Annotated in this window: 51 protein-coding genes, 2 tRNA genes and 1 CRISPR repeat array (2 of these 54 running past the window's edge); of the genes, 12 read left to right on the forward strand and 41 right to left on the reverse strand. The window is 60.6% G+C overall.

Translation table 11 applies throughout. The features are described from left to right. Window positions 1–345, reverse strand: partial view of an RNA-binding S4 domain-containing protein gene (locus P8A24_RS05960; RefSeq protein ID WP_278057708.1) — the 5' portion only. It extends 36 nt beyond the left edge of the window; 345 of the gene's 381 nt are visible here — the first part of the coding sequence; its start codon is at window positions 343–345; its stop codon lies beyond the left edge, outside the window. Window positions 346–482: 137 nt separating this feature from the next. On the opposite strand from P8A24_RS05960, the gene P8A24_RS05965 reads away from it, so the two are divergent. Continuing rightward, window positions 483–2,033 (forward strand): MFS transporter, encoded by a 1,551-nt coding sequence (locus tag P8A24_RS05965; protein WP_278057709.1) that lies wholly within the window; start codon window positions 483–485, stop codon window positions 2,031–2,033. A gap of 80 nt (window positions 2,034–2,113) precedes the next feature. On the opposite strand, the gene P8A24_RS05970 is transcribed toward P8A24_RS05965, so the two are convergent. The 6 genes from P8A24_RS05970 to rpsB form a co-directional block, all read right to left on the reverse strand. After that, on the reverse strand, window positions 2,114–2,407 hold the full coding sequence (locus P8A24_RS05970) for a ferredoxin family protein (protein WP_278057710.1): 294 nt from the start codon (window positions 2,405–2,407) through the stop codon (window positions 2,114–2,116). Beyond that, window positions 2,404–3,696 carry an FAD-dependent oxidoreductase gene (locus P8A24_RS05975; protein ID WP_278057711.1) on the reverse strand — a complete coding sequence of 431 codons (1,293 nt, stop codon included), beginning with the start codon at window positions 3,694–3,696 and terminating at the stop codon, window positions 2,404–2,406. Before P8A24_RS05975 ends, P8A24_RS05970 begins: the two co-directional genes overlap by 4 nt. Next, window positions 3,693–4,547: an electron transfer flavoprotein subunit alpha/FixB family protein gene (locus tag P8A24_RS05980; protein ID WP_278057712.1), complete on the reverse strand. Its 855-nt coding sequence runs from the start codon at window positions 4,545–4,547 to the stop codon at window positions 3,693–3,695. Before P8A24_RS05980 ends, P8A24_RS05975 begins: the two co-directional genes overlap by 4 nt. A gap of 11 nt (window positions 4,548–4,558) precedes the next feature. Beyond that, window positions 4,559–5,302, reverse strand: coding sequence for an electron transfer flavoprotein subunit beta/FixA family protein (locus P8A24_RS05985; RefSeq protein WP_278057713.1), 744 nt, complete (start codon window positions 5,300–5,302; stop codon window positions 4,559–4,561). Window positions 5,303–5,484: 182 nt separating this feature from the next. Beyond that, window positions 5,485–6,330, reverse strand: a complete 846-nt coding sequence (tsf, locus tag P8A24_RS05990; protein ID WP_278057714.1) for a translation elongation factor Ts — start codon at window positions 6,328–6,330, stop codon at window positions 5,485–5,487. An 18-nt stretch (window positions 6,331–6,348) separates the two neighbouring features. Next, window positions 6,349–7,161, reverse strand: coding sequence for a 30S ribosomal protein S2 (gene rpsB, locus P8A24_RS05995; protein WP_278057715.1), 813 nt, complete (start codon window positions 7,159–7,161; stop codon window positions 6,349–6,351). A 333-nt stretch (window positions 7,162–7,494) separates the two neighbouring features. Between rpsB and P8A24_RS06000 the strand changes: the two genes are divergently transcribed. Further along, window positions 7,495–8,127 carry a M23 family metallopeptidase gene (locus P8A24_RS06000; protein WP_278057716.1) on the forward strand — a complete coding sequence of 211 codons (633 nt, stop codon included), beginning with the start codon at window positions 7,495–7,497 and terminating at the stop codon, window positions 8,125–8,127. A gap of 9 nt (window positions 8,128–8,136) precedes the next feature. Here the strand turns inward: P8A24_RS06000 and P8A24_RS06005 are convergent, their stop codons facing one another. From P8A24_RS06005 to rpsP, 12 genes are all read right to left on the reverse strand, one after another. After that, window positions 8,137–9,033: a tyrosine recombinase XerC gene (locus P8A24_RS06005; RefSeq protein WP_278057717.1), complete on the reverse strand. Its 897-nt coding sequence runs from the start codon at window positions 9,031–9,033 to the stop codon at window positions 8,137–8,139. Between the two features lie 65 nt (window positions 9,034–9,098). After that, window positions 9,099–10,232 carry a DNA-processing protein DprA gene (dprA, locus tag P8A24_RS06010; RefSeq protein ID WP_278057718.1) on the reverse strand — a complete coding sequence of 378 codons (1,134 nt, stop codon included), beginning with the start codon at window positions 10,230–10,232 and terminating at the stop codon, window positions 9,099–9,101. Further along, the gene (locus P8A24_RS06015) at window positions 10,232–11,752 is read right to left on the reverse strand and encodes a YifB family Mg chelatase-like AAA ATPase (protein ID WP_278057719.1); all 1,521 of its coding nucleotides are present in this window, start codon (window positions 11,750–11,752) and stop codon (window positions 10,232–10,234) included. The genes dprA and P8A24_RS06015 overlap by 1 nt, the downstream gene beginning before the upstream one ends. A 44-nt stretch (window positions 11,753–11,796) precedes the next feature. Beyond that, a complete protein-coding gene (locus tag P8A24_RS06020; protein ID WP_278057720.1) occupies window positions 11,797–12,165 on the reverse strand; it encodes a YraN family protein in 369 nt (122 codons plus the stop codon). Between the two features lie 176 nt (window positions 12,166–12,341). Next, a complete protein-coding gene (locus P8A24_RS06025; RefSeq protein WP_278057721.1) occupies window positions 12,342–12,656 on the reverse strand; it encodes a DUF2469 domain-containing protein in 315 nt (104 codons plus the stop codon). A 7-nt stretch (window positions 12,657–12,663) separates the two neighbouring features. Next, a complete protein-coding gene (locus P8A24_RS06030) occupies window positions 12,664–13,332 on the reverse strand; it encodes a ribonuclease HII (RefSeq protein WP_278057722.1) in 669 nt (222 codons plus the stop codon). Then, window positions 13,329–14,081, reverse strand: a complete 753-nt coding sequence (gene lepB / locus P8A24_RS06035; protein WP_278057723.1) for a signal peptidase I — start codon at window positions 14,079–14,081, stop codon at window positions 13,329–13,331. Before lepB ends, P8A24_RS06030 begins: the two co-directional genes overlap by 4 nt. A gap of 229 nt (window positions 14,082–14,310) precedes the next feature. After that, a complete protein-coding gene (rplS, locus tag P8A24_RS06040; protein WP_278057724.1) occupies window positions 14,311–14,655 on the reverse strand; it encodes a 50S ribosomal protein L19 in 345 nt (114 codons plus the stop codon). A 129-nt stretch (window positions 14,656–14,784) separates the two neighbouring features. Continuing rightward, window positions 14,785–16,137, reverse strand: coding sequence for a tRNA (guanosine(37)-N1)-methyltransferase TrmD (trmD, locus tag P8A24_RS06045; RefSeq protein WP_278057725.1), 1,353 nt, complete (start codon window positions 16,135–16,137; stop codon window positions 14,785–14,787). Continuing rightward, window positions 16,134–16,679: a ribosome maturation factor RimM gene (rimM, locus tag P8A24_RS06050; protein ID WP_278057726.1), complete on the reverse strand. Its 546-nt coding sequence runs from the start codon at window positions 16,677–16,679 to the stop codon at window positions 16,134–16,136. Before rimM ends, trmD begins: the two co-directional genes overlap by 4 nt. A 107-nt stretch (window positions 16,680–16,786) precedes the next feature. Next, window positions 16,787–17,020 carry an RNA-binding protein gene (locus tag P8A24_RS06055; RefSeq protein ID WP_278057727.1) on the reverse strand — a complete coding sequence of 78 codons (234 nt, stop codon included), beginning with the start codon at window positions 17,018–17,020 and terminating at the stop codon, window positions 16,787–16,789. Continuing rightward, window positions 17,020–17,511: a 30S ribosomal protein S16 gene (gene rpsP / locus P8A24_RS06060; RefSeq protein ID WP_278057728.1), complete on the reverse strand. Its 492-nt coding sequence runs from the start codon at window positions 17,509–17,511 to the stop codon at window positions 17,020–17,022. The genes P8A24_RS06055 and rpsP overlap by 1 nt, the downstream gene beginning before the upstream one ends. 304 nt (window positions 17,512–17,815) lie before the next feature. Between rpsP and P8A24_RS06065 the strand changes: the two genes are divergently transcribed. Then, window positions 17,816–18,790: a cation diffusion facilitator family transporter gene (locus P8A24_RS06065; protein ID WP_278057729.1), complete on the forward strand. Its 975-nt coding sequence runs from the start codon at window positions 17,816–17,818 to the stop codon at window positions 18,788–18,790. A 66-nt stretch (window positions 18,791–18,856) separates the two neighbouring features. On the opposite strand, the gene ffh is transcribed toward P8A24_RS06065, so the two are convergent. The 12 genes from ffh to P8A24_RS06125 form a co-directional block, all read right to left on the reverse strand. Beyond that, complete coding sequence (gene ffh / locus P8A24_RS06070; protein ID WP_278057730.1) at window positions 18,857–20,410, reverse strand: signal recognition particle protein; 1,554 nt, start codon at window positions 20,408–20,410, stop codon at window positions 18,857–18,859. A 55-nt stretch (window positions 20,411–20,465) separates the two neighbouring features. Then, window positions 20,466–21,596 carry a signal recognition particle-docking protein FtsY gene (ftsY, locus tag P8A24_RS06075; protein WP_278057731.1) on the reverse strand — a complete coding sequence of 377 codons (1,131 nt, stop codon included), beginning with the start codon at window positions 21,594–21,596 and terminating at the stop codon, window positions 20,466–20,468. Between the two features lie 49 nt (window positions 21,597–21,645). Beyond that, entirely contained in the window at window positions 21,646–22,032 is a 387-nt protein-coding gene (locus tag P8A24_RS06080) for a hypothetical protein (RefSeq protein WP_278057732.1), read from the reverse strand. A gap of 197 nt (window positions 22,033–22,229) precedes the next feature. Next, window positions 22,230–25,757 (reverse strand): chromosome segregation protein SMC, encoded by a 3,528-nt coding sequence (smc, locus tag P8A24_RS06085; protein WP_278057733.1) that lies wholly within the window; start codon window positions 25,755–25,757, stop codon window positions 22,230–22,232. 9 nt (window positions 25,758–25,766) lie between these two features. Next, window positions 25,767–26,171 (reverse strand): nucleoside-diphosphate kinase, encoded by a 405-nt coding sequence (gene ndk / locus P8A24_RS06090; protein WP_278057734.1) that lies wholly within the window; start codon window positions 26,169–26,171, stop codon window positions 25,767–25,769. A 1-nt stretch (window position 26,172) separates the two neighbouring features. Continuing rightward, window positions 26,173–27,738, reverse strand: coding sequence for a bifunctional folylpolyglutamate synthase/dihydrofolate synthase (locus tag P8A24_RS06095; RefSeq protein WP_278057735.1), 1,566 nt, complete (start codon window positions 27,736–27,738; stop codon window positions 26,173–26,175). Beyond that, window positions 27,731–30,922, reverse strand: a complete 3,192-nt coding sequence (ileS, locus tag P8A24_RS06100; RefSeq protein ID WP_278057736.1) for an isoleucine--tRNA ligase — start codon at window positions 30,920–30,922, stop codon at window positions 27,731–27,733. Before ileS ends, P8A24_RS06095 begins: the two co-directional genes overlap by 8 nt. Before the next feature lie 183 nt (window positions 30,923–31,105). Continuing rightward, window positions 31,106–31,972, reverse strand: a complete 867-nt coding sequence (locus P8A24_RS06105) for a metal ABC transporter permease (protein WP_278057737.1) — start codon at window positions 31,970–31,972, stop codon at window positions 31,106–31,108. Beyond that, a complete protein-coding gene (locus P8A24_RS06110) occupies window positions 31,969–32,859 on the reverse strand; it encodes a metal ABC transporter permease (protein ID WP_278057738.1) in 891 nt (296 codons plus the stop codon). The genes P8A24_RS06105 and P8A24_RS06110 overlap by 4 nt, the downstream gene beginning before the upstream one ends. Then, window positions 32,856–33,593 (reverse strand): metal ABC transporter ATP-binding protein, encoded by a 738-nt coding sequence (locus P8A24_RS06115; protein ID WP_278057739.1) that lies wholly within the window; start codon window positions 33,591–33,593, stop codon window positions 32,856–32,858. Before P8A24_RS06115 ends, P8A24_RS06110 begins: the two co-directional genes overlap by 4 nt. Window positions 33,594–33,647: 54 nt before the next feature. Further along, entirely contained in the window at window positions 33,648–34,598 is a 951-nt protein-coding gene (locus tag P8A24_RS06120) for a metal ABC transporter substrate-binding protein (RefSeq protein ID WP_278057740.1), read from the reverse strand. A gap of 187 nt (window positions 34,599–34,785) precedes the next feature. Continuing rightward, window positions 34,786–35,541 carry an SDR family NAD(P)-dependent oxidoreductase gene (locus P8A24_RS06125; protein ID WP_278057741.1) on the reverse strand — a complete coding sequence of 252 codons (756 nt, stop codon included), beginning with the start codon at window positions 35,539–35,541 and terminating at the stop codon, window positions 34,786–34,788. A gap of 253 nt (window positions 35,542–35,794) precedes the next feature. Between P8A24_RS06125 and proC the strand changes: the two genes are divergently transcribed. From proC to P8A24_RS06140, 3 genes are all read left to right on the forward strand, one after another. Next, window positions 35,795–36,601: a pyrroline-5-carboxylate reductase gene (gene proC / locus P8A24_RS06130; protein ID WP_278057742.1), complete on the forward strand. Its 807-nt coding sequence runs from the start codon at window positions 35,795–35,797 to the stop codon at window positions 36,599–36,601. A gap of 180 nt (window positions 36,602–36,781) precedes the next feature. Further along, a complete protein-coding gene (locus tag P8A24_RS06135; protein WP_278057743.1) occupies window positions 36,782–36,982 on the forward strand; it encodes an antitoxin VbhA family protein in 201 nt (66 codons plus the stop codon). 37 nt (window positions 36,983–37,019) lie between these two features. After that, window positions 37,020–37,568 carry a Fic/DOC family protein gene (locus P8A24_RS06140; protein WP_278057744.1) on the forward strand — a complete coding sequence of 183 codons (549 nt, stop codon included), beginning with the start codon at window positions 37,020–37,022 and terminating at the stop codon, window positions 37,566–37,568. Window positions 37,569–37,590: 22 nt separating this feature from the next. Here P8A24_RS06140 and P8A24_RS06145 read toward each other — a convergent pair whose 3' ends face one another. Continuing rightward, window positions 37,591–38,091, reverse strand: coding sequence for a coenzyme F420-0:L-glutamate ligase (locus P8A24_RS06145; protein ID WP_278057745.1), 501 nt, complete (start codon window positions 38,089–38,091; stop codon window positions 37,591–37,593). A gap of 212 nt (window positions 38,092–38,303) precedes the next feature. Here P8A24_RS06145 and valS point away from each other — a divergent pair, with 212 nt between their 5' ends. Further along, on the forward strand, window positions 38,304–40,955 hold the full coding sequence (gene valS, locus P8A24_RS06150; protein WP_278057746.1) for a valine--tRNA ligase: 2,652 nt from the start codon (window positions 38,304–38,306) through the stop codon (window positions 40,953–40,955). 180 nt (window positions 40,956–41,135) lie between these two features. On the opposite strand, the gene P8A24_RS06155 is transcribed toward valS, so the two are convergent. After that, complete coding sequence (locus P8A24_RS06155) at window positions 41,136–41,465, reverse strand: thiol-disulfide oxidoreductase DCC family protein (protein ID WP_278057747.1); 330 nt, start codon at window positions 41,463–41,465, stop codon at window positions 41,136–41,138. Between the two features lie 138 nt (window positions 41,466–41,603). Here P8A24_RS06155 and P8A24_RS06160 point away from each other — a divergent pair, with 138 nt between their 5' ends. Further along, window positions 41,604–43,433, forward strand: a complete 1,830-nt coding sequence (locus P8A24_RS06160) for an AMP-dependent synthetase/ligase (protein ID WP_278057748.1) — start codon at window positions 41,604–41,606, stop codon at window positions 43,431–43,433. Between the two features lie 133 nt (window positions 43,434–43,566). Here the strand turns inward: P8A24_RS06160 and clpX are convergent, their stop codons facing one another. The 7 genes from clpX to P8A24_RS06195 all read right to left on the reverse strand — a co-directional run bounded on the left by clpX (window position 43,567) and on the right by P8A24_RS06195 (window position 49,551). Then, window positions 43,567–44,841, reverse strand: coding sequence for an ATP-dependent Clp protease ATP-binding subunit ClpX (gene clpX / locus P8A24_RS06165; RefSeq protein WP_278057749.1), 1,275 nt, complete (start codon window positions 44,839–44,841; stop codon window positions 43,567–43,569). A 199-nt stretch (window positions 44,842–45,040) separates the two neighbouring features. Continuing rightward, window positions 45,041–45,736 (reverse strand): ATP-dependent Clp protease proteolytic subunit, encoded by a 696-nt coding sequence (locus tag P8A24_RS06170; protein WP_442319916.1) that lies wholly within the window; start codon window positions 45,734–45,736, stop codon window positions 45,041–45,043. A gap of 14 nt (window positions 45,737–45,750) precedes the next feature. Further along, window positions 45,751–46,392, reverse strand: a complete 642-nt coding sequence (locus P8A24_RS06175; RefSeq protein ID WP_278057750.1) for an ATP-dependent Clp protease proteolytic subunit — start codon at window positions 46,390–46,392, stop codon at window positions 45,751–45,753. Between the two features lie 104 nt (window positions 46,393–46,496). Continuing rightward, window positions 46,497–48,083: a trigger factor gene (gene tig, locus P8A24_RS06180; protein ID WP_278057751.1), complete on the reverse strand. Its 1,587-nt coding sequence runs from the start codon at window positions 48,081–48,083 to the stop codon at window positions 46,497–46,499. Between the two features lie 230 nt (window positions 48,084–48,313). Beyond that, a tRNA-Pro gene (locus P8A24_RS06185) sits at window positions 48,314–48,390 on the reverse strand. 213 nt (window positions 48,391–48,603) lie between these two features. Continuing rightward, window positions 48,604–49,260: a DUF3800 domain-containing protein gene (locus P8A24_RS06190; protein WP_278057752.1), complete on the reverse strand. Its 657-nt coding sequence runs from the start codon at window positions 49,258–49,260 to the stop codon at window positions 48,604–48,606. A gap of 220 nt (window positions 49,261–49,480) precedes the next feature. Continuing rightward, window positions 49,481–49,551: transfer RNA gene (locus P8A24_RS06195), tRNA-Gly, on the reverse strand. A gap of 267 nt (window positions 49,552–49,818) precedes the next feature. Here P8A24_RS06195 and cas9 point away from each other — a divergent pair. The 4 genes from cas9 to P8A24_RS06215 all read left to right on the forward strand — a co-directional run bounded on the left by cas9 (window position 49,819) and on the right by P8A24_RS06215 (window position 57,388). Continuing rightward, a complete protein-coding gene (cas9, locus tag P8A24_RS06200; protein ID WP_278057753.1) occupies window positions 49,819–53,169 on the forward strand; it encodes a type II CRISPR RNA-guided endonuclease Cas9 in 3,351 nt (1,116 codons plus the stop codon). Between the two features lie 2 nt (window positions 53,170–53,171). Then, on the forward strand, window positions 53,172–54,086 hold the full coding sequence (gene cas1 / locus P8A24_RS06205; protein ID WP_307014139.1) for a type II CRISPR-associated endonuclease Cas1: 915 nt from the start codon (window positions 53,172–53,174) through the stop codon (window positions 54,084–54,086). Next, window positions 54,079–54,399, forward strand: coding sequence for a CRISPR-associated endonuclease Cas2 (gene cas2, locus P8A24_RS06210; protein ID WP_278057754.1), 321 nt, complete (start codon window positions 54,079–54,081; stop codon window positions 54,397–54,399). The genes cas1 and cas2 overlap by 8 nt, the downstream gene beginning before the upstream one ends. A 50-nt stretch (window positions 54,400–54,449) precedes the next feature. Continuing rightward, window positions 54,450–56,729: a CRISPR direct-repeat array (repeat unit 36 nt; unit sequence GAAGTCTATCAGGGGGAAGACGAACTAATTCCCAGC). Between the two features lie 395 nt (window positions 56,730–57,124). Then, a complete protein-coding gene (locus P8A24_RS06215) occupies window positions 57,125–57,388 on the forward strand; it encodes a hypothetical protein (RefSeq protein WP_278057755.1) in 264 nt (87 codons plus the stop codon). Here the strand turns inward: P8A24_RS06215 and P8A24_RS06220 are convergent, their stop codons facing one another. Then, window positions 57,389–57,671: the end of an NADPH-dependent F420 reductase gene (locus tag P8A24_RS06220; protein ID WP_278057756.1), read on the reverse strand. 323 nt of this gene lie beyond the right edge of the window; the window shows 283 of its 606 coding nt (coding positions 324–606); the start codon falls outside the window, past its right edge — the gene reads right to left on this strand; it ends in the stop codon at window positions 57,389–57,391.

Consider the following 57,671-nt stretch of genomic DNA (forward strand, 5'->3'; position numbering starts at 1 on the left):
AAGGCGGTCGAGCTCGCGCCGCTCACGCTTGGTGGGGCGCCCCATGCCCGGGTCGCGCCGCGCAACGGGCACGAAAACCTTCGGCCGCTCGGGCGTGAGGTTTTCGTAGGCCTCGGCCGCAACCGGCGCCCCCACACGCTTTTTCAGAAGTTGGCGGACCTGAAGAATCCGATCGAAACCATCCACTCGGTAACGCACGACGTCACCGACTTTCACTTTCGTTGCAGCTTTCACCGGCTCGTCGTTGATGCGCACATGACCGGCGCGCACGGCCGCCGTCGCCTGGGAGCGTGTCTTCGCCTGCCGCACCGCCCACAACCACACGTCGATTCGCACCTCGTCCATACGAAAATCTTACGGCGTGACGAAGCCAACCGCGTAAGCCACTTGAAAAAATAGTTTAAATGTAAAATAATTAGAGGGTTGAAATTTTGTGCACAGGCGCCGAACGGGCGCCTTTTTTCTGCGGAGAAGGAGTAGCGGTGGACAACGAACAACAGCCCTATCAAGTGGGAGATAATCCCCGGAAATTCTCGGTTCCCGGCACCGATCGCATCTTCGACCGCAACGAGCTCCTCACCGTTTTGATGGTGCCGCTCGCCATGGTGCTGATGCAGATTTCCTCCGTGAACATCATGCTCGACACCATGTCACACTCGATTGGCATGGGGCCCACCGGCCAACAATGGGTGCTCGCCGGCTACGTGCTGGCCACAGGCATCTCGCTGATCCCAGCCGGCCGCCTCGGCGACGTGTTCGGCCGATCATCTCTGTTCGTACTTGGTCTCGGCGTGTTCTCGGTAGCCTCGCTCGCCCTCACCTTCGCACCGAACTCCACCTACCTCAATATCATGCGCGCCTTCCAAGGCCTTGGCGGCGGCCTCTTCGCCCCGCAAACCACAGGCCTGATTCAGCAGTACTTCACCGGCCGAGCTCGAGCAAAGGCATTCGCAATGTTCGGCCTCGTTGTGGCATTCTCCGTGGCAGCGGGCCCGTTACTCTCCGGCGCTCTGATTGCATGGTTTGGTCCTGAGAATGGCTGGCGCGGCTCCTTCCTGATCAACTTCCCCCTTGGCGTCCTCGGCATTATCCTCGCTTTCCGCTGGCTCCCATTCACGAAAGAACGCCGCCATGTGGGCGCACACGCGCACGAACTTGAGGCCGAATACGAGGCGGAGCGCGCGGCCGAGGGGCGTCCTGTCAATAAAACGAAAATCGACCTCGATCCGGTCGGCGCTATCCTCATTACCTTCACCGTTTTGGCAATCATGCTTCCGTTTACTCTGCGCGCCTCGTGGAGCTGGGGATTCCTCCCTCTCGCAGTGATCGCACTCGTGGCGTGGATCTTCTGGGAGCGCTCCTACAAGGCACGCGGCCACTTCCCGATGGTAGATATGGAGCTCTTCCGTATCCCAACCTACTCGTATTCGATGGCGATCACCGGCATCCAATTCATGGGCGCTACCTCGATCTTCGTGGTACTCGCGATCTATATGCAAGAGGGCCTGCACGCTCCAGCAATTCACGTCGCTCTTGTCGGCCTACCCTCGGCGGCGTTGGGCGCGGTTGGCGCCTACCTCGCAGGCCAATACTCATTCCAGCATGGGCGGGGCATCATGGTTTTGGGCCTCATCATCAACCTGCTCGCACTTCTCGGCTCGACGGCAGTAGTGATCGGAATCGAGCACACCGGCATGAGCTACTGGTGGCTCGCCCCTGTTCTCGCGCTGCAGGGCATCGGCCAGGGAACGCTGAACACGGCGAACCAGACGCAGGCGATGCTTGACGTTCCGCCGTCGCACGGAGGTACCGCCGGCGGCGTTCTCCAAGCAGCACAGCGCACGACGACGGCAATCGGCACCGCCATCATCACGGCCGTCTTCTTCGCCACCCAGACCACCTCACATAACTGGCATGTGGCTACCATGAGCGCCTACCTCGTGATCATCGGTATCATCACGGTTGCCCTCGTGATCGCACTGCTTTTCTGGCGCAAGGGCTACGCACAGCGCCACCCGAAGCAAGGTCGATAATCGATAAATACAGCGTGGAGCGGCGGCGGAACATTTTCCGCCGCCGCTCCACGCTGTGCGCTTCTCTGCGCGCAGATGAATTATCCCTCGCGGAACTGAACGCCCATGCCCGATTCCGGGTAGTGCCAGCTCAATGTGCCTTCCGGCATGATCGCCAAACAGGTTCCACATTCAAGGCATGCGGCAAATTCGGCGTCGATGCGGCCATCCTGGCCACGCGAATACACGTGCGCCGGGCAACAATTGATCAAAAGATCCCCGCTCCCGGTAGCTTTCACAGCATCCTGGTGAACCTCGATATGCGAGTTGCCTTCGTCCACCTCGTAAACGTTCTTTGCCAGGCGTGCCGGCACAGATTCAGGCTGATAGTTCATAGCGAACGCACTCCCTTCCACGCGATCGACACAAGCTGCACCAGTGAGATCGGCCCCTTGCGGAACGCGCCCCACGCCGTCGCGACAAGCGATTTCCTCGGCGTGGTATCTAGGTTAAAGATCCCGTAGAACACGTCCGCAAGTAGCTGACCGACGTCGCCGAAAAGCTCACGCGTTTCCAAAAACTCCGGCGCACGGCGGTAGGTGTGCATATCTTTGCCAACTTCGGAGGCCGCCAGATTCTCGGCGTACTGCGCGAGCGCAAGCCGCGAATAATCGTCAGCTTCGAGTGCCTCGTGAACTGCTCGGGCGGCGTCGCGAGCCGACCCCGCAGCCAAGTCCATTCCGCGAATCGTCAAACCAGTATTGAGAGTGAAGCCACCGGCGTCACCGACGATCACCAGGCCGTCGTGCACGAGCTCGCCCATCATTTCCTCGCCACCTTCGGCCACCAGATGGCTGCCGTATTCGAGTAGCTTGCCGTCCTTGATTAGCGGCGCGATCGCGGGGTGAGTGATGTAGTAATCGTGAATATCGGTGGCCTTCATGCCACTCTTGGCGAAATCGTCGAGCTTCACCACGATGCCGAGCGAGATTGACTCCTGATTCGTGTACAGGAAACCGCCGCCGAGCACGCCCTTCGTCGCATCGCCGACGATCGCGTACGCCGTCCCCTCGTTGCCTGTGAGGTGGAAGCGATCCTCGATCACCGCGCGCGGCAGTTTGATCACGGATTTCACGCCAAGCGCGAGGTTCTGCTGCGGCTGCTTTTCGCGGATGCCTGCACCTTGCGCGAGGAACGAGTTCACGCCGTCGGCGAGGATCGTCACCTTCGCACGCAACTGCTCACCGCCAGCTTCGACGCCGGTGAAATACGGCCCCTCGCGCAGGAGCGACTCCACCTTGATCCCGCTCATGACTGTGGCTCCGGCTTCCTCGGCCTGCTCGGCGAGCCACGGATCAAGCTTGGCGCGTAGCACTGAGACAGCATTGACCGGTTCGGCGAGCCGCTCGTCCGTGTACTCAATGTTGATGGACGATTTTTCGTTGAGGAAGCTCACCACGTTCCGAGTGATCACGCGCTCCACGGGCGCATTGGCGGCGAAGCCCGGCATGATCTCCTCCATGACTTGCGAGTAGAACACTCCACCGGAGAGGTTCTTCTCCCCCACCGTTTCGCCGCGTTCGATCAGGAGCACCTCGTGGCCCTGCTTTGCCAGCAGATACGCAGCCACGGAACCGGCGACTCCTGCGCCGACGACGATAACATCGAAATCGTAGTCGGTCATTGAAGTTCCTTCGCAAGCGCGGGCAGGATCTCGTACAAATCGCCCACAATACCGTAATCTGCGAGCTCGAAGATCGGCGAGAGTTCGTCATCATTGATCACGATGATCGTCCCCGACTCCGCGATACCGGCCGTGTGCTGGATTTGTCCAGAAACGCCCGCTGCCACGTACACGTCCGGCGCCACGACGTGCCCGGAAATACCGAGATACTGATCGCGGCCAAACCAATGGGTGCCGTCCACCAACGGGCGCGTAGCACCGATCTGGGCGTCGATGGCGTGGGCGAAATCGCGGGCGATCGCCAAATCTTCGATGTTCTCGAAACCGCGTCCAACGCCGACGATGCGCTTGGCAGCCTTCAAATCCACTGATTCCTTTGCCGCAGCGTTCGTTGCGGCGACTCGGGCTGCGTAGCCTTGCGCGGTGACCGTTTCTTCTTCCGGAACGGCTCCCTCAGCCGGCTCACCGCCGTCGGCGACAAGCACGACGACGCCGGTGCGCGCGATCCGCTCCTCGACCAGGCCGTAGCGGATGCGAGTAATCTCCTCGCCCACCGCCGTCGCGCCCGTCACTACCGGCGCTCCGAGAGTCGCCGCAATCGCGCCTGCGATCACGCGACCAACGGCCGTGTTCTCCGCCAGTACGACATCGGTGCCCGACGCTGCAACACGCTGAGCGACCACACCCGCCAGCGACTCGGCGGGGACTCCCGGCTCCAGCGGGAACCGGAGCGCGCGATGCACACCCGCGATCGGGGCGTCGCCGATGACGATCGCCGTGGTTTCGGCGTCGCCCGCAAGCGACAGCAGATGAGAAATATTGGAGGACGTCGTAATAATCCATGCAGTCATGTGAAAACCTCTCAGAGAATGCCGTCCGCACGCAAAGCCGCCGCGAGCTCGGATGCAGAATCGAAACGCAGGTGCTTGCGCGGGGTGGGCGTGGGCTTCGCTGTGCCGAGAACCTCAAACGGCACGTCTTCCACTTCAATATTTTCGAGAACTTCCGCCGGCTTCTTCGCAGCAGCCAAGATCTCCTTCATCGACGGCGCGGCTGGCTCTGCAGCATCCGGATCAATGGCGACGACGACGGGGCCATCGACCTCGATCGTGCGAGATCCGCCCTCAACGTTCTGCGTGAGGGTGAAACCGCCGTCGGAAGGCGCCACGGCCGTGACGTCCTGGAACGCCGGCCAGCCGAGGACGCCAGCCACAAGGGCGCTCACCATCTTCGCCGACTCATCAACCGACGCATCACCAGTGAGAATCACTTGAGCCTCGTTCGCAACCGCAAGCGACGCGATCGCGCGAGCCACCTGCGTGGAGTTCCAGGTCGCCGTCGTATCGTCAGCAACAATCACTGCGCGATCCAAGCCCTTCGCCAGCGCATTCGAGCGCGCAGACTTCGCGCCGGCCGCACTGGTGCCCACAGTCACTCCCACCACCTCGGTGCCAAGCGAGCCAGCAAGCGTGCGGCCAACCGCCATCGCCACCGGGTCATATTCGCTCACCGACGGCTTCGCACGCGAAAAATCGATCACGCCGCCGGCGTCGACCGATGCGTCCTGCGGATTCGAGGCGAACTTGTACGCCACCACAACGCTCATATGTACTCCTTGCGTCAACTTTGCCCAATCGGCCCATACGGCCAACAGTCTACCGGTTTCACCGGCGTCGCTTCTCCTACGTCGGGCCCACACGGCACCAAATCACACGCACAACACGCCACGCGGGAAAAAACTCGGGGCGTGCGGAAAATCCGCACGCCCCGAGGGAACGCTTAATGCGATCAGGCGTTCTCGCCCACGCGCACGCGCTTGAAGCCGGTCACGGTGGCACCGGCCTGCTCAACAACCTGGCCCACGGAGAGCTTCGGATCGCGAGCGAACGGCTGCTCAAGGAGCGCAACCTGCTTGAAGAAACCACCGAGGCGGCCTTCGACGATCTTCGGAACAGCCTTCTCCGGCTTACCCTCCGAAATGGTGAGCTCGGTTGCGATACGACGCTCGTTCTCGACCTCAGCCTCCGGAACGTCCTCACGCGAGAGGTACGACGGGTTCATCGCAGCGATGTGCACAGCAACATCGTGCGCAACCTCAGCGCCCTTCGCATCGGTTGCCACGAGAACGGCAACCTGCGGCGGGAGATCGGTAGCGGTGCGGTGCATGTAAGCCTCAACGTGCTCACCTTCGAGAACTGCGAAGGAGTTCACGTCGATCTTCTCGCCGATCACGCCGGTCTTGGCGGTGATGAGCTCAGCAACCGTGGAATCGCCAGCCGGAGCTGCAAGAAGCTCTTCGAGGGTGTTGGCCTTCGACGCCTTCGCAGCCTCGAGGATCTCGTTTGCGAACTCGATGAACGACTCGTTCTTTGCAACGAAGTCGGTCTCAGAGTTCACCTCAACGATGATGCCGCGCTGGTTACCTTCTTCGCCCTCAATGTGGGACAGAACGAGGCCAGCGGTAGCGGTGCGATCCTCGCGCTTCGCGGCGATCTTTGCACCGCGCAGGCGCAACAGCTCCTCAGCCTTGGCGGTATCGCCTTCGGCCTCGGTCAGAGCGTTCTTCACGTCCATCATGCCGGCGCCGGTCTTCTCACGAAGCGCCTTGATATCAGCGGCAGTAAAGTTTGCCATTGGTTTCCTCCAGTAAAATCAGGCCTGCTCGGCCTCAGCCTTGGTCTCTTCAGCAGCCGGAGCCTCTTCGCCCTTCTCGGAATCGGCAGCGAGAACCTCGCGCTCCCACTCCGGCATGGGCTCTTCAGCAGCAGCGGAACCGCCGCGAGCAACGAGGCCCTCAGCGACGGCGTCGGCCACGATACGGGTGAGCAGCTCGATGGAGCGGATCGCGTCATCGTTGCCCGGGATCGCGTAATCGACCTCATCCGGATCGCAGTTCGTATCGAGAACAGCAACGACCGGAACGTTCAGCTTGCGAGCTTCAGAAACTGCGAGGTGCTCCTTGTTGGTGTCCACGATCCACACAGCGGAAGGAACCTTCACCATGTCGCGGATGCCGCCGAGGGTCTTCTCGAGCTTCTCCTTCTCGCGGCGCATCATGAGCAGCTCACGCTTGGTGTACTGCGAGCCTGCGACGTCGTCGAAATCGACGAGCTCGAGCTCCTTCATGCGCTGGATACGACCGGTGACGGTCTGGAAGTTGGTGAGCATACCGCCGAGCCAACGCTCGTTCACGTACGGCATGCCGACGCGCTCGGCCTGCTCGCGGATCGGGGTCTGCGCCTGGCGCTTGGTGCCCACGAAAAGAATGTTGCCGCCGTGTGCGACGGTCTCCTTGACGAACTCGTAGGTGCGGTTGATGTCGTCAACCGTCTTACGAAGATCGATGATGTAGATGCCGTTACGATCGTTGAGGATGTAACGCTTCATCTTCGGGTTCCAGCGGCGGGTCTGGTGGCCGAAGTGGACGCCAGCTTCAAGCAGCTGGCTCATGGTAACGACTGCCATTGGCGGTCCTTTCTCACGCACGGAACTTTTCCGCGCTCTTGGGTTGATGTTTTCCCACGGGATTGCGGGAAAACCCTGGTACGTATCCGCCGCGCCACCGGACTTTTTCCGGACCTTGGCACCGCGGTTTTCTAACGCACGCGATGTCTGTTATAAAACAGCCTTCTTATCCTACCCCGGCAGCACCCTCGAACACTAGTCCAAATGCGGTAAAAATCGTGGTGTGCACTACGGATATTTTTTCCACAGCTCCCTGTTGTGCCACGGTTTTCCACAGCGAGCATTGACCCTCGACGTCATGGCGCCGATGGCCTCCACACTGGAAACATGTTGATGACTACTTTTTCTCTGCTCCTTGCCAGCGTGCTTCCACTTCCACATCTGGCTCCAGTTTCTCCTGACCTGGCGTATCTCGCCGGGCAACGTATTCTCCGCGAGGGTACGGCATCGTCCGAGATACTGGGAGCCGTCCTAAGCGCACCTTCCGACGCCGCAGGCCAGCCCGGCGAGGCACCCAACCTCACCTCCGCTTTCTCTCCCGACAGCGATGTGAGTGTTTCGCGAGAGCGGCGATACACCTCACCGACGGGGAGCAAACCTCACGTTGTATCCAGCTTCGCGCCGGGTGCGAACAATTGGGATGCCGGCCGGCGTGGCGTGGAGCTTGAACTCGGCGAAGGAGCACCTGTGTATGCGGCCGGCGAGGGCACAGTGATCTACGCTGGCACGTTAGTTGACCGTCAGGTCGTCTCCATCGAGCACGACGACGGCTTGCGAACCACGTACGAGCCAGTCTCGCCGATGGTGACGGTTGGCGAGCGTGTTTCCCAAGGCCAGATTATTGGCACCGTTGCTACCCGCCCATGCGAGGCCGGGAACTGTCTCCATTGGGGCGCAAAATACGGCCAGAAAGGATATCTCAATCCGATGTCGCTCCTGGGCGGCACAATCCGCCTGCTCCACTGAGACTATGCACTATGCCCTCGGGTGTGCCTGCGCGAATGCGGCTCGCAAACGCTCAGCAGAAACGTGCGTATAGCGTTGTGTGGTTCCCAGCGACGAGTGGCCAAGGATCTCTTGGACGGTTCGAAGGTCAGACCCACCGTCGAGCAGATGGGTGGCTGCCGAGTGGCGCAGATCGTGTGGGGAAATATCGGGCACACCAGCGAGGGCAGTCAGTGAGGAGAGGAACTTGCGGACCTCGCGCGGGTCGAGCCGGCGGCCGCGAGCACCCACAAACAGCGCAGACGTCTCACCATCAGCGACGGTGCTGCGAACGGAGAGCCACGCCATTAAAGCTGCGCGTGCAGGACGCCCGAATGGAACAACGCGCTCCTTGTCTCCTTTTCCGCAAACGCGAATGGTGCCGTCCGGCGAAATCGAGGAAATGTCCAGGCCAGTGAGCTCCGAAACACGGATCGCTGTGCCATAGAGCATTTCGAGCACAGCCCAATTTCGGGTGGCCAGAGGCTCACCATCTGCTGCGAGCTGTTTCGTGAGCCCCAGTAGCTGGCCGGCTTGCTCTTTTGTCAGAACGCGAGGGAGTTCGTTCGCCGCTTTTGGCGATTTGAGCCTGCGGGCAGCGTCCTGTTTGGTGTACCCGTTTTTAAACAGCCACGTAGAGAAAGTGTGGATGGCGGCCGAATGCCGCGCAAGAGACGCCCGAGCCGCACCTGTAGAACTTTGCTCAGCGAGCCACGCGCGAATATCAGCTAGTTCAAGGGCCGGAAGCGAGCCGTCAAGATCGTCGGTTCGGGCGGCGAGGAACTCGAGTAATGACCGCGCTTCACGCAGATACGCACGGACGGTGTGAGGCGAAAGCCCTCGCCTCACCTGCAGCTCGTTACGGTATTTGTCAACAATCTCGTCCACCACTCCACTGTATCAACGAGGGTTCGCCGCAGCCGGGGTGATATTCACCGGCGCCACACCCGTGCTCACTCACAGTATCGGCGAGGAAGCGAGATCTCCCCAGCGAGTTTCCACCGTCCGTCCGTGTAGCTCACCTTTCCTTGCCCTTTCAGCTTGGCCATGCCTTCCATCGCTTCTGGCATGCTGACGCCTGCGATCCGTGCGACATCGGCGAGCTGCGCTCCCCCATGCTTCGGCAACGCGTCGATCAAACGGCGCGTCACCTGGTCCGATCCGTCCGTTGCAGGCGAGAAGAATGCATCGTCCGCGAGCGGGTTTACGCCTATCGGCTCGATCAGCTCTGCGATCTGGGTATGCGACGTCACCAGCGTTGCGCCGTGTCGGATCAGTTCGTTGCACCCTACCGACGTCGGAGCGTCAATCGGGCCGGGGAATGCCGCAACCTCACGCCCAATCTCCATCGCGTGACGCGCCGTTGAAAGAGCGCCCGATTTGAATGGAGCCTCCACCACCACGGTTGCCAGACCGAGTGCTGCAATGATCCTGTTGCGCGCTAAAAAGCGGAACCGGTGAGGTGCGGCACCGACCGGAGATTCCGAGATCACTGCACCCTTCCCTGCCACAACTTCCTTGTAGAGAGACTCGTGCGACGACGGATACACGCGATCAACCCCCGCAGCGCTAACGAGGACTGTGCGACCATCAGCGGCAAGGGCACCGCGGTGCGCGTGGCCGTCGATCCCAAATGCCCCTCCGCTCACGATCACGATGCCCTTCGAGGCGAACTCGTAGCCCACATTCGACGCGATCCTCGCCCCGTAGCGCGTACAATCGCGCGATCCAACAACCGCGAGCGCAGGCTGCGAGAGCGCAGAAACGTCGCCGCGCGCCCATAGCGCCAACGGGCGGTTGTTTCCAAGATAGTCCAGGCCGGCCGGCCACTCCTGATCGCTGGGGATCAAAAGCCAAATACCGAGCTTGTCTAAGCACTCGTATTCAAACGGCCGAAGTTTGGCGAGGCGGCCGAGCCAGCGTTCGCGCGCGTCCATCTCGCGCTGCGACAGCCCCTTTCCGCTCTTCACAGCTGAAAGCCCCTGAGCATATCCCATGCGCTCGACAATACCGACAGCCACAGGATCCGGACCTTCGGCGATCCTTGTCCAGTCGAGAGCGGCAGCATGTTCGCGATCCAGCTCCATCAGTTCTCCCCTTCCATCGTCATCTTGAGGTTTGCGGCAATATAGAGATCCGACTGCGTGGGCGAATCATGGCCGGCAAGATCGGCCACTGACCAGGCGAGGCGCAGGATACGGTCGATCGCGCGCATCGAGATCAGCCCCATCGCCAAATCGCGATCGAGTTGCTCACGGAGTTCACCGTCAATCACCGTGTTGGATCTGAGCCACGTACCTGCAAGATCCGCATTGGTTCGCCCCACACCTGAACGGAACTCGGCACGCTTCGCCCTCACTGCTTGCCGTTCACGAGCGGCGCAGACCTGATCGCGCACCTGGGCTGAGCTCACCGAGCCACCCCGGCGCAGAGCCATTCGGCTCGGCCTACGAAGTACCAAGTTCACATCGATGCGATCTCGGACCGGACCGCCGAGATTTGCCCGGTACATGATGCGATCGCGTGCCGTGCATGTGCACCTGCCCGGACCGTCGAAGAGTTTGCCGCATCGGCATGGATTCGCTGCTGCAACAAGCTGGAATCGTGCAGGATACGTAACCGACGCGAGCGCCCGGTTAATCTCTACTACTCCACGCTCCAGAGGCTCACGCAGCGACTGAATTGCCACTGTTGAGAACTCAGGAAATTCATCGCAGTACAGCACTCCGCAGTGCGCCTTGGTGACTGCCCCGGGCCGCGCGATTCCCGAACCTCCTCCGACGATGGCCGGAGCCGTTGCAGTGTGGTGAACGGACTGCAACGGCGGACGCGTAGGGAGACGCCCAAACTCCAGGCCAGACAGCGACTGGATCGCGGCGACCTCTACTGCCTGCTCGTTTGTCAGATCCGGCAAGACACCTGGCAACCGCTCGGCCAGCATCGATTTACCCACCCCGGGCGGACCGACCATCAGCATGTGATGACCACCCGCAGCTGCAACAGTCAAGCCGAAGATCGCCTCCTCTTGGCCGCACACGTCACTGAGATCACCAACCTCCTCGTGAGGCGTTGGCACCGGCTCATCAGGAGCAAGCGGAACCTTGGGAGCATCCTTGACTCCCAACAACCGCGCAAGCTGAGCCAGGTGAGAAATCGGTTCCACCTCCATGCCCGGCACAAGCGCGGCCGCCTTCGCGCTCGCCGCAGCACAAATCACCCGGTCAAACCCGTGCCGCTGGGCGGCAAGGACCGCGGGGATCACTCCACGCACGCCACGAACCGATCCATCAAGGCCAAGTTCGCCCAGGAGCACCGTGCGTTCGTCGAATCCGCGGGCCCCTAATGCGCACATCACCGCAGCCGCGAGCGCAAGATCGAACCCCGTTCCGGATTTATGGAGATCCGCCGGCGACATGTTGATCGTCAGCTTCGAATTTGGCCAGGGCACCTTCGCGGCCAAGAAACCTGCGCGAAGCCGCTCCTTCGCCTCCCCGACCGCCGCATCTCCCAACCCCACCAAGGCCATGCCTGGCAGGCCACTCATGGTGACGGCTTCCACAAGCACAGGGACACCTTCAAGCCCGCGTAGCGCCACAGTATATGCCACTCCGACTCGCCCGTGACTAGGCCGTGCCATCGATTTGAGGGTTGTCATTGCACACCCACCACATGATCGATCGTGTACTCGGTACCGTCGAAAACACGAACCCCGATCACATCAACCGCGATCTGCGGCGCCCAGTAATCGTGCTTGACCACCCACTGCAGAAGTAGGGCGCGTAGGCGTTGGAGCTTCGTTGGAGTAACTGCCGCTTCCGGTGCGCCTTTTGCCTCCGTTCGCCTCGTCTTCACCTCCACGGCAACGAGCGCGCCACGCCCCGGATCGAACCCCACAATATCGAGTTCTCCCCCGCGAACCCTCCAGTTCATGTCGAGTATTTCCCACTCGTGGCTTTCCAAATAACGGCGCGCGCACTGTTCACCCCACGCACCGAGCTGCCTGGTTGTATATTCATTCATCTCAAACCTCCTGGTTCGATTGAACGCAAGTTACGCCACCGACGTTTGCGGCTCTCCTTCCCTTGTGGAAAACGGTGGCGCGAGCGCTCCTTGTGGAAAAGAAAAACCCGCCGGCATAACCGGCGGGCGGAATCGAACACGCACCATGCGGGGCATCCGAGGCGCGAAAAAACGCGTCAGTGCTCGAAATTCAGCTCCTTGGAAATGTCAGGCTTATTCAGCTCCTCCACATTCACGTCCTTGAACGACACGATCCGCGCACTGCGAATAAAGCGCGACGAACGGAAAATATCCCACACCCACGCGTCCGTCAGCGTCACTTCAAAGAAAATATCGCCACCGTTCGAGGCGCGTACTTTCACGTCCACGTCGTTCGCCAGGTAGAACCGGCGCTCCGTTTCCACCACGTAGCGGAACAAGTTCACGACTTCGCGGTACTCGCGATAGAGCGCCAGCTCGGCGTCGGACTCGTAATTTTCGATCTCGCCCATGTTCCCTCTACTTCTCTTCGACACCAGGAAGGTGCCATGACCTGCGATGATACTCGCTCGCCCCGAGCCTGCTCAGCGCCTCGATGTGCGAAGGTGAGGAGTATCCCTTATTTCTTGCCCAATCGTATCCCGGATGAGCGCCGTCGAGGGCCACCATCAGGGCGTCACGTTCCACTTTTGCCAGTACGGAGGCACATGCGATCACGGCGCTCGAAGCATCCCCTTTCACCGTCATCGTCACAGGCACGCGAGGCGGCCCATCGACGTCGAACAACGAATCCGCGCTCCACCAGTCGTGACTGCCGTCCAGCAAAACCGCATGGAAAGCAACACCAGCTTCTGCGAGCTGCGTTGCCGCCCGCGCCGCCGCGAGCCGCAAGCCGCCAATGATCCCACGTTCGTCGATTTCCGCGGCGCTCGCGTGCCCGACGGCACTCGCAACCAGCCACTGTCGCACCGGCTCCGCGAGCTCCTCGCGCACGTGCGACGAAATCTGCTTCGAATCGCGCAACTTTGCCGGGAAATCATCAGTAGTTTCGTTCCCGACGACGGCGATCCCCACCGATACCGGCCCTGCCAGCGAACCTCGGCCCACCTCGTCAACACCGGCCACGTACGAACCAGCTGGGAGCGCGGCAAGAGCCGCCTTTTCCAGCTCACGCGATGGCGTGATCACTTGCTGGGAACCCCGTCAAAAACGCTCCCGTGATCCGACAGACGCCCGAAACGGCTGAACGGGTAAATCGTGAGCCACGCGCGGCCCTCAACGTTCTCCATTGGCACGAAGCCAAAACCAGACTGAGCCTGGTGGAAACGTGAATCTGCGGAATGGTTGCGGTTATCCCCCATCACCCACAGGTGATTCTCCGGCACAGTGACCGAAAACTTCTCGTCCGATGGCTTTGCACCGGGCTTGATGTAGGTTTCAGTGATCGGCTTGCCGTTCACTGTGACCTTGCCGTCTGCAGTGCAACACTCCACCTTATCGCCTGGCAATCCAATGACGCGCTTGACCAGGTGATCGCCCACATTCTGCGGAAGCAAACCGACCGCCTGGCCGAAGCTTGTCAAGGCCTTCGACACTGTCCCTTGATCGTACTTTGGCTTCTCGGGAAGCCAGCCACCCGGATCGACAAACACCACCACATCGCCGCGATGTAGGGACGACTCATCATGCGCAAGCTTGTTCACCACGATACGATCGCCCGGGACGAGCGTGTTTTCCATCGATTCCGAAGGGATCTCAAATGCCTGGAGCAAGTAGGTTTTGACAACCACGGCGATCAGAAGCGCGATCGCCAGCACGGTGAAAAACTCAAGGAGGAAAGATACCGTGGCGGCGAGCTTCGATTTCTTCGCCTCCGCCGCCTTTTCCTCTTTCGAGGGCGGCGGGAACGAGGGCGGCATTGCTTCACTCTCGGTCATCTCTCACCTCCAAAATCCTCCCCAAGCGTATACGAGTTCCCTGAAAAACAGCTCGATGAGACACCCGGTTTTAGGTTTCAATTCGGTCACAAAACGACGCCGGTGTGCGAGGAACCCCAGCCGCCCGGCGCCCGCCCGCGCAACTGACGCACCGACGTCGGCAACAAAAAGGCGGGCCCCGCACGGAGCCCGCCTTTCACGATTGCGCAAGAATCGCACGACGACAAGATCAGTCGCGCTTCTCCTTGATCTTCGCAGCCTTACCGTGGAGGTTGCGCAGGTAGTACAGCTTGGCGCGGCGAACATCGCCACGAGTCACAACCTCGATCGAATCGACTGCCGGGGAGTGCAACGGGAACTGACGCTCCACGCCCACGCCGAACGACGCCTTACGAACGGTGAAGGTTGCACCAACGCCGGTGCCGCCCTTGCGAGCAATAACGACGCCCTGGAACACCTGGATACGCTGACGGTTGCCTTCAACAACCTTCACGTTCACCTTAACGGTATCGCCTGCACGGAAATCCGGACGCTCCTTGAGCTGGCCTTCCGCGATCTTCGAAATAATCGACATGATTACTCTCTACCACCCTGCACGCAGGTCAGAGTGCTTTCCGGGCTTTCGCCCGATCGTTGAAAACTCGCCGGTGTGCGGCCCCCTGCGGCAGGCTACGCACACTTTTGATATGGCAAGACCTATCTATTATGCCAAATTCAGGGCGCGTGCCAATACGTAATCGTCGTTAGGTTGGCCACCCACAATAAACGTGCGCTTCCCTGCGATCTCAAACCCGAATTTCTTGTAGGCCTGGATGGCACGCTTGTTCTTCGCGTTGGTTCCCAGCCAAATGTACGGGTTCTCTCCCTGCGCTTGCGCCGACGCCGATGCGAGGGTTGCGTCCATCAGCGCGGCTGCGGCTCCGCTCCCGCGCCACGATCGTGTGAGATAGAACTTGGACAGGTAGGCCATGCCTCCGTGGCGCTCGCCGCCCTGCGCCACGAAATCGACGGGGGCACCCTCATCCTCGTGGACGACGGCATCGGCCACAGGCTGGAGTACGAGCGAGTATCCGATCAGCTCCTCCCCTGCCCACAGCGCGAGCAGCCACGCCTGCGGGTCGGCTGCAAGCTGGGCGAACGCAGCCTCGGAGAGGTTGCCATCGATGAACTCAGCGATCGCCTCGTCGGAAAGATAGCTGGGGCACGCGTCCGGGAAGGTTTCGGCCGCGAGCGCCGCGAATTGCGCTGGGGTTGCTGTGCCGATCCGCATCGGAACTGGATGTGCTGATTCCTTGCCCACAAGCCAGCCGAGCTCGGCGAGCATTCGGCGATCCTTCTTATCGAGCGCGGCCGCATCGAGCGCAGCGACCATATCCGGGCGGCGGGCGGCCGTCTTTTCCAGTGCGCGGTCGCGCCGCCAGCGCGCCACCGCGCCGTGGTTTCCGCTCATCAGCACGGGAGGGATTTCGAGCCCTTCGAAATCCACCGGGCGCGTGTACACCGGGTATTCGAGCAGGCCAGCAGCGCCGTGCGATTCCTCTACGAGCGACTGCGGGTTGCCTACCATCCCCGGGAGCAGCCGCGAGACCCCCTCCACGAGTGCCACGGCCGCCACTTCGCCACCGTTGAGAACGTAATCTCCGAGCGAGTACTCACGCACTTCCAGCGTGCCGCGGTAATACTCAGCCACGCGCGAATCGATACCCTCGTAGCGACCGCATGCGATCACGATCTGATCCGCGCCAGCCAGGTCCTCCAAGGTCGCCTGCGTCAGCGGCATCCCCGACGGCGTCGGGATCGCGAGCACCACTCGCGCTCCGGCGGGAGCCGGGCCGACGACGTCGTCGATCGCTTTCTTCCACACGTCCGGTTTCATCACCATGCCAGCACCGCCGCCGGCGGGGGTGTCGTCAACGGTGCGGTGAACGTCTTCCGTCCAGTCGCGCAAATCCGCCGATTCGAGTTCGATGATGCCGCGTTCGCGTGCCTTTCCCACGAGGGAAAGATCGAGCACGCCGAAAAACTCGGGGAAAACGGAAAGGATTGAGAACTTCACTCCTGGTTCTCTCCCTCGTTCTCGACCACGACGAGCTCTTCTTCCGAGAACAAGCCCGGAGGTGCATCGATGATCACGCAGTGATCGTCCAGATCGACTTCGGTCACGATCTGTGAAACGAACGGTACCCGTGTGATCACGCCGTCGGGCTCGCGCACGATCAGCAGATCTTGCGCCGGGTGTGATTCGACGTCGATCACGATGCCGAGCTCGTAGCCTTCAGGGTCGAGCGCCTCGAGCCCTTTGAGCTGATGCGGGAACCAGGCGTTCTCCTCGCCCTCGTCCTCCTCGGATTCGATCACGAGCTTTGCCGCGCGGATCGCCTCTGCCGCCTCGCGCGAGTTCACTTCTACGAACTTCGCGTACGTGACGCCCTTGTAGACGCGCGTGCGCTCCACAGTGAGCGGGCCAGCGCTCGCAGGCTCGGTGGCGAGCACGGCCCCGACGGCGAGGCGGCGCTGCGGGTTGTCGGTACGCACGTCCAGTTTCACTTCGCCCTTGAGACCGTGGGCGGGGCCAACGATCGCCACATTGAGTTGCATTGTTCCTCCAGTGAGTTGCCCGACGCCGGTGGCCGGGTCTGCCAGTTATTCTAGGGCAGGATGCGCAAAACCCGCGCCGAAGCGCGGGTTTTGCGTTTGCTTTACGCTTAGCGGTCCGTCTCAATCACGTCCACGCGAACCGAATGCTCGGCCAGTGCGTTCACCACGGAACGCAGCGACTTGGCGGTGCGGCCGTTGCGGCCAATCACTCGCCCGAGATCATCGGGGTGGACGCGGATCTCGAGGAGGTCTCCGCGACGATTGCGGCGCGAGGACACCTCAACGTCATCCGGATTATCCACGATTCCGCGAACCAGGTGCTCGAGAGCGTCGGCAAGCATCAGGCTTCCTCAGTTTCCTCTGCCGGAGCCTCAGCGGCTTCCTCAGCCGGAGCCTCTTCAGCTTCAGCCTTCTCAGCCTCGGCTGCGGCAGCAGCCTCAGCCTCTGCCTTTGCCTTCGCGGCGGCCTTAGCGGCGCGCTGCTTCTCGGCCTCATCCTGGACTGCCTTGACGGCTTCCTCGCGAGCCTTGTCCGAATCGACAGATTCCTTCACCTTGAGGGTGGAGCCACCCTCAAGACCCTTGGCGGCCTGCCAATCGCCGGTGATCTTGAGCTGTGCAAGCACTGCCTCCGACGGCTGCGCACCAACGGAGATCCAGTACTGAGCACGCTCAGAGTTGATGTCGATGACCGAAGGCTCGGTGTTCGGGTTGTAGTAGCCGATCTCTTCGATCACACGACCATCGCGCTTCTTGCGCGAATCGACGACGACAACACGGTAGTGGGGCTCACGGATCTGGCCCATGCGCTTCAAACGAATCTTGACTGCCACTTTTGTGGTCACTCCTGTTTCATTAGTTGATTGGATTAGTGCGAGGCGGTGGGAAACACGCCCGTTACCTCTCCTGCCGAAGGCTCGCTCTGATTGAGAGGGACCAGAGTTCGCCTCAGTACAACTCTTCTAGTGTGCCAGATTTGTGGGCGTTTTCCTAGCGGAAAAGGGAACGACTTGCGGTGGCGCGGCTCACGAACCCCGACGTCATCGGCTGTCCTGCCCATAAGTTGATCGCCGACGCCGATGCGTGAGTTGCGCCCAGCGCTGGCACCCGTGCCCGGGTGGCGTAAGAATATTCCACATGGCACAAGAAACCAATTTAACGAAGTACGCGTGGCTGTCCGTCGCCGCATCGGTGGCAACGATCGCATTAAAGGCAGGCGCATACTATATGACGGGCTCCGTCTCGCTCTTGTCTGACGCCCTGGAATCAGTGGTCAACCTTGTGGCCGCGATCGTGGCATTGATTGCGCTTATGCTGGCCGCGCGCCCCGCGAACGCGCGCTACACCTTCGGCCGCTCGAAAGCCGAATACTTCTCGGCCGCGATTGAAGGCGCAATGATCTTCGTGGCCGCCGGCCTGATCATTTTCACTGCGGCCGAGCGCCTCTTCAGCCCGAAACCGCTAGAAAATGTGGGTATTGGCCTGCTGGTTTCTGTGCTCGCTTCCGTGCTCAACGGCGTGGTTTCGGTAATTCTTGTTCGCGCCGGAAAGCGCTACTCCTCCCCCACGCTCGTTGCCGACGGTAAGCACTTGTGGACCGACGTCGTCACCTCAATTGGCGTGGTGGTCGGCGTAGCACTCGTGTGGATCACCGGTTGGGATCGCCTCGATCCGATCGTCGCAATCCTCGTGGGCTGCAACATTATCTACGTGGGCTACACGCTGGTGACCACCTCGCTGGCCGGCCTGATGGACGTGACGTTGCCCGAGGAAGAAAACCTCGCGATCATCGCCGTGCTCAAGGATTTTTCCGCCGATCCGACGATCTCATTCCACGGCCTGCAGACCCGCGAATCAGGCCAGCAGCGCATGGTGAAGCTTGACGCCCAGGTGCCCGGCACGTGGACTGTGCGCGAAGGCCACGATTTCGCACATCAGGTGGTCTCGGCGATCGAGGCGAAAATCCCGAACGCCTCCGTGTTTGTTCACATCGAGCCGATCGAGGATCCCGAATCCTACAACGATATTCCTGAGGGCTTCGTCCCCCTCGGATTCGACGGCCTCGTGCCGATCGACCTCAAAACCGGCGAACCGATCCGCACCCAGCCGTAGCGCTGAAAGTGTGAAAAGTGTGGGCCGCAGGTTTTCCTGCGGCCCACACTTTTCGTTAAATCGCTGTCACCTCAAGAACTTCTTGAGCGCATCCATGTCGATATCCTCCGGATTTGGAGTGGCGCCGAATGCGCTTCCCGACGCCGAACCGCCGGCTTCCTTCTGCGCAGCCAGTTCCTGCTGGCGGCGCTTCGCCGGATTACCACTGCGGCCCTTCTTCGAGCCCGACTTCTTCTTGTTATTCTTCTTATTCTGCTTCTTCGTGAAGCCACCGCCCATGCCTGGAAGGCCTGGAATATTCGGCATGCCTGGCATACCGCCACCACGCGAGGCGCGGCTCATCATCTTCTTCGCCTGCTCGAAGCGATCCACGAGCGCGTTCACTTCTGTGACCGTGGTGCCCGAGCCCTTCGCGATACGCGCCCGGCGCGAACCGTTGAGGATCTTCGGATCGTTGCGCTCGGCTTTCGTCATCGACTGAACGATCGCCACCTGGCGATCAATCGTGCGCTCATCGAACTGTTCGAGCTGGTCACGGAACTGGCCCATACCAGGCAACATTCCCATGATCTTCTTCATCGAGCCCATCTTGCGAAGCTGCGCGAGCTGGACAAGGAAATCATCGAGGGTGAACGTACCGGAGGTCATCTTCCCGGCCATGTCCAGCGCCTGCTCTTCGGACCACGTCTTCTCCGCCTGCTCAATCAGCGTGAGAATATCGCCCATGTCCAAGATGCGCGAGGCCATACGATCGGCGTGGAAACGCTCAAAATCGCCGAGCTTCTCACCCGTGGAAGCGAACAGGATCGGCTGGCCGGTGACCCCGCGAACCGACAGCGCCGCGCCGCCTCGCGCATCGCCGTCGAGCTTGGAGAGCACCACGCCGGTGAAGCCGACGCCGTCGCGGAACGCGATCGATGTGTTCACCGCGTCCTGGCCCACCATCGCATCGAGCACGAAGATGATTTCGTTCGGGCTGACGGCATCGCGGATATTGCGTGCCTGCGCCATCATCTCTTCGTCAACGCCCAGGCGGCCGGCGGTATCGACCACGACGACGTCGTAGAACTCGTCCCAGCCGCGCTGCACGCCAGTGCGCGCCACTTCAACCGGATCGCCGATACCGTTTCCCGGCTGCGGCGCCCACACGTCTACTCCCGCGCGCTCGCCCACAACCTGGAGCTGGTTCACGGCGTTCGGGCGCTGAAGATCCGAGGCCACCAATAGCGCCTTCTTGCCCTGATCCTTGAGCCACTTTCCGAGCTTTCCGGCAAGGGTGGTCTTACCAGCACCCTGCAGACCCGCGAGCATGATCACCGTGGGGCCCGACTGCGCCCAGTTCAGCTCACGCGACTGCCCACCGAGCGCCTCAATGAGCTGCTCGTTGACGATCTTGACCACTTGCTGCGCCGGATTCAGCGCCTGGTTACGAAGCGCGCCCGTGGCCTCTTCACGAACCGAAGCAGTGAACTGACGAACAACCGGGAGCGCAACGTCCGCATCGAGCAACGCACGGCGAATATCGGAAATAACCGCCTCGACGTCGGATTCGGACAGGCGCCCGTGCTTGCGCAGGTTGCGCAGCGAGCCAGTGATGCGATCAGAGAGCGAGTTGAACATGTTTGCCTTTCAGAAAAATACCGGTGGCGATTCTATCGCGGAACAGGGCGGGAGTTCAGGAAAGGATCGAATCCACGAAATCCTCTGGGTTGAACGGCGCAAGATCGTCCGCACCCTCCCCTAGACCAACGAACTTCACCGGCACCCCAAGAGCCTTCTGCACCGAGATCACGATGCCGCCCTTCGCTGTGCCGTCGAGCTTGGTGAGCACAATGCCCGTAATGCCCGTCACCTCACCAAATACTTCGGCCTGGCGCATGCCGTTTTGACCGGTGGTGGCATCAAGCACCAGCAGAACCTCCGAAACCGGAGCCGTCTTCTCCATCACGCGCTTGATCTTGCCCAACTCGTCCATGAGCCCAGCCTTGTTCTGCAGGCGGCCGGCGGTATCGACGAGTACCACATCGGTGCCGGTTTCCTTACCCTTCGCCACAGCTTCAAAGGCCACCGACGCCGGATCCGCACCTTCACGATCAGAGGACACCACTTCCACACCCACGCGCTCGCCCCAGGTTGTGAGCTGCTCGGCCGCGGCCGCACGGAACGTATCGGCAGCGCCCAGCAGCACGCTCTTGCCTTCGGCAACGAGCACGCGCGCGAGCTTGCCGGTGGTGGTTGTCTTTCCCGTGCCGTTCACACCCACCATCAGCACCGATGCAGGTTCGCCGTCCAAATGAAGCGAGCGATCCATCTCGGGGCCAACAAGTGCCAGGAGCTCACGGCGAAGGATTGCCTTCGCGTCCGCGCCGGCGCCCTGCACCTTCATTTCCGTCTTCAAACGCTCAAGCAACTCAGTGGTAGCGTCCATCCCGACGTCGGCCATGAGCAAGGTTTCCTCAAGCTCTTCCCAATCGGCCGCGGAAAGATCGCCGCGCGAAAGCACACTCAGCAAAGCCTTGCCCATGCCGCCCGAACGCGCGAGACGCGCACGCAGGCGCTGCATACGCGAGGGCACCGATTCCGGTTGCTCAAGGGCCGGCTCAGCCGGCATCTGAACAGCATCGGCGTTCAGCTCGTCAGTTTCAGTGACCTGACGATCCTCGAGAACATCAGTGGCGATCGCGCCTGGTTGCTCCCACGGCAACTCGTTCGAGGTGGAACGTCGATTCTTTGCGATGAGGACGACGGCGATGCCGACCACGGCCAGCACGCCCAGGATTGCAAAAATAAGGTAGGTAGAATTCACCCTTTAAGTGTGTCGCATTTGGCGGATTTTCGCCACTTGCTGGCACATTTCAGGCAGCGCGAGACTCCGGCGATCCCTTACGCAAGCCCTTCGCACGAGCCGCAACCGAGTTCGCACCCTTCAAAGCAGCGTCGTACACCACGCCCGAGTACTCCTGCAGCTTCTCGCCGCCAGGGAGAAGACCAAGTTCGCCCTCGACGTCGCGATTCGAGCCTTCGCCGAACGTGGAGAAAATATCTCCCACACCCGCGCGCGACACGCGCACCTTCACCTCGACGTCCTGCGGTGAGCGCAGGTCGTTCACACGGCCCTTCACCCAGGTGTTGACCTGTTCGGGGTCGGTGAGTTCCACACCGTTCGTCTGAGAAATGACGGCGGCGATGATAAAAATTGCTAGTGCCAGCAATGCAAGCGTGAAAATAATCGTCCAAACCACGCAACTAATGTACGAATTTTCAAAACGGTTTGGGTATAGCGAAACGCACATTTTAGGTAACAATTGCGCAACTTTCGGTTTCAGTTACGCAACGCCCGACGCCGGGGCGCGCCTTGCGTTCGCCGCTTCGGAACCTCCCCGACCGGCGTCGGGAAAGAGTCTCGACGCCGAGATTGGGCACGCGCCAACGCATGCAGTTACTCGGGCGCGAGTTCCTTCAGGCGCTGCGAGATTACGGAGGTGACGCCGTCTTCGGCCATCGCCACACCGTAAATCGTGTCCGCGATCTCCATTGTGCGCTTCTGGTGCGTGATCACGAGGAGCTGCGAGGAATCCTGAAGCTCCTTGAAAATCTCGATCAGGCGCGAGAGATTCACATCGTCCAGCGCGGCCTCCACCTCGTCCATCACATAGAACGGTGAGGGGCGCGCCTTGAAAATCGCCACGAGGAACGCCACCGCGGTCAGCGAACGCTCACCACCGGAGAGAAGCGAAAGGCGCTTCACACGTTTGCCTGGCGGGCGCGCCTCAATCTCCACGCCCGTAGTGAGGATCGAATCGGGATCCGTGAGCACCAGGTGTCCCTCTCCCCCAGGGAAAAGCCGCGAGAAAACGCCCTCAAACTCGCGCGCCACATCCTCGCACGCGCTCGTCAGCACCTCTTCCACGCGCGCATCAATATCGCGGACGATGCCGAGCAGATCGTCGCGCGATTTCTTCAAATCCGCGAGCTGATCCGTGAGGAAGCGCTGACGCTCCTCGAGCGCCGCATGTTCTTCGAGCGCCAGCGGGTTGATTTTTCCAAGCTTCGCCAGATCGCGCTCCGCCTTGGCAAGCCTGCGCTCTTGCGCCTCGCGGACGAACGGAACTTCGCCGTCGTCGGTGGGGATCGGCAGGTGCGGCCCGTACTCGGCCACGAGCGCGCCCGCTTCCACTCCCACCTGTTCGATCGCACGCGCCTCGAGCTGGCGGTGAGCCATACGCATCTCGGCGAGCGCCACTTCGCGGCGGTGGGCGAGATCGTCGAGCTCGCGTTGCTCACCCAGCAACCGATCAAGGTGCCTGCGCGCGGCAGATAGCGCCACGTCCACATCCGCGCGCTGGGCTTCGGCGCCGTCACGCTCGGCCGTGACCTCCGCCAACGCCTGCGTGGTGAACGTCAGTGCGCTCGTGGCGTCCTCAGCAACACGCTGGGCAATCCGCGCGCCCTCCGCGCGGCGCTGGGCGGCACGTGCCTCGGCAGCGATCCGCGCCTCTGCCGCCTTCGCTGTGTTCTCCAGGGCGTCGGCCTTCCCAGCCACCGCACGCAAACGCTCCTCGCGGGTTCGCAAGTGCAGACGTGCCTCGGTTTCCGCACTGCGAGCTGCGATCGTTGCCTGGTGTGCGGAATCGCGCGCGGCCTGGAACTTTTCGACCTCGGCTGCGAGCGCCGCAGGATCCGCGGCGGCTGCGGCAGCCGTCTGCTCGAGTTCCACTTTTTCAGCGGTGCGCTTTTCAATATCCGCGCCGATTGTTTCCAGGCGCGCCTTGCCGCGCTCAACTTCCGCGTTCGCAGCGGCGAGCGTCTGGCGCAACACGCCGAGCTGTGCAGAGAGCGCCGCGAGCTGCGAATCACGCGCCCCGAGCTGGGTTGCGATCTGCGCGCTCACCTCCTCGAGCCCGGAAAGCTTCTGATGTGCTTCCCCGACCACGGCCTGCGCGGCAGTTTGCGCTTGGGCGGCCTTCTCGGCCTGCGCGAGCGCGTCCTCGTAGATGGCTTGGCGCGCGAGCACCGCCGCGGCTGCCACTTCCCCGCCCCAGGCACGTCCGCCGTCGACGACGTCGCCGTCCATCGTCGCCACCCGCGGCGCGCCGGCCGCGAGCAACGCGCGAGCAGTCGCGAGATCCACGGCGAGCACAGTTCCTGCAAGGAGCTGGGCAAACGGCCCGCTCACGACGTCGGTGGCGAGGCGTGCCTCGTCTGGCGCGAGTTGCGCCTTGGCGAGAGCCGCGCGGGCGGCGTCGTCGGAAAGTGTTCCACTGTGCCCGCCGATCAGCACCTCGACGTGCCCAGCTTGCGCCTCGCGAGCCGCACGGAGCAGATCGAGCGCAGCGTCGACGTCGGCCGTGGAAACGCCTCCGGCTCCCCCGCCGAATGCTGCCTCGGTTGCGCTCTCCCAGCCGGCCTCCACGTGAATCGAATCGCGCGCGAGATCGGCTCCGTGCGCATTCGCCGCCCATGCGGTGGCGTCTTCCGGAGCGAGCGACAGTGCCAGCGTTTCGGCTTTGGTTCGCCACTCGACCGCGGCCGCTTGGGCCTCGCTCAGCGCAGCGCGCGCTGCTTCGAGTGCCGCTTTACCTTCCTCGACCTCGCGCGTAGCCTCCTCGTGCGCGATCGAGAGCGTGTCGTCGCCGTCGGTGTGTGCCACCACATCCTGTTCAAGAGCGGAAACCTGCGCCGCGGATTCCTCGGCGCGTTCGCGCGCATCGTTCACGGCCGCCTCGACGCGGGCCTTCTCCTCCGCAAGGGACTCCAGCCGCGAAGTAGCCGCGGCGATCTTTCCGCTCATGCGTGCCGCGTTCTCGCGCTGGTCCGAGAGCGCACGGTTCGCCGCCGCGAGCTCACCTTCCGCGTTTCGCTCTGCACGCTCGGCGTTCTCGCGCGTGTCAATCACGGAGCTGAGCGAATCGCGAGCCTCCTGCGCCTCACGTGCCAGGCCCTCCTCTTCCTCGCGCGCCACCTGGGCGCGCTCGCGAATATGCTCCGGCGATTCGCCGCGGTTCGACGTCGGCATCGCGGAGCTGAGCGAACGGTGCCGCTCCGCCGCAAGCTCCGTGAGCGATCGGAACCGTTCCTGGAGCGACGTGAGCCGCTGCCACTGCTCGGTGAGCTCGGCGAGTTGCGGGCTTGCCGCCTCGGCTGCGTCCTGGAGTCGGTTGACCTCGTCGCGGGCGTGGGACACCTGCTCGCGCATCTCCTCCGAGCGCTTTGCCATCGTAGCCTCGTCGAGGGTCTGCGCCTCAAGGCGAGCCTGCGACTGTGCGAGATCATCGGCGAGGAGACGGGCGCGGGCGTCGAACACGTCCGCTTGGATCGTTTGCGCGCGGCGGGCCGTTGCTGCCTGGCGCGCGAGCGGGCCAAGCTGGCGGCGCAGTTCCGCCGCCAAATCCTCCACGCGCGTGAGGTTCCCCGCCATCGATTCCAGCTTGCGCAGGGCTTTTTCCTTACGACGCCGATGCTTGAGTACGCCAGCGGCTTCCTCGATGAAGCCACGGCGATCCTCCGCGGTGGCAGTGAGAACCTGATCGAGTTTGCCCTGACCGATAATCACGTGCATCTCGCGGCCCATGCCCGTATCGGAGAGCAACTCTTGAATATCGAGCAGACGCGCGGCCGTGCCATTAATCGCGTATTCGGAGCCGCCCGCACGGAACAGGGTGCGCGAAATCGTCACCTCGGAATACTCAATCGGCAGGGCACCGTCAGTGTTGTCAATCGTGAGCGACACTTCGGCACGCCCGAGCGCCGGACGTTTCGCCGTGCCCGCGAAGATCACGTCGGCCATGTTGCCGCCGCGCAGGTTCTTCGCACCCTGCTCGCCCATCACCCACGCCAAAGCGTCCACCACGTTGGACTTTCCCGAACCGTTCGGGCCAACAACACAGTTGATACCCGGCTCGAAGTGCATCGTGGTGGACGTGGCGAACGACTTGAAGCCCTTCAGCGTGAGCGTTTTCAGGTGCACGAATGTGCCTTAGAACCAGACCGCGATCTCGCGCTCGGCCGACTCGAGAGAGTCCGAGGAGTGGATAAGGTTCTCGATCGCCTCCGTGCCCCAGTCGCGTCCAAAGTCGCCTCGGATCGTGCCCGGAGCCGCCGACGTCGGGTCGGTTGCGCCCGAAAGTGAGCGCACGCCCTCGATCACACGCTCACCCGAAATCACGGCGGCGACGATCGGGCCCGAGCTCATGTAGGCAGCCATCGAAGCGTAGAACGGCTTGTCCACATGCTCGGCATAGTGGGCGGCGAGCTGCTCCGCCGAGGCGGTGAGCATTTTCAGCGAATCGATCGTGTAGCCCTTGCGTTCGATGCGTGCCAGGATCTCGCCGGCGAGGTGACGGCGAACGGCGTCGGGCTTGAGCAAAATCAACGTGCGCATATCATGCCTTATCTGGCGCCGAAGCGCCCATCAGGTGGCGGGCCTGCCCCGCCAACATAATCGAGCCGAGAACAACAGTGACTCCCGGCACCACCGAATCCGGATCAGCGGTTTCAGCCAGATCCGACGCCCGCGTGATGGCGTCCATTAGATTGTATTCGACTTCCACGCGCTCCTCGCCGAAAATATCACGCGCTATCTGCGCGATATCCTCTGGGTCCGCTGCGCGGCCGGTGCCCTCGATCTGCGTGATCACGATCGCATTGAACGCGGGCTCGATCTCCGAAAGCACACCCTCGATGTCCTTGTCTGCCATTGCTGAGTAGACGGCGACGCGCGGGCCGAGGAACGTTTCCTCGATCGCTTCTCGGGTGACCTTCGCGCCAGCAGGGTTGTGTGCCGCGTCCACGAGGACGGTTGGCGAACGCTTGACCACTTCCATGCGGCCTGGCGAGACGGTCGACATGAGCGCGTGCTCCACTACCTCCGCAGGCAGGGCACCTCCGCCAAAGAACGCCTCCACTGCCGCGAGCGCAACAGCGGCGTTCTCGGATTGGAAAGCGCCAAGCATCGCGAGCGGGACGTCTTCATAGAGTGCCGACGGCGTTTTCACTGTGATCATCTGCCCACCGAGCGCCGCCTCGCGGCTCACAACGTGCAGATCCGGGCCCTCGTGCACGAGGGTGGCGTGCATCTGTGCGGCGCGCTGGGCGATCTCGCGTGCGGCATCTTCCACTTGCACCGAGGTGACGACGGTGGCGCCTTCCTTGATAATCCCAGACTTCTCGTGGGCGATCTGCGAGATTTCGTGGCCGAGCCACTTCTCGTGATCGTGGGCGATCGGCGTAAACACGGCCACTTCGGCGTCGATGACGTTCGTGGCGTCCCACTGGCCACCCATCCCCACTTCGATCACGGCAACATCGATCGGAGCATCCGCGAACGCGGCGTACGCCATCACGGTGAACACTTCGAAGAAGCTCATGCGCGGGCCGCCCTCGGCCTGGGATTTCGCGTCCACCATTTCGATGAACGGGGCCACGTCCTCCCAGGCTTGGATGAAGCTCGCCCGCGAGATCGCCTCGCCGTCGATTGAGATGCGCTCGCGCACATTGTTCAGGTGCGGCGAGGTGAAGCGACCGGTGCGCAACCCCCTCTCGCGCAGCAAAGCCTCGATCATCCGGGACGTGGACGTTTTGCCGTTCGTGCCCGTGATGTGAATCGCTCGATACGCGTGTTGGGGGTTGCCCATCATGTCCAGCGCGGTGCGCACACGATCCAGCGACGGCTGGACCTTGTGCTCAGGTGCACGCTCGATGATCTGGGCGTAGATCCGTTCAACCTCGGATTCCAGTTTGGCGTCCTCGGCGAGTAGGTGTGCGGGGTCCAGATCGGGTTCCTCAGAATCCTTGATTTCCTCGATGATTCCCGAATCAGGCCCGGCGAAGAGCGGGGAGGCGAGCAACTCGGCAATCGCCGCCTCTCGCTCATCCTCCGCGGTCAGCGCCTCGTCGGCACTGCCTTCTTCTTCCTCAATGAACGGATCATTGCCCAGATCGTTAGCCAATCTTTTCCACCTTCACTTCCAATGCCTCGCCGGCCGAAACCTCGGCCTCGAGCGAGAGAGTTTCAGATTTGATGAACTCCAAGTTCGCCTCCACCGCCGCGAGGCGATCAGCGGGAACCGTGAGCGTGAGTGCGATGCGGTCTGCCACGTGCAGATCGTCGGCCTTGCGCTGATCCTGGATCGCTCGGACGACATCACGCGCGTAGCCCTCGGCCTCCAGCTCATCCGTGAGCACGGTATCGAGCACCACGAACGAACCCGAATCGAGCACGGACGCAACCGAGCCTTCCTCTGCCTCTACTGCCGTAGACACCTCATACTGGCCCTCGGTGAGCGTGACCGGCGGCTCGACGTGCATCAGCACACCGCCGTCGACCTTCTCCCAGTTGCCCTCGCGGGCAGCCTTGAACAGTGCGGAGGTCTGCTTGCGCACCGACGGGTCGAGTTCGCGCGGAAGCACGGCCAGCTCAGTGCGAACCTCGAGGCCCGACTCCGATGCGCGCTGAATTGTGACTTCCTTCACGTTCACTTCGCCTGCGATCAGCTCCGTGAACGGGGCAAGATCGAGCGGGGTGACAACGGTCATCGACGCCAGCGGCTGGCGCACGCGCAACTTGTTCGCCTTACGCAGGGCGTGAGCCGCGGAAACGACGTCGCGAACCTCATCCATCACCGCAACGAGATCCTCGTCCACAACCGAATCTGGCCACACCGGCCAGTCGGTGAGGTGCACGGAACGCTCGCCAGTGATGCCACGCCAGATTTCTTCCGAAACCAGCGGCAGCAATGGAGCGACCACGCGCATGAGCGCCTCGAGCGCGGTGTAGAGCGTGTCGAACGCGGAGCGATCCTCGTTCCAGAAACGATCGCGCGAGGTACGCACGTACCAGTTGGTCAAAAGCTCCACGAACTCGCGGATCTCGTTCGCACCTTCAGCGATCTCCAGCGCATCCATGTGCTCGCGCACCGAATCGGCCAGGAGCTTCACGCGCGAGAGGAGGTAGCGGTCCATCACGTCCAGCTCGTCGAGTGTGTCAAAATCGACCTGCTTGCCCAGGTAGCCCTCGCCGTTGTTCACGGTGCCGGCGTAGAGCGCGTAGAAGTAGTACGCGTTCCACAGCGGCAGGATCACGTGGCGCATTGATTCGCGGATGCCTTCCTCCGCAACCACGAGGTTGCCGCCGCGCAGAACCGGCGAGCTCATGAGCATCCAGCGCACGGCGTCCGAGCCATACGTATCGAACATCTCCATCGGATCGGGGTAGTTGCGCAGCGACTTCGATGCCTTACGGCCGTCGTTGCCCAGTACGATGCCGTGCGAGATCGCGCTCTTGAAAGCGGGCCGATCAAACAGGGCGGTTGACAGTGCGTGCATCACGTAGAACCAACCGCGGGTCTGGCCAATGTATTCGACGATGAAATCGCCCGGGAAGTGGGTCTCGAACCAGTCCTGGTTCTCGAACGGGTAGTGCACCTGCGCGTACGGCATGGAGCCCGAATCGAACCAAACATCCAGGATATCCGTGACTCGGCGCATCGTGGACTTCCCGGTGGGATCGTCTGGGTTCGGGCGCGTGAGCTCGTCGATGAACGGGCGATGCAGGTTCGGCTTGCCCTCGCGGTCGCGCGGAACGTCGCCGAAATCACGCTCGAGTTCCTCGAAGGAGCCGTAGACGTCGATGCGCGGGTATTCCGGATTGTCTGACTTCCACACCGGGATCGGCGTGCCCCAGTAGCGGTTACGGGAGATCGACCAATCACGAGCGCCGGCGAGCCAGTTCCCGAAGATGCCGTCCTTGATGTAATCGGGCTGCCAGGTGATCTGCTCGTTGAGCTCGCCCATGCGATCGCGGAACTCGGTCACGGCCACGAACCAGGAGGTCACGGGCTTGTACATGAGCGGGCGGCGGCAGCGCCAGCAGTGGGGGTAGGAGTGCACGTGCGACTGCTCGCGAACGAGCACCGCGCGCACCTCGGCCGGGCGACGGGCCATCGAACCGGATGCGTCGCGCAGATCATTGATGATCGGGCGGTTGGCATCGAAGATGTTCATGCCCGCATAATCCGGCACGTTCGCCGCCATATTGCCGGCAGCGTCCACCGTTTCGACAACCTTGATCTTCAGGCCGGCGAGTACGAGCATGTCCTCTTCGCCGTAGGGGGCAATGTGAACCAGGCCGGTGCCGTCCTCTGTGGAAACGTAATCGGCGGTGGCGATCTGCCAAGCGTTTTTGCCGGGGGCCTCATCTTCGCGCGAGAAGTAATCGAAGATCGGATGGTACTTGGTACCTGCGAGATCCGCACCCTTCATACGCGCAACAACGTTCGGCTCTTCGCCGAGTTCCTTGGCGTAAGCCGCGAGGCGCGACTCGGCGACGATGACCTTCTCCCCTGCCAGCGGGCCCTCGGCGGGCTCCACAGTGACGTAGTCGATTTCAGGCCCGACGGCGATCGCGAGGTTGGAGGGCAAGGTCCAGGGCGTGGTGGTCCAGATAAGTGCGAGTTCGCCGGTTTCGAGGCGCAGGCCAACGGTCACCGTAGTGTCCTGGCGATCCTGGTACACATCCGCGTCCATCTTCAACTCGTGGTTAGACAGCGGGGTTTGATCGTGCCAGCAGTACGGCAGTACGCGGTAGCCCTCGTATACGAGGCCCTTGTCGTAGAGAGTCTTAAACGACCAGATCACGGACTCCATGAACGACGGATCGAGAGTGGTGTAGCCGCCCTGAAAATCGACCCAGCGGGCCTGGCGGTTGACATACTCTTCCCATTCGTTGACATACTTGAACACGCCGCTGCGGCACGCATCGTTAAACGCTTCGATGCCGATCTCATCGATCTGGGACTTATCGGTGATGCCGAGCATCTTCTCGGCCTCGAGCTCGGCAGGAAGGCCGTGCGTATCCCAACCGAAGACGCGCTCGACGCGGTGCCCACGCTGAGTCTGGTAGCGGGCCACAAGATCCTTCACGTAGCCGGTGAGGAGGTGGCCGTAGTGCGGGAGGCCGTTGGCAAATGGCGGGCCGTCGTAGAACACGAACTCGTCGCCCTCGCTGCGCTGATCAATCGATGCCTGGAACGTTTCATCGTTCTTCCAGTATTCGATGATGTCGGTTTCCAGCGTGGGGAAATTCGGCGACGCGACCAGCTCAGTATCGCGGTGAAGCGGATATTTGGCGCTCAATGTGGCTCCTCGGGTTAACTCAATACCTCACGAGGACGCATATGCGCGGTACCACCTCGCTTGCCGCTTGCGCGACCACTTCATTTGGGACGATGACGGATCCAACCCGCCCGGTTCTAGTAAGCCCGAGGGCCGTTCTTCCGGGTGCTCCCCGGTGATAGCCGGATCTACACCCGGCCTATTTTACCGACTGCGCCCGCGCGCTTCCAGCCCAATTTTCCGCGCCAACGCAGCGACGACGAACATCACACCGTCAAGCGCAGCCATCGCCGCCGACGTCGGGAGCTCGAGTTTCCAGGCGATCGCGAACCCTGCGAGCGCGGAGGCGAGCGCGACGACGCCGGTGGCCGCGATCGCCGTCGACAGGCGGCGAGCAAACAGGAGCGCGACTGCAGCCGGGCAGATCATGAGTGCAACCACGAGGATCGAGCCAGCAACAGCGAAAGCGCTGACCACAGTGAGAGCCACAAGCACCATCAGCCCGTTTTCTACCGCGACTACTGGCATGCCAGCGGTGAGCGCGAATTCGCGATCGAAGATCGCCACTTTGAGAACGCGGTAGAACACGACGATATAGGCGGCGGTCAACGCGAATACGCCGACGAGTGGCCACATCGCGGCCGGTCCGTAGTTGATCCCGTCGATAATCACGTGTTCACTACGTAACGCCATCAGGTTGAGATCTCCGGCGAGCACCGTGTTTTCTGAAACGTGGACGCCGCGGAACACTGTGGACATCAAAAGCACGCCGAGCGCAAACAGCGCCGGGAAGAGAACGCCTTGATCGGCGTCGCCGGTGACGAGCCGGCGCGAACGCAACCAGTTCGACGTCCAGACGATCAGCAAACCCATGGCCGTGGCGGCAGCCGTCATCACGGGCGAGTGGAGCGTGCCGGTGATCGCCACGCCGATCACGATGCCGGGGAGCACGGCGTGGGAGATCGCGTCAATGAGCATCGATTGCCCGCGCAGCACGATGAACACGCCTGGCAACGCGCACGTGAGGGCCGTGACGGAGGCGAGGAGGAAAGCGGCGGCAATAAAGCTCATGCGGCCACCTCCGTCCCGACGCCGGTGCGCCAGTTGCGCAGCGCCCGCACGGCGAGCGAGGCGAGGAAGCCAGCGAAGAGAACGAGCACAACGATTGGGCCGGTGGGGACGTTCCCCATCGAGATGGAGAGGTAGGCGCCACACGCACCCGCGAGCGCGCCAACACCAGCCGACGCGGCGACCATACCGAGCATGGAGCTAACGAAGGGCCGGACCACGGCCGCTGGCATGAGTGCGAACGCCACCACGAGGATCATGCCCACGGATTTCACGCCGAGCACGATCGCGATGGTGACAACGCCGGTGAGCACGGCATCAACAAGTCGCGGCCGGAAACCGCCAACGCGCGCGAGCACCGGATCGAACACTAGCACGGCGATCTCTTTCCACAGCGCGGCAACGACGAGCGTGGCAACGGCGCCAAGCACCGCAACGGTGTAGAGGTCGACCGCACGCACTGTTGCCGCATTACCGAATAGGTAGCTCATGATCCCAGCTTTTCCGGGGAGTTTTGAGTGGTTGAGGATGTGGATCGCGCATAGACCGCCCCCATAGAAGAGGGAAAGGGCAACAGCCATCGCAGCGTCGGGTTTGGTGGGAGTATGAGCCACTACCCAGTTTGTCAGTGCCACGGCAACGAATGCGGAGGCGGCCGCGCCGAGGGAGATGACGAGTGTGGATTGCCCGTTGGCGCCGAGCGAGGCCGCGAGCGCAAAAGCTCCAACGACTCCGAGGATCGCAGAGTGGCCCATGACGTCGCTCATCAGTGACTGCGCCCGCATGTACAGGAACGATCCTGCTCCCCCGGCAAATAGCCCGACGAGGAGAACGGCAAAGAATGTGGTGCGAAACCCGTAGGTTGCGAAGAACTGCCCGAGTGGGATCATCGGCTCCCGGCCTCCGAAAGCTCGGCCGGAATGCCGTAAGCCTGCGCGACGACGTCGGGCGCCAGTACCTGCCCAACGTGACCGGTTGCGACGACGCTCCCCTCGGCGAGCAGGCTCGCGTGGGTGGCGAATTCTGAGACGGTGGCGAGGTTGTGGTGGACGAGCACAATGGTGGCACCGGCCTCGGTTTGTTCGCACAGAATATCGAGGATCGTGGCTTCAGATGCCATATCAACGCCCGCGAACGGCTCGTCCATGAGCAACAGGTCTGCTTTTTGCGCGAGGAGGCGCGCCACGAACACGCGCTGTTTTTGGCCGCCCGAGAGGGCAGAGATATGGCGGTTCGCCACTGATTCGAGCCCGGCGCGCTCGATAGCCTCCGCGGCCGCGCGCCGGTGTTCGCCGCTCACACGCTTCAACCAGCCCACGCGCGGGTAGGTCCCCATCGCGACGACGTCGGCAACGGTGATCGGGAAATCCCAATCCACCCCGGCAACCTGCGGCATATAGGCAACACGCGTGCGGACTTTGGACAGCGGGCCGCCGAAGAAACGCGCCTCGCCACTCGAGGCGATCAGGCCGAGCGCCGCCTTGATCGACGTCGACTTCCCCGAGCCGTTGGGCCCGACGATCGCGTGCACGCTCCCCTCTTCTACGGTGATGTTCACGCGTTTAAGCGCGCGCACCTGCCCGTAGGAGGCGGAGAGATTTCGCAGTTCGAGTGGCGAGGTCATGCGTTCCTTCCTATTGCCGACTGCCCAGCACATGCTGGACACCAGCGGATGTTGTCACTTGGTGAGCGCCTCGGCGATTGCCTTGGCGTTGTGCTCGAAGGCTCCGAGGTAGGTGTTGACCGGGGCGGAATCGCCGAGGGTATCGGCGTAGAGCACCTTGTCCGAGACTTCCACCTTACCGCCCTTCGCGGCCACCGACTCCTGAAGGTGCTTAATGACCTCAGGGTTCTTGAGGTTGTCCTGGAACACCACGTGTACCTTCTTTGTCGCGATCATGGTGGCGAGCTCGTCGAGCTGGGTGGCGCTCATCTCGGACTCCGAGGAGACGAAATCGGTGGCGTGGATCTCGAGGCCGAAGGTCTTGCCGAGGTAGTTGAAGGCGTCATGGCCGGTCACGAGCACGCGCTTCTCGGCCGGGATCGAATCGAAGACCTTCTTGGCACTTTCGTATGCGGCATCAATCTTGCCGGTGTATTCCTTGGCGTTCTTTTCGTAGGTTGCCTTGTTTGCCGAGTCGATGGTGCCAAGCTTTTGCGCGATCGCGTTCACCGCATACTTCCACAGGATCGGCGAGTTCCACACGTGCGGATCGTGGCCTTCAACCTTGCCATCTTCCTCCCACGGGAGCAGGTCCTTTTCCGGGATCGCTTCGGCTGCGGGCAGCGAGCGCTCCTTGAGGTTATCGAACTGCGCCATCATCTTGTGCTCCATGTCGTGGCTCGTCCACACAACGAGGTCTGCAGCATCGACCTTCTGGATATCTGCGGTGGTGAGCTCCTGCGTGTGCGGATCCCCGCCCGGGGCGACGAGAGTGGTCACCTTCGCATTGGGAGCAATATTGGCGATGGCATCGGCGAGATAGCCGGTAGAGGCAACGATGTTCAGTTCCTTTGCACCAGCGCTTCCCGACGACGCCGGGGCAGGCTTTGCGTTTTCCGAGCAGGCGGTGAGACCAACGGCGAGGAGAGCCGCAGAGGCAAGCGCGGCGATACGATTCAGTTTCATTCTGTTTCCCTTGAGGTATTCGTGCATGTCCCCGAGAAATTAGGGTAGCCTAACTTCTCGACAAAGTTAGGCTACCCTAATTCATGTGCACGTGTCGCAAAAGTCTACTAGATCACTCCCGCGAATCACAATGAAATACAGTGTTTTTGCGACTCTTTCTCACGCGAGTGTCGCACGCTTACGCAACTCACGCTCCGGCGTCGGCCCTCATGCGCTTCTTCAGCACAGAGTTCGCCTGCTCACGCGGGCGGATCACCAGCGAATCGATATTGACGTGAGATGGAAGCGAAAGCGTCCAGCGCACAGCTTCCGCGATGTCGTCCGCGACGAGCGGGGCATCCACGCCAGCGTACACAGCGTCGGCTTTCGCCTGGTCGCCGCGGAACCGCACCAACGAAAACTCCTCCGTATGCACCAGGCCGGGTGCGATCTCGATCAGGCGCACCGGCTCCCCCACAAGCTCGAGGCGAAGCGTGGAGACGATCTCGCGCTCCGCATGCTTCGCGGCCGTGTATCCGGCACCGCCCGGATAAGATTCATGCGCAGCGGTGGAGGTAATAAACACAGCGTCACCGCCTGCCGGCCCGAGCTGCGCAAGGAAACGCTGCGTCACCGCAAGCGTGCCAAGCACGTTCAGCTCGTACATCGCCCGCCAATCGGCCAGCCCGCCGTCGGCGACAGCCTCGGTACCGATCGCGCCGCCCGCGTTGTTCACCAGGGCGTTCACGCCACGAAGCTTGGCACAGTAATCGAAAATCGCTGCCACGCCGGCGTCGGTGGTGAGGTCTGCAGCCACGTAACGCGCGCCGGTCTCGGCCGCGAGCGCTTCCAAGCGGTCCTCGCGCCGCGCCGTCGCGATCACCTCCCAACCGTCCTTCGCGAGCGCGCGCACGCTCGCCGCCCCGATCCCGCTCGACGCTCCCGTCACCAACACTCGTTTCATCCGTTTTCCCTTTCCCGACGCCGGAGCCCAGCTCCCAGCGATTGTTTCGTTGTCTTATCCAACCACCGCGCGCGGGCGTTGCAAAGCAAGGACGCCCGAACGTTGTTGCCGCGCGAGAGCGCTCAAGCACAGGCAATACCCGCACGAGAGGTGTGGAGCGGCAGCGAGAGGTCGCAGGGGAACCTGCCACGGGCGTCGTGGGACGCGCGAGCTGTGCAAAAATAGAGGGAGTAATTGGAGCGAAGGAGGGGCCATGCTGGGCTTTATCGGACTGGGGAACATGAACGGCGCGATCTTGAAGGGCGTGCTCGCCGCGGGAATAGTGGAGCCCGGCGACGTGTACTTCACGCGCGCGCACGCGCAGGCCGGGCGCGACGTTGCGGGCGAGCTCGGCATCAACTTCGTCGAATCGAACGCCGAACTAGCAAAGAAACTCGGCGACGGCGACGTCATCATCTCCGGAGTCAAGCCACAGTACATGCTCGAGGTGCTGCGCGAGCTCGGCACGGACGCGAGCGGAAAGGTGATCGTGTCGGTGGCCGCCGGCGTCGCGATCGAGCGCCTAGAATCGGCGCTCCCCGAAGGAACGTCCGTTGTGCGAGCAATGCCCAACGTGCCCGCGCAGGTCGGCGCCGGAATGACGGCCCTCGCCGCGAACGCACACACCACCGAAGACGAGCTTCACGCCGTCGAGGTGCTCTTCGGAGCCGTCGGGGAAACCGTGGCCATCGCCGAGCCCTACTTCGCTACTTTCTCCGCGATCGCCGGCTGCTCCCCCGCGTGGACCTTGACCTACATTGACGCTCTCTCGCGCGCCGCGCTCGCGGCCGGCATGCCCAAGGATGTTGCGCTCAAGGTTGCCTCGCAAGCCGTGCTCGGCAGCGCAAAGTATGCGCTGGAAATGATGGACGAGGAGCGGCCCGCGCAGTTGCTTGATCGCGTGACCTCGCCGGGCGGCACGACGATCGCTGGGCTCGTTGCGATGGAGAAGGCAGGTTTCTCCTCAGCGGTTGTGCGCGGCGTCGAATCCGCCATCGCCCGCGACGCCCAACTCGGGTAAGCGCTACCTACGCTCTTTTACCGAATCGAGAGCGAAACCTGCCATTAACCGCGAGCGCGTTCGCAACAGGAGCATCGGCATCATACCGCCTGGATCACCTACTACTTTTCACCTGTGGATAACTCCGTCGGCAAATTTCCGCCACCGGGTATGCTAGAGACCAACAGTGAAGGAGGAGACATGTCTATCGAACACATCAGTGCGCATTTGTCCGAGGATGAACGGCGCTCGCTCGCACTTGACGCTCTCCATTCGGGCAAGCTCGAAGGTTTGTCACCCTCCACATTTTTGATCCACGAGCTTGAAAACTGGATTTCGGGAACGTCCTCGATTGATGAACTCATTAGCCGAGTCAAGTCGCATCACAATGCGTCGCTCTGAGAAAGTTCCAGACCCGTACGTCGATCCGATCAGTGGAGTGCTGAAGAACTTGATCGGCGCCACCACCACAAAACAGCTCAACGCATTCGAAGCAGACATCGTCCCATTGCGTCAGATCCAACTGCTACACACTGGCTGGGAAACGAGCGGAGATTTTCACGAGCTTCAGTACATTCACTTCGCACTCTTTCACGACATTTACTCGTGGGCAGGCGAACCCCGCACGATAGACATTCAGAAAAACGCCGTCGGCTCTATCCCGTTCTTCCCCGTTGCCAAGCTGGAGGATGGGATCAGTAACGCTTTTGCACAGCTAAAGTCCGATGGATATCTGCGCAACCTCAACACACAGGATTTTGTCGAGCGGCTAGCATTCCACTACGAGCAACTCAATTACCTTCACCCGTTCCGCGAAGGCAATGGCCGCGCTCAACGCGTTTTCTGGAGCCGGGTAGCCCGAGATGCCGGCCATAACATCGACTGGACCCAGCTCACCCGAGAAGACAATGATCGAGCATGCATGATCGCTATGCGAGACCTCAACCTCCAGCCTCTGATTCAGATGTTCTCAACAATTGTTCGATAGACAACTTCGCGGATTGAATCTGCTAGTCCTCCCAGGTGAGGACTTCGAGGCCGCGGATCACCACGACGGGCGTGCCCTCCAGCTCCATCACGGTGCCGGCGAGCGCCGCGAGCGCATCCGCAACAGGAGCTCCGGCGTCGGCGGCAACGTCCACACCGGCTCGGCCAATCGCGACGTCGGTGCCACCCGCGCGAGAAGCCGTCACGATCACGCCGGCTCGGCCACCGAAACGCGCGGCGAGCCCGCGCCGGATTTCGGCCGCGGCGGCGTCGGGATCGCTGGGGGCACCCAGGCCGAGCTTGGCAGGGATGCCAGCGCGCGTGCGGAAGCCGCTCGGTTGGGTGCCTTCCTTGTGCCAGCGGCCTTGCGCTTTCGCCACAATTTTTCCGGCGACGGCCACCACGTCCGCGCCGCGCAAGTGTTCCCCACCCTCGAGAGAGTTGAGCGCTGAGCCGATCACGGCGGCGACGTCGTCGCCGCCGGTGAGCTGCGGAATGCCATGCACGGGAAAAATCTGGATCATGCGCACTAGTGTACCCACCGCCACCGACGCCGGCCGGTCACCAATCTTCCACGCGCAACGACCACCGAGTTCCAGAATCCGTGCGCCGACGTCGCCCGCCAACCACGCTCCTCCTACCAAACAACGCGAGCCGCGCCCCGGCGTCGGGCACGTCACTCTCCCGCCCGCTCCCCGATGCCGTAAAACGGGCGCCCCCGTGAGACAATAGGCGCATGACTCAAAATAAATCCGCATTGCTCGATCACACGGAGGTTCCGGATAGGGCGTCCCTCGAAGGTCTCGAGGATCGCTGGGAGAAGTCCTGGACTGACAACCGCACCTATAGCTTCGATCGCGAGACCACGCGTGAAGCCGTCTATTCTGTGGACACTCCCCCGCCCACGGTCTCTGGCTCTCTTCACGTGGGCCACGTTTTCTCCTACACCCACACTGATGTGGTGGCCCGCTACCAGCGCATGACGGGCAAGAACGTGTTCTACCCGATGGGCTGGGATGATAACGGCCTGCCCACCGAGCGCCGCGTGCAGAACTACTACGGCGTTCGTGTGGATCCGTCGCTTCCGTACGAGGAGAATTTCGTTCCTCCGCACGACGGCGGTGATGGCAAGTCGATCAAGTTTGCCGATCAGAAGCCGATTTCGCGTAAGAACTTTATTGAGCTGTGCTGGAAGCTCACGGCCGAGGACGAGAAGCAGTTCGAGGCGCTGTGGCGCCGCCTGGGCCTGTCGGTGGATTGGGAGCAGAACTACCAGACCATCGGTTCGAAGGCGCAGAAGGTTGCGCAGGCAGCGTTCTTGAAGAACCTGGAGCGCGGCGAGGCGTACCAGGCGCAGGCTCCGGGCCTGTGGGACGTCACGTTCCAGACGGCGGTGGCGCAGGCCGAGCTCGAGGCTCGCGAGTACCCGGGCGCTTACCATGCGCTCGCGTTCCATGCGAAGGATGAGGACGTGGTCATCGAGACCACCCGTCCGGAGCTCCTGCCCGCGTGTGTGGCGCTGATTGCTCACCCGGATGATGAGCGTTACCAGCACCTGTTTGGCACCACTGTGACCTCGCCAGTGTTCGGCGTTGAGGTGCCTGTTGTGGCGCACCCGATGGCTGAGATCGATAAGGGCGCCGGTATCGCTATGTGCTGTACGTTCGGCGATCTGACCGACGTCGTGTGGTGGCGCGAACTCGATCTGCCGATGCGCACGGTGCTCGGCAAGGACGGCCGCATGAACCGCGAGATCCCCGAGTGGATCACGGACGAGGCCGGCCGCGAAATGTATGCGGAAATGGCTGGGAAAACCACCTTCTCGGCTCGCAAGGCTCTCGTTGAGAAGCTCAAGGAAACGGGCGAGATGATCGGCGATGAGAAGCCGACCCAGCGTATGACGAACTTCTTCGAGAAGGGCGATAAGCCGCTCGAGATCGTCACCTCACGCCAGTGGTACATCCGCAACGGTGGCCGCGCCCACGAGGAGGCGAACGGCAAGGATCTTCGCCAGAACCTGCTTACTCGCGGCTCGGAGCTGGCGTTCCACCCGGATTTCATGCGCGTACGTTACAACAACTGGGTTGAGGGCCTGAATTCGGATTGGCTCGTGTCGCGTCAGCGTTACTTCGGTGTGCCGTTGCCGTTGTGGTACAAGGTCACCGAGGCTGGGGATGTGGATTACGACGCCGTTTTGACGCCGTCGATTGACTCTCTCCCAATCGATCCGACCACGGACGTTCCGGCTGGCTACACGGAGGAGCAGCGCGGCGTGCCGGGCGGCTTCGTGGGCGAAGTGGACATCATGGATACGTGGGCTACTTCGTCGCTGACCCCGCAGATCGCGGGCGGCTGGCTCACGGATGAGGATCTGTTTGCCAAGGTGTACCCGATGGATGTGCGCCCGCAGGGTCAGGACATCATCCGTACCTGGCTGTTCTCTACCGTGGTGCGCGCTCACCTCGAGTTTGGCGCGTTGCCGTGGAAGAACGCCACGATTTCGGGCTGGATCCTGGATCCGGATCACAAGAAGATGAGTAAGTCGAAGGGCAACGTTGTGACCCCGCTTCAGCTTCTTGAAAAGCACGGTTCCGACGCCGTTCGTTACTGGGCAACGTCGGCTCGCCTGGGTACGGATGCGGCTTTCGATGAGCAGCAGATGAAGATTGGCCGCCGCCTGGCGATGAAGGTGCTCAACGCGTCGAAGTTCGCGCTGTCGATGGGCGGCGAGGGCGCTGTGGATCTGGATCTGTCGAAGGTCACCGAGGTGCTCGATCGCGCACTGCTCGCTCGCCTTGCTGAGGTTGTGGAGGGCGCAACGGCCGCGTTCGAGAAGTTCGATCACACGCGTGCGCTCGAGATCACCGAATCGGCGTTCTGGGCATTCTGTGACGATTACCTGGAGCTGGTGAAGGATCGTGCCTACGATCGCGACGGCGCCTACTCCGCGGCTGGCCAGATGGCGGCCGTGGAATCGGCTCGCGTCACGCTGAACACTGCGGTGGATACGTTCGTTCGCCTGCTCGCTCCTACCCTCCCCTTCGCTACCGAAGAGGTGTGGAGCTGGTACCGCACGGGCAGCGTTCACCAGGCGCAGTGGCCGACGTCGGAGGCGTTGGTTGCGGCAGCGGCTGGCACCGATTCGGATATTCTCAAGTCTGCTGGCAGCGTGCTTCAGGCGCTACGCAAGGTGAAGTCGAACGAGAAGGTGTCTCAGCGTATGGCGTTCCTCTCGCTCGCCGTCACCGTTCCGAGCGAGGACGTTGCCGACGTCAAGGCCGTACTTGCGGACCTGAAGGCGGCAACGCACGCCACGGGTTCGTTCGAGATCACGGCTGGCGAGGATCTGGAGGTCACCTCCTACGAGCTCGATCGCCCGGCAGAGTGATCGCTCCAGGTAAGAAGTAATCGCCACAGGCGATAATGGTGTGGGCGGAAGGTCAAACCTTCCGCCCACACCTGCATATCAGCACAATTGTTTGCGTGATCCTACGTGCTGATCGCGGCCTCACATACAGAGTATGTAAGCCGTCATTCACCGCGCGTCGGTCACCGAGCGATCACAGATTCACTTGCTCGCAATTTTGCACACCGTGGCCTTGCGGTTCGCCGCGACCCAGCGGTACACGCGGCGCGCGAGCGGCGCGATGATCGGCAACGCGAGCGCCCGGCCAATGATCGGCCACGCTCCCCGAGCGCGGCGCAACAGCTGCGAGATCGCCAGATGCTCGGCGTATTCGCGCCCATCGACAACAGCCAGCGCCGTACGTTCCAGGTCCACCGACGTCGGGCGCCGGTACTGGTAGGAGGGCACGAACGTGACGTCGTGGGTGCGCGAGCCGAAGTAGGCGACCACGCGAGAGCAGAAACCGCAGTCGCGGTCGTAAACGAATTCCATGCCGAGCCTTTCACCCCGAGTTCACTTTCCTCGGATATCCTAGCGTTGACAAGGAAGTCGCACGTCACCCCGAAGTTCTACCTTCGGGGCGTAAGTTACGGTATCGTACATCCCAGGACCCTAACCGAAGGATGAAGTATGAAGAATGTGATTGACGAAGAGGGCGTGGCCTACACTCCCGGCAAATTCCATGTGGAAGATACGCTCTCCATCCCGAAGTGGCTGATCCAGCTCGCCGCAGACCGCCCACTTGCCACCGTGATCGAACGCAAGGTCGGCCTGGGCAATGCATGGGTGCCAGTCACCTACCGCCAGTACATCGGCGAAATCCGTGCGCTCGCGCGTGGCCTCATCGCCCACGGTGTGAAGCCCGGCGATAACGTGGCGATCATGGGCCATACCTCGGACAACTGGGCAATGCTCGATTACGCCATCCAAATGGCCGGCGCCGTGGTGATCCCAATCTACGAAACCGATACGGCTCCGCAGATTGAATGGATTTTTGAAGATTCGAACGTGCGCTTCGCGTTCGCGGAAGACGAATCCATGGCAGGCGTGATGAAGCCGATGATCGACCGCTTCGAGAATCTTGAGGAAGTGTTCGTGATCGCAAACGACGCGATCTCCACGCTCACAGCCGAGGGCCGCCCGGAATTGGACGAAGAAATCGACCGCCGCGTTGAAGCATTGCGCGCTGACGACATCTTCACCGTGATCTACACCTCCGGCACCACCGGCCGCCCGAAGGGCGTGGAGCTCACACACCGCAACTACCTCCATACCGCGATCAACGGCCCTCTCGACGACGAGCTGAAGCCGGCTCTTCGTGAGGGCGGGCGCGTGTTGCTCTTCCTTCCGCTCGCTCACTCGTTTGCGCGCTTCATCAACATGGCCGTGATGTATGCGGGCATGCCGATCGGTTACTCGCCCGATGCAAAGAACCTGGTTGCGGATATGCAATCGTTCCGCCCCACGTTCGTGCTTGCTGTTCCGCGCGTGTTCGAGAAGATCTACAACGCTGCCGATGCGAAGGCGGGCAAGGGCGCGAAGCTCAAGATGTTCCGCTACTTCGCGAAGGTCGCGATCGAGTATTCGCGCGCGCTGGACACGAAGGAAGGCCCGTCGCCGTGGCTGAGGGCACAGCGCCAGCTCGGCGACAAGCTCGTGTACTCAAAGATTCGCCAGATCACGGGCGGCCAGTTTGAGTGGGCCGTATCGGGCGGAGCTCCGCTTGGCGCCCGCCTGGCACACTTCTTCCGCGGGATCGGGATGCCGATCCTGGAAGGCTACGGTCTGACGGAATCCTCTGCCCCGACGTCGGTGAACCGCTGCAATCGCATGCGTATCGGTTCAGTAGGCCCGGCCTACGCCGGCACGTACGTGAAGGCGAGCGAGGAAGGCGAAATCCTGATCAAGGGCGAGCACGTGTTCCACTCCTATCGCAATAATCCGCAAGCTACCGCGGAATCGTTTACCGAGGATGGCTGGTTCAAGAGCGGCGATCTGGGGCACGTGGATGAGGATGGGTTCATCTGGATCACGGGCCGCAAGAAGGAACTGATCGTGACCGCCGGCGGTAAGAATGTTTCCCCGGCCGAGCTGGAGGATCGTCTGCGCGGCCACCCGCTGATCTCGCAGGTGGTGGCAGTGGGTGATCAAAAGCCATTCGTCTCCGCGCTGATCACGCTGGATCCGGATATGTTGCCGGGCTGGTTGCGTAACCATAACCTGCCGCAGATGTCTCTGACAGACGCTGTGACGGATCCGCAGGTGATCGCAGCGATCGACCGTGCGGTGAAGCGCACGAACGAGCACGTCTCGCGTGCAGAGTCGATCCGCAAGTTCACGATTCTGCCCACCGATTTCACCGTGACCAACGGCTACTTGACGCCGTCGATGAAGGTGAAGCGCGCCGCGGTGCTCAAGGGCTTCGCTGCGGAGATCGAGAAGATCTACGAAGGCAAGTAAGCGAAAATCGAACGGAGGGCCGGTTCGGGATTTTCCCGAACCGGCCCTCCGGCGTTCTGTGCGGCGTGTCCGCCCCGCGCGGCGATCGCCCGTTGTGGCCGACGCCCACAACCCGGCGCGCGTCCGTCAGCGCTTACGCCGACGCCGAGGCGCGGTTTGAGAGCACGAGGGTGGGCTCCGCCTTCCCGGAGAGCACTTCGCCGCTGATCACGACCTTCTCAACGTCCTCGCGCGAGGGGATCTCAAACATCAGCTCACCAAGCACACGCTCCATGATCGATCGCAGGCCACGCGCACCAGTGCCGCGCTCCATCGCCTCCTTCGCGATCGCACTCAAAGCATCGGCCGTCATCTCGAGCTTCACACCGTCGATCTCGAACATCTTCTGGTATTGCTTGAGCAGCGCGTTCTTCGGCGTGGTCAAAATCTGAACCAGATCCTCTTCCTCGAGCGGATCGACCACCGCCGTCACTGGCAGGCGGCCCACGAGCTCAGGGATCAGACCAAACTTGTGCAGATCCTCAGGCGTGACCTCGTGGAAAACTTCCGCACCGCGGTCGGCGTCGTGCAACTCTGCGCCGAAGCCGATGCCTCGGCGGCCCGTGCGGGAGGAAATAATATCCTCCATGCCCGCAAACGCGCCGGCCACAATGAACAAAATGTTCGACGTATCGAGATCGATGAACTCTTGCTGTGGATGCTTGCGCCCGCCCTGCGGCGGCACAGAAGCGACCGTACCCTCGATGATCTTCAACAGCGCCTGCTGCACGCCCTCGCCGGAAACGTCGCGCGTAATCGACGGGTTCTCGCTCTTGCGCGAAATCTTGTCGATCTCGTCGATGTAAATAATGCCGCGCTGGGCACGCGCCACATCGTTATCCGCGGCCTGGATGATCTTGAGCAGAATGTTCTCCACATCCTCGCCCACGTAACCGGCCTCGGTGAGCGCAGTGGCGTCTGCAATCGCGAACGGCACGTCGAGCATCTTTGCCAGCGACTGCGCCAAATACGTTTTGCCCGTACCCGTGGGGCCGATCATCAAAATGTTGGACTTGCCGATTTCCACATCGTCGCGATCGAGGCTCTTGCCCGCAGCCTTGAGCTTCTCTTGTGCCCGCAGACGCTTGTAGTGGTTGTACACCGCGACGGCGAGCGTGCGCTTCGCGCTGAACTGCCCCACTACGTACTGGTTGAGGAAGTCAAAAATCTCTTGCGGCTTCGGAAGTGGCTTCTCTCCCTGCTTCGGGGCGTCGTTCGCCAGCTCCTCGGCAATGATTTCGTTACAGAGGTCAATACACTCGTTGCAGATGTACACCCCGGATCCTGTGATCAGCTTGCGCACCTGGCGCTGGCTCTTTCCACAGAACGAGCATTTGAGGGTGTCGGCTGCGTCGGCCGTGCGTGTCATGAAACCTCCCTTGTCCCCCACCATTTCACACCATGAACGGCGATTTTTCTATGAGCCACGCCCTAGGCTCGCAACCTGCGAGCGGGAGCACGTTTACCGAGGCCGGTGCGCGAGTTATGCAGTCGGCGCGAGCCGAGCCCCGGCGTCGGGAATGCACTGAGGGCGGGGCCAAAACCCCGCCCTCAACGCCACGTGACTCTCAGGCGCCCGGAAGCTGCTCCGGGGTTGCCTTACGCGAAACCAGCACCTGATCCACCAGGCCATACTCCTTAGCCTGCTGGGCGGTGAGGATCTTGTCGCGGGAGACGTCCTTCTTCACCTGCTCCGGATCCTGGCCGGTGTGTGTGGCGATCGTGTCGATGATCCAGCGGTTCATACGATCCACCTCATCAGCGATGATCTCCAGATCCGAGGCCTGGCCTTGTGCGCCCTGCATTGCCGGCTCGTGAATGAGGATACGAGCGTTCGGCAGTGCGAGGCGACGACCGGGCGAACCAGCAGCGAGCAGAACGGCTGCGGCCGACGCGGCCTGGCCGAGACAGACCGTCTGGATCTGCGGCTTGATGTACTGCATCGTGTCGTAGATCGCGGTGAGCGCCGTGAAGGAGCCGCCCGGGGAGTTGATGTACATCGTGATCGGAGCATCGGGATCGAGCGACTCGAGAACGAGGAGCTGGGCCATGATGTCATCTGCGGAGGCATCGTCAACCTGCACGCCGAGGAAGATGATGCGATCTTCGAACAGCTTGGCGTACGGATCTTGGCGCTTGTAGCCGTAAGGCGTGCGCTCCTCGAAGTTCGGAAGGATGTAACGGTTGGTGGGCATGGCCGGCGCGAGACCGCCCGGCTGGGCCTGGCCCGCCGCAATATTCGAGAGGTTAAAGTTGTTCATCATGCGCGTTTCTCCTCTCAGTTTTCACCTTGGTTGCCGTGGCCTTCGGCCACGCCGCCGCCACCGATCACGGAGGTGGACGATTCGATAATGTGATCCACGAACCCGTACTCGAGGGCTTCGGTTGCGGTGAACCAGTGGTCACGATCCGAATCGCGCAGGATTTCCTCGAGCGTGTGGCCTGTGTGGTCCGCGTTGAGCTGCGAGAGCTCCTGCTTCATCTGCAGGATCAGATCGGCGTTGATGCGGATCTCGGTGGCGGTTCCGCCGACGCCGCCGAGCGGCTGGTGCATCAGCACACGAGTGTGTGGGGTGATGTAGCGCTTGCCTTTTGCACCTGCGGTGAGCAGGAACTGGCCCATCGAAGCGGCCATACCCATGCCCACGGTTGCCACATCCGGCTTCACATACTGCATGGTGTCGTAGATCGCCATGCCAGCGGTGACGGAGCCACCGGGGGAATTGATGTACAGGTAGATGTCCTTGTCCGGATCTTCCGCCGAGAGCAGCAGAAGCTGTGCACAGATCACGTTTGCGGACTGGTCAGTAACTTCCGATCCGAGCCAGATGATCCGCTCTTTGAGCAGACGGTTGTAGATCGAATCTCCAAGGCCGAATGCGCCCTGAGGGCCTTCGCCGGCATTGGTTGGAACGCTCACGTTTCCTCCTTTTAAAAACTATTGCTTCACCGAGTATAACGAGTGGAGGGAAGGATTCCTCCTTCCCTCCACTGTTAGCGAATTGTGACGCGCGTTAGGCGCTCTCAGGCCTTGGCGAGGATGGTCTTGCGACCCTTGCCCTCTTCCTCAGCCTTAATCACGCGGGCCTTCTCGGCGTCGTCTGCGGACTCGAGGTAAGCGAGCACTTCGTCTACCTTGTGGTCGGCCGGATCGAAATCGCCAGCGGCGGCCTTCTTCTCAGCCTTGGCCGGCTTATCGGCCTTCGTCTCCTCGGCCTTCTTCTCAGCCTTGGCCGGCTTATCAGCCTTCCTCTCGGCCTTAGGAGCCTTGGCCGACACCTTGCGGGTAGCCTTCTGGGCGCCGAAGTCGAAATCCTTCTCCTTCTCGTCGCGCTCGCCGATCACCTCGGCAACGTCGAACTTCTCGCCCTTGGCATCCACGACGTTCGCGAAGCGAAGAGCGGTGAGGAGAGCCTTGTTGCGGGCAACCTCGCCGGCGAACACGTTCACCTGGTTGGTCTGAACTGCGGCCTGGATGAACTGGTTCGGATCCATGCCGTAGGCCTGTGCCTGCTGGACGAGGAAGTTGAGCAGCTCGTCCTGCTCCACCTGCACGCCGAACGCCTCAGCGTACTCGTCAAGGAGGAGCTGGGTGCGCAGTGCCTCTTCGACGTCGCCACGGATCTCGTCCGCGTGAGCGTCGTCGGCAGTCTTGCCTTCCTGCTTGAGGTGGTTGGCGATCTCAGCCTCAACCACGCCCTCCGGAAGTGCGAAATCGGATGCCTCGAGGAGCTGCTTGAGGAGCTCGGTCTGAGCGTCCACAATCTGAGCCTCGGCCTTGTTGTTCTTGGCGGTCTCAGCGAGGTCCTTCTTGAGCTCGTCGATGGTGTCGAACTCGGAAGCCATCTGAGCGAAATCGTCGTCAGCTTCCGGGAGCTCCTGCTCCTTGACCGAGTGCACCGTGATCTTGACGTCGCCCTCTTCGCCTTCGTGCTCGCCGCCCTTCATCGCGGCTGTGAACTCCACGACGTCGCCAGCCTTGGCACCGGTGAGCGCCTCATCCTGACCGTCGAGCATCGAACCGTCGCCGATCTTGTAGGAGATGCCGGAGACATCGTCGATCTCTTCACCGTCGATCGTCGCAACGAGATCGATGTTGACGAAGTCGCCTTCTTTAGCGGCGCGCTTGACGTCCTTCAGCGAAGCAAAACGCTGGCGAAGATCCGTGAGCTCGTTCTCCACATCCTCGTCGGTCACGTCGGTGGACTCGAGGGTGAGGGTCACGTCTGCCGGGTTCGGCATGATGATCTCGGGGCGCACAACCACGTTGATGAGCACGCGCAACGGGTTGTCGTCCGACTTGCCGGTCATCTCCGGGTGCGAATCGAGATCGACTTCCGGCTGAGCCATCGGCACGAGGCCGAGCTCATTCATGGCGGTCTGGTAGTACTTGTCCAGGTTGTCGTTGATCGTCTGATCGATCAGGTAGTGCTTGTCCAGGTTCGCCTCGAGCACGCGGCGCGGGGCCTTGCCCTTACGGAAGCCGGGGATCGTGATCTGCTTGCCGGCCTCCTTCACGCTCTTGTCGTAGGCTGCTGCAAACTCGTCCGCCGCAACCTCGATGGTCACGTTGGCGCGAGTGGCGCTGAGGAACTCAACGGAATTCTTCACGGATTAACTCCACTCAGTATGTTGGGGACTTTTCGTCCATTGCTTTTCTTCTCGGCGCGATCTTGCCGCGACCGAGTTGGTCTAAGGCGCGGTAATTACACGCATACTGCTCCATAATAAACCATTGGCGCGGCTTTTCGCGCATTCGGGTTGATGTTTCTCACCACGTTCGCCGGCGGAAAAAGAAAGGCCCGGTATCCGTGTTTCAACGAATAACCGGGCTTTTCAGCTGGTCGGGATAGCGGGATTTGAACCCACGACCTTCCGCTCCCAAAGCGGACGCGCTACCAACCTGCGCTATATCCCGTGTGTTTTGCGATCGACTCTCCCTCGAAAACGAAATGACAAGAGAGAATCTGTCACTAACGTCGGCAAGCATAACAGTGCCGGAAAAGGCCCGCAAATTTTCATTTGCCCAGGGCGCACGATTTCAATCAGTGTTAGAATGACACTGCCGGCGATAAAAGGGTCAGGGATCCTTTTCCGATTGCTCCGAAGGGTGCGGGAGGATAGCCGGCCTTTAACGTTTACGCGTACCCCACGGAAACCGAACGCTATTGGTCGAGGGCTGAATCCACTGCACATCTTGAGCGATCGGTTTCCCTTTGATCCGGCGCTGTGTCGCCCACAGCAGATAATCGGCAGCCTGCAACCCCCACGCCGAATCCGAATCCCAAAAACACGGGGTTATTTGTTGAGGCATCTGGTTCACGATATCGACAAATGCAACTTTCGCCGATTCTCTAAAGCTTTTCGTCGAGATAGTTGCCAAAACAACGTAAAGGCGGTCTCCGGGAGAAAGCACTTCCGTGCACAAATATTTCAGATGCAGATATAGCGCCATCTTATATAGACGCGCTTTCCCTTCTTCCTTGACATAACCACATGCATTGTCTTTGCAGAGAAGAGTTGCGTCGAAACTCAATTTATGTTGAGCGATGAGCGCAAAGACCTCGCTCCTGGTCGCCCAGGTATCGTTCTTCGCATGAAAGCCGTGAGGAGTAGCAACTCCACGATCTTCCAGAGAGGCCCTCAGAACATGCGCGTCCCAGATCGCAGATCCGTGCTCCCCGGAATAAATCACCGATCCAAAGCCGAAATATGGAAGCTCATTCCCTCCAGAATGCGAATAGTCCGGAGTACCAGTCTCATCAAGATAGATGAAGTAATCAGACATATATTAATGGTAACAAACACATTCATACTGTCTATATTCACAGAATAAACAGCGCATGCGCCATAAGCACACCTCGAGAAAAGGTGGATTGAGTCAAGAAACTTTGAAGGCCATACTCCGCAAAACTGTGGAGCTTTGTAACCAAAACGAGTGCCGCACACGAGCCTGCGCACCGAATCTATACACCCCCAGAACGGTTGGTGTAACGAGGCAAAAAGAGAGCGAGTGACGAGAATCGAACTCGCGTCATCTGCTTGGAAGGCAGAGGCTTTACCATTAAGCTACACTCGCATGCTGGCGAACCAGCGTGAACGATTTTAACAGCATTCCGACGCCGGAGCACAACTTGGGCAGTGATCTACGGCTCACCGACGGTGCGACTCGCACAATATAACACTTGACGTCACGGAAATAGCGGGAATATATTTGGAGGGAACTAATTCTCAGTAAGGGTTCTCCGAGTTTGAGATCCTGAATGCTCCATAGAGGCGCCAATGGCGCCTCTATTTTTTCGCGTGTCGCAAACCTTCTGTAGCTCACGTCACATACAATTTCTTCATGCACAATACTTTAGATTTCCTTTGCGGCATTGATGTCGGTTCTAATTCTGTTGGCATGGTTGCCATCGCTGTCGATGGGAGCGGTCTGCCAACAAAAATTTTGAACTCCGTGGTGATGATCCATGACGGCGGTGTTGATCCAGAGCAAGCCAAGGCGGCGGTTACGCGCCTCGCAAGTTCTGGCGTCGCGCGCCGCACTCGCCGCCTCATTCAACGACGCCGGAAGAGGCTCGACCGACTCGACCGGCGAATCGCGAAGCTTGGATGGCCAATTGTCGACCTCGAAAGCTCAAAAGATCCGTACCTTCCTTGGAACACACGAGCTCAGCTTGTGCGGGAGAAGCTTGAAGGCGACGATCTCAACCGTGCACTGTCCATCGCAGTTCGCCATATGGCGCGTCATCGCGGCTGGCGTAGCCCGTACGCAAGCATCGAAAGCTTGTTCACAGAGAAGCCTGCCAGTGCCCAGATGGACACGTACAAGGAGAATGTGACGAAGCAGAGTGGTGTTGTTTTCGATGAGGATGCCACCCCTGCTGAAGTCGCAGTTGAACTTGGCCTTAACCCGTCGAACCGCTTGCGAAACGCCGCTGGTGCGAAGTATGGCGCGAAGGCTCTCATCGACGGGAAGTCTGTATCCGGCCAGGACAAGCTCGGCGTGCTCGGCGGCAAGCTGATGCAGTCCGACAATGCGGCAGAACTAATGAAGATTGGCCGCGTTCAAGGGCTGAGCGATGAGCTTGTGAAAGATTTAATCCGTTGGGTGTTCGAGTCCGAGTCACCGAAGAGCAAGGCGGGTGAACGCGCTGGTTTCGATGCCCTCCCTGGCCAAGGAAGGAAGCACCGTGCAGAGAAAGCGTCCCTGGAGTTCCAGGAGTTCCGCATCGTTTCTGTGGTGGCTAACCTTCGAATCGGGCTCGAGGGCGGCGGTAGCCGTCTACTCTCCTCCGACGAGATCGACAGAGTTGTCACTTTCTTGATGAACGATTCCGGCGACGACGGCGTGACGTGGAACGACGTCGCGCAAGTATTGGGAGTCAGCAGAGGAATGCTTCTCGGTACCGCATCGCTCTCCCCCGAGGGCGAACGCGCATCGAGCTTCCCTCCGTCGAACACAACTAATCGTGCGATTTATCGTTCGAAGATCAAAGAACTCACATCGTGGTGGGATGCTGCAGAACCTGAGGAAAAGTCTGCGATGGTGACCGCACTGTCGAACGCAGACGAACTCAAGGAAGATGCCCCCGGAGCTGAAGCTGTACGGGAGTTCTTGGGAACTTTAGGCGAGGACCAACTAGGCAAGCTCGACGATGTTTCGCTCCCGAAGGGTCGCGCCGCATATTCGGCAGATTCTCTCGTCAGGCTCACGAAGGTGATGCGCGAAAACCATGTTGATCTTCATGAGGCCCGAAAGATCGAGTTCGGGGTGGACAATGATTGGACTCCCCCAGCTGATCCGATTGGAAAGCCGGTTGGGAACCCGGCGGTAGATCGCGTTCTCAAGATCGTGAGCCGCTGGCTCCTTGCAATTGAGAAGAAGTACGGCACTCCCGCGTCAATCAATATCGAGCATGTTCGTTCAGGCTTTCTCTCGGAGTCGAGCGTGCGAGAGTACGAGCGCGAGTTGAAGAAGCACCGGGAACAGAATCTGAAACTAGTTGCCGAGATGCATGCGAACCTCGGCATTTCGGGCGAAGTTCGTAGCTCTGATATCCGCAGATATGCGGCGATCCGTCGGCAAAATTGCCAATGCGCTTATTGCGGGTCAGTGATCACTTACGAATCATCCGAAATGGATCATATCGTTCCCCGCAAGGGCGAAGGCTCCACAAACACCCGAGACAATCTGGTGGCAGTTTGCGAGCCCTGTAACAAAGCGAAGTCGAACACTCCGTTTGCTGTGTGGGCGGAACACACCACGCGCCCAGGAGTGAGCCTGGACGGTGCAATTGAACGCGTGAAGTTCTGGATTGATGAACCGGGCTTGGGTAAGAAGCAAAACTTCAATTTCCGCAGTGATGTTATTGCCCGGCTGCGTCGCACCTCCGCTGACGAGCCTTTGGATAGCCGTTCCATCGAATCAGTGGCATGGATGGCGAACGAACTTCGTGATCGAGTTGAGGCGCATTTCAAACCGGCGGGTACGAAGGTGCGCGTATTCCGTGGTGCAATCACCGCAGCAGCGCGCAAAGCTTCGGGTTTCGAAGGAAAAGTGGAGCTGATTGGAGGAAACGGAAAGACCCGTTTCGATCGCCGCCATCATGCGATGGACGCATCTGTCATCGCCTTGATGCGTCAGTCTGTTGCCCAGGTTTTGGTGGAGCGTGAGAGCAAGCGTCAGGCAGCGTTCCTCACGTCAGACCATAACTCGAATTGGCGAGACTACCGTGGCAGCTCTACCGAGGCGAAGATCAACTACGGCAAGTGGCTCAACAATATGAATCGGCTCGTCGTACTTTTCAATGCCGCGTTAGCAAACGATGAAATCCCCGTCATGCAGAATCTGCGGCTTCGGCTGGGGAACTCAACTGCTCACGACGCGACAATCCGTAAGTTTGCAACGAAACGCGTGGGCGATGCATGGACACGCGACGAGATTGATCGAGCGAGCACACCTCAGATGTGGGTCGCTCTTTCTCGCGATCCTGATTTTTCAGATACAGACGGGCTCCCCGAGAATCCTTCACGCGAATTGCGGATAAAAAATATCTGGTACGCCGCAAACGATGACGTGAAGATCTTGCCGAAGAAGATCGCGGCTATCGCCGTGCGCGGCGGATGGGCCGAGGTTGGTAGTTCCATTCATCATGCACGAATTTACCGTTTCAAAGGAAAGGGAGGAAAAGAGGCCTACGGAATGATCCGCGTGTTCACGCCCGACCTTGTGAAACATCAGACCGAGGATCTTTTCAACGTTCCACTCGGCCCTGAAACTTTGTCAATGCGCGATGCAAAACCAGCAGCTCGCGATGCGGTGCTGAGAGGCAACGCCGAATACCTCACGTGGCTGACACCTGGCATTGAGCTTTCTTCGGGGCAAATTAAGTCTTCGAAGCCCGATGCTTTTGGTACCTTCATTTCAAGATTCCCTGACACGAGGCGTTGGGTTGTCACAGGATTTGAAACCAACACAATTGTCAACGTTAAGCCACGCTATCTCGCAGTGGAAGGGGCACAAAACTTAAAGCTTAGTGACGACATCGTGAAGTTCTTGACTCGTGGATGGCGGCCATCTATTGGCGTCTTGACTTCATTACCTGATCTAAGGACCGTAATCCGAACAACGCTTGGCACACCAAGACAAGATTCAACACACTTACCCGCTTCAAAGCCAATTTCTGGAGACTGATAATGGAGCAGTGGCGAATCCTCGATTGCTCAACGATGCGAGGGAAGCTCTGCACGAAACGTGGAGCCCTCTCCGTTGAGCGCGAGGATTCGCCACCAGTTCTACTGCCAGTTGCTGATATAGCGGTTGCTCTGATCGGGATCTCCGTCTCTTTCTCTGCGGCAGTTATCCACCAGCTCGCTAAGCACGATGTTGCAATCGTCTTCTGCGATTGGAAGGGAGTTCCAGAGTCAGCCGCTTACAGCTGGTCAGAGCATGGTCGTGTCGGTGCCCGCCATCGCGCGCAAGCTTCACTGCCGGAATCTCGCCGAAAAAGCGCATGGGCGCAAATCATTCGTGCGAAAGTGAAGGGCCAAGCGAACGTACTCGCTAAGGCAGGCTCGCCAAGATCAGCATTGTTGAGGAAGCTCGCCTCCTCTGTACGCTCAGGCGACCCCGCAAATGTCGAAGCACAAGCAGCTCGGGCCTATTGGCAAGAACTCTGGGGCGACGAGGGATTCCATCGAATTCCCGGTGGGAATGCTGAAGCTACCGATCCACGTAACGCTTATCTTGACTATGCATACACCGTGCTACGTGGGCACGGTATCCGTGCTGTAATCGGTGCCGGCCTCTGCCCGACGCTCGGAATTTTTCATAAAGGCCGAGGAAACAACTTCGCACTCGTCGATGATCTGATTGAACCGTTCCGCCCCGCAATCGACTCCGCGATTCTGGAACTTAAACCGGATCTTCCGATCGAAGATCCTCACGTACGCCGAGCACTAGTGGAAGCCTCGTCTCAGACTTTTCTTCAAGACGGCACTACGATCGCGTCAGCATTCGGTGATCTCGCACAGCATTACGCTCGCTATGTTGAGGGCGACGTCGATCGGCTGACAGTTCCCCATTGGCGAGGTGATCTCAAGGATGGCTGATGGTCCGATGTGGTGCATCGTAATGTTCGATCTACCAGTAAAAACAAAAGAGCAACGAAAACGATACTCTGATTTCAGGAACATGCTCCTCGACAACGGCTTTGTTCGCGCGCAATACAGCATCTACGCAAAGTATTCGCCCTCGGGTGTGTTGGGTCAGCGAGTGATTAGCCTCATCAAGCTCTCCGTTCCTCCTCAGGGCGAGGTTCGTATTATGCATATCACAGATCGTGCGTGGGCAAATACAGTCCGATTTTTCAATTCCGCAGAAGAGAAACCGGAAGAAACACCTGAGCAACTCGCGTTTTTCTAAACGAAAATTAGCTACATTTCCTTTAGATTCCAAGGAAAAGTCTTCCCCCTGAAGTCTATCAGGGGGAAGACGAACTAATTCCCAGCGTGTCGCCCTTGATGCGGAAAGTGATGGGAAGTCTATCAGGGGGAAGACGAACTAATTCCCAGCAGCTTCTGCAATCTACCCATGATCTCGCGAAGTCTATCAGGGGGAAGACGAACTAATTCCCAGCGCGACGCAGGATGGCGCGTCGGATACTGGAAGTCTATCAGGGGGAAGACGAACTAATTCCCAGCTGCTGGGCGTGTGCAGCGTTATGTGGTGGAAGTCTATCAGGGGGAAGACGAACTAATTCCCAGCCACTTTACCGGGTGCGCTTGACCAGAGCGAAGTCTATCAGGGGGAAGACGAACTAATTCCCAGCTGCCGCAGTGTCGGTTGACCGTGCCGCTGAAGTCTATCAGGGGGAAGACGAACTAATTCCCAGCCCGGTGATGGTTGCGAATCCGGCTGTGAGAAGTCTATCAGGGGGAAGACGAACTAATTCCCAGCTCATTCACGAACTGGAGATTCAGGCCAAGAAGTCTATCAGGGGGAAGACGAACTAATTCCCAGCGGATTCACACTCACCGCCTCGTTGCGTTGAAGTCTATCAGGGGGAAGACGAACTAATTCCCAGCACAAAGAGCTCGCGAAGCGCGCAGGGCTGAAGTCTATCAGGGGGAAGACGAACTAATTCCCAGCGAGCCGGTCGAAGGCTTCCTCGATTTCGGGAAGTCTATCAGGGGGAAGACGAACTAATTCCCAGCGGGTAGCCGTCACGGTCGCGTTCGGTACGAAGTCTATCAGGGGGAAGACGAACTAATTCCCAGCATCCGGCCCATGCGTGTTTCTGCGACCTGAAGTCTATCAGGGGGAAGACGAACTAATTCCCAGCCGCGTCGCCAGCGGTCTTTCCCTCCACAGAAGTCTATCAGGGGGAAGACGAACTAATTCCCAGCGACGAGGTGGTAGGCGCCGATGAGGTGGGAAGTCTATCAGGGGGAAGACGAACTAATTCCCAGCCCTGATTTTGATGGCGAGTGGGATTACAGAAGTCTATCAGGGGGAAGACGAACTAATTCCCAGCACGTCGCAATTGTGGGATGCGAACGTGCGAAGTCTATCAGGGGGAAGACGAACTAATTCCCAGCCCGTCTGCTCGTGGTGGTCGTGTGACAAGGAAGTCTATCAGGGGGAAGACGAACTAATTCCCAGCAGATCGCTGTGATTGATGCGCTCATTTTGAAGTCTATCAGGGGGAAGACGAACTAATTCCCAGCGATGTTTCCGCGCTCCAGTTGGAGTATGGAAGTCTATCAGGGGGAAGACGAACTAATTCCCAGCTGTGACGCGGATGCGGTGAACGCCGTAATGAAGTCTATCAGGGGGAAGACGAACTAATTCCCAGCCGCGTTGATTTTGACACTGCGACGATCGGAAGTCTATCAGGGGGAAGACGAACTAATTCCCAGCTCTTCGTGTCGGTCACGCGCGTGAATCCGAAGTCTATCAGGGGGAAGACGAACTAATTCCCAGCTTAGGCCGCTGGAGTTTTTCGGTGTTGGAAGTCTATCAGGGGGAAGACGAACTAATTCCCAGCTTCTCGAGTGTGGCAAGCATCGTGGGCCGAAGTCTATCAGGGGGAAGACGAACTAATTCCCAGCAGCGGGTTGCATTCAGTGTGGCTAGATCGAAGTCTATCAGGGGGAAGACGAACTAATTCCCAGCTACAGGGTCGCACGCCTGGCGAGGTTGAGAAGTCTATCAGGGGGAAGACGAACTAATTCCCAGCCTGTCGTGCGTAAGGCCGGCGTGAATATGAAGTCTATCAGGGGGAAGACGAACTAATTCCCAGCTCAGTGCAGGAATTGGAGCTAGCGCAATGAAGTCTATCAGGGGGAAGACGAACTAATTCCCAGCGGGTCGGACGTGTTGGAGAACTTGATGGGAAGTCTATCAGGGGGAAGACGAACTAATTCCCAGCACCGGCGTTGTGTTGGCGATCGTATCGGGAAGTCTATCAGGGGGAAGACGAACTAATTCCCAGCGGGACGGGAGGCTCCAAGCGCGCGTGCAGGAAGTCTATCAGGGGGAAGACGAACTAATTCCCAGCAAGCCGGCCTCTTCCACATCGAGGTTCGGAAGTCTATCAGGGGGAAGACGAACTAATTCCCAGCCGCGTCAGAGACCCCGGTGCGCACCTCGGAAGTCTATCAGGGGGAAGACGAACTAATTCCCAGCGAACCCGTCGTAGCTTGGTTGATCGGATTGAAGTCTATCAGGGGGAAGACGAACTAATTCCCAGCTGTGGCGCGCACATACCCCAGCGAACGATTTTGGCTTCCCGCCGAGTCCCTCCCTCAAGAAGATGCCCGAGTCTAGATTTGCCGAGCAGCCCGCGGTATCCTTGGAAGTGTTCTCAGACGTAACCGATATGAGGTTCTCGTGCGTGTTCTCATTCATCCCCATGCGTTCAAACACGGGCTATCCCCTGATCAGATTCTTGCTGCATTCACAACAGGAATTGACACAGGAATTGTGCGTAGCCGCGATCGCAATACAGACCCGCCACGATTCGCCTCGATCGGTTTCGACAACGAGGGCAGAGCGATCGAATTTGTGTGCGCAAAACTCGTGGACGAGACGGTCCTGATTTTTCACGCAAACTATCTCACGGCAGGCTTCAGAAAGGAGTACCGCAATGGCATACACCGCAGCAACCGGTGAACAATTTACCGACGACGACGTGCGCCGCTGGGCTCAGGAGGCCGAGAATGGTTTCCCAGACTCCACCGTCGAATGGGTACAAGGCCGCGCATGGGAGGGTAAGCGCCAACCGCTCACAGCTAAGAGCGTGCGAGCCCCTCAGGCAGTATGGAAGCTGGTCGCGGAAAAGGCGGCACTGGAAGGCATCACCGAATCAGAGTGGGTCCGCAATGCGTTGATCCGCGCCGCCCTCGCCTAGTCAGCCCACCACCCGCTCCTTCAGATCTCGCTCGCTGAGCCATGCCCCGAACAGCCGCCCGTCGGCATTGAACAGCTCCGCAGCATCAGCCGGGATCGGCACGGGCGCGAAGCCGAAGCGCCGCACCAACTCGCTGGCAACCGCGAGCGCGCGTTCGTCGTCGGCGCGGACGGCAACGGCACGCGGCTCGCTCCCCTTCGCGGGGTGCGAATCGGCCACGAGCTCCTCGTACGAAATATGGTTGAGCGTGCGCGCGATCGGCAGCTCGGGGTGTGCCTCGAGC

Source organism: Arcanobacterium wilhelmae (genome assembly GCF_029632765.1).
Classification (GTDB): Bacteria; Actinomycetota; Actinomycetes; order Actinomycetales; family Actinomycetaceae; genus Arcanobacterium; species Arcanobacterium wilhelmae.

Bases quoted from the DNA above. Each gene is read 5' to 3' on its own strand.
- lepB (WP_278057723.1), bottom strand. From the start codon at position 14,081: ATGACCGAGAGTGAAGCAATGCCGCCCTCGTTCCCGCCGCCCTCGAAA.
- P8A24_RS06065 (WP_278057729.1), top strand. From the start codon at position 17,816: ATGGCACAAGAAACCAATTTAACGAAGTACGCGTGGCTGTCCGTCGCC.
- P8A24_RS06115 (WP_278057739.1), bottom strand. From the start codon at position 33,593: ATGACCTCGCCACTCGAACTGCGAAATCTCTCCGCCTCCTACGGGCAG.
- P8A24_RS06135 (WP_278057743.1), top strand. From the start codon at position 36,782: ATGTCTATCGAACACATCAGTGCGCATTTGTCCGAGGATGAACGGCGC.
- P8A24_RS05985 (WP_278057713.1), bottom strand. From the start codon at position 5,302: ATGAGCGTTGTGGTGGCGTACAAGTTCGCCTCGAATCCGCAGGACGCA.
- P8A24_RS06020 (WP_278057720.1), bottom strand. From the start codon at position 12,165: ATGAATGAATATACAACCAGGCAGCTCGGTGCGTGGGGTGAACAGTGC.
- P8A24_RS06000 (WP_278057716.1), top strand. From the start codon at position 7,495: ATGACTACTTTTTCTCTGCTCCTTGCCAGCGTGCTTCCACTTCCACAT.
- P8A24_RS06025 (WP_278057721.1), bottom strand. From the start codon at position 12,656: ATGGGCGAGATCGAAAATTACGAGTCCGACGCCGAGCTGGCGCTCTAT.
- ffh (WP_278057730.1), bottom strand. From the start codon at position 20,410: ATGTTCAACTCGCTCTCTGATCGCATCACTGGCTCGCTGCGCAACCTG.
- tsf (WP_278057714.1), bottom strand. From the start codon at position 6,330: ATGGCAAACTTTACTGCCGCTGATATCAAGGCGCTTCGTGAGAAGACC.
- P8A24_RS06160 (WP_278057748.1), top strand. From the start codon at position 41,604: ATGAAGAATGTGATTGACGAAGAGGGCGTGGCCTACACTCCCGGCAAA.
- P8A24_RS06105 (WP_278057737.1), bottom strand. From the start codon at position 31,972: ATGAGCTTTATTGCCGCCGCTTTCCTCCTCGCCTCCGTCACGGCCCTC.
- proC (WP_278057742.1), top strand. From the start codon at position 35,795: ATGCTGGGCTTTATCGGACTGGGGAACATGAACGGCGCGATCTTGAAG.
- valS (WP_278057746.1), top strand. From the start codon at position 38,304: ATGACTCAAAATAAATCCGCATTGCTCGATCACACGGAGGTTCCGGAT.
- rimM (WP_278057726.1), bottom strand. From the start codon at position 16,679: ATGCAACTCAATGTGGCGATCGTTGGCCCCGCCCACGGTCTCAAGGGC.
- clpX (WP_278057749.1), bottom strand. From the start codon at position 44,841: ATGACACGCACGGCCGACGCAGCCGACACCCTCAAATGCTCGTTCTGT.
- rplS (WP_278057724.1), bottom strand. From the start codon at position 14,655: ATGTCGATTATTTCGAAGATCGCGGAAGGCCAGCTCAAGGAGCGTCCG.
- cas2 (WP_278057754.1), top strand. From the start codon at position 54,079: ATGGCTGATGGTCCGATGTGGTGCATCGTAATGTTCGATCTACCAGTA.
- cas9 (WP_278057753.1), top strand. From the start codon at position 49,819: ATGCACAATACTTTAGATTTCCTTTGCGGCATTGATGTCGGTTCTAAT.
- dprA (WP_278057718.1), bottom strand. From the start codon at position 10,232: ATGGAGCTGGATCGCGAACATGCTGCCGCTCTCGACTGGACAAGGATC.
- P8A24_RS06215 (WP_278057755.1), top strand. From the start codon at position 57,125: ATGGCATACACCGCAGCAACCGGTGAACAATTTACCGACGACGACGTG.
- P8A24_RS06190 (WP_278057752.1), bottom strand. From the start codon at position 49,260: ATGTCTGATTACTTCATCTATCTTGATGAGACTGGTACTCCGGACTAT.
- P8A24_RS06145 (WP_278057745.1), bottom strand. From the start codon at position 38,091: ATGATCCAGATTTTTCCCGTGCATGGCATTCCGCAGCTCACCGGCGGC.
- P8A24_RS06110 (WP_278057738.1), bottom strand. From the start codon at position 32,859: ATGATCCCACTCGGGCAGTTCTTCGCAACCTACGGGTTTCGCACCACA.
- P8A24_RS05970 (WP_278057710.1), bottom strand. From the start codon at position 2,407: ATGAACTATCAGCCTGAATCTGTGCCGGCACGCCTGGCAAAGAACGTT.
- cas1 (WP_307014139.1), top strand. From the start codon at position 53,172: ATGGAGCAGTGGCGAATCCTCGATTGCTCAACGATGCGAGGGAAGCTC.
- P8A24_RS06170 (WP_442319916.1), bottom strand. From the start codon at position 45,736: ATGATGAACAACTTTAACCTCTCGAATATTGCGGCGGGCCAGGCCCAG.
- P8A24_RS06055 (WP_278057727.1), bottom strand. From the start codon at position 17,020: ATGCTTGCCGACGCTCTCGAGCACCTGGTTCGCGGAATCGTGGATAAT.
- ndk (WP_278057734.1), bottom strand. From the start codon at position 26,171: ATGCGCACGTTGATTTTGCTCAAGCCCGACGCCGTTCGCCGTCACCTC.
- rpsB (WP_278057715.1), bottom strand. From the start codon at position 7,161: ATGGCAGTCGTTACCATGAGCCAGCTGCTTGAAGCTGGCGTCCACTTC.
- P8A24_RS06155 (WP_278057747.1), bottom strand. From the start codon at position 41,465: ATGGAATTCGTTTACGACCGCGACTGCGGTTTCTGCTCTCGCGTGGTC.
- P8A24_RS06125 (WP_278057741.1), bottom strand. From the start codon at position 35,541: ATGAAACGAGTGTTGGTGACGGGAGCGTCGAGCGGGATCGGGGCGGCG.
- P8A24_RS05980 (WP_278057712.1), bottom strand. From the start codon at position 4,547: ATGACTGCATGGATTATTACGACGTCCTCCAATATTTCTCATCTGCTG.
- P8A24_RS05975 (WP_278057711.1), bottom strand. From the start codon at position 3,696: ATGACCGACTACGATTTCGATGTTATCGTCGTCGGCGCAGGAGTCGCC.
- P8A24_RS06120 (WP_278057740.1), bottom strand. From the start codon at position 34,598: ATGAAACTGAATCGTATCGCCGCGCTTGCCTCTGCGGCTCTCCTCGCC.